General features: G+C 66.9%; 57 protein-coding genes and 1 pseudogene. 19 read left to right on the top strand and 39 right to left on the bottom strand.

What is annotated here, in order from left to right; genetic code table 11:
• Positions 1-325: 325 nt before the first annotated feature.
• The 4 genes from I4J89_RS45210 to I4J89_RS45195 all read right to left on the bottom strand — a co-directional run bounded on the left by I4J89_RS45210 (position 326) and on the right by I4J89_RS45195 (position 4,572).
• Entirely contained in the window at positions 326-610 is a 285-nt protein-coding gene (locus I4J89_RS45210) for a hypothetical protein (protein ID WP_196420412.1), read from the bottom strand.
• Between the two features lie 294 nt (positions 611-904).
• Positions 905-1,339 (bottom strand): hypothetical protein, encoded by a 435-nt coding sequence (locus tag I4J89_RS45205; protein WP_196420411.1) that lies wholly within the window; start codon positions 1,337-1,339, stop codon positions 905-907.
• Positions 1,340-1,956: 617 nt separating this feature from the next.
• Complete coding sequence (locus tag I4J89_RS45200; protein WP_255521981.1) at positions 1,957-2,565, bottom strand: ISAs1 family transposase; 609 nt, start codon at positions 2,563-2,565, stop codon at positions 1,957-1,959.
• Positions 2,566-3,636: 1,071 nt separating this feature from the next.
• Positions 3,637-4,572: a hypothetical protein gene (locus I4J89_RS45195; protein ID WP_196420410.1), complete on the bottom strand. Its 936-nt coding sequence runs from the start codon at positions 4,570-4,572 to the stop codon at positions 3,637-3,639.
• A gap of 345 nt (positions 4,573-4,917) precedes the next feature.
• Between I4J89_RS45195 and I4J89_RS52140 the strand changes: the two genes are divergently transcribed.
• Positions 4,918-5,709, top strand: a complete 792-nt coding sequence (locus I4J89_RS52140) for a nucleoside deaminase (RefSeq protein ID WP_373688211.1) — start codon at positions 4,918-4,920, stop codon at positions 5,707-5,709.
• 162 nt (positions 5,710-5,871) lie between these two features.
• On the opposite strand, the gene I4J89_RS45185 is transcribed toward I4J89_RS52140, so the two are convergent.
• Complete coding sequence (locus tag I4J89_RS45185; protein WP_196420409.1) at positions 5,872-6,384, bottom strand: SUKH-4 family immunity protein; 513 nt, start codon at positions 6,382-6,384, stop codon at positions 5,872-5,874.
• A gap of 232 nt (positions 6,385-6,616) precedes the next feature.
• Between I4J89_RS45185 and kilB the strand changes: the two genes are divergently transcribed.
• From kilB to I4J89_RS45165, 4 genes are all read left to right on the top strand, one after another.
• A complete protein-coding gene (gene kilB / locus I4J89_RS45180) occupies positions 6,617-7,171 on the top strand; it encodes a plasmid transfer protein KilB (protein WP_196420408.1) in 555 nt (184 codons plus the stop codon).
• A gap of 406 nt (positions 7,172-7,577) precedes the next feature.
• Positions 7,578-8,399 carry a phosphotransferase family protein gene (locus tag I4J89_RS45175; protein ID WP_196420407.1) on the top strand — a complete coding sequence of 274 codons (822 nt, stop codon included), beginning with the start codon at positions 7,578-7,580 and terminating at the stop codon, positions 8,397-8,399.
• A gap of 112 nt (positions 8,400-8,511) precedes the next feature.
• Positions 8,512-9,240 (top strand): DinB family protein, encoded by a 729-nt coding sequence (locus tag I4J89_RS45170; protein ID WP_196420406.1) that lies wholly within the window; start codon positions 8,512-8,514, stop codon positions 9,238-9,240.
• 223 nt (positions 9,241-9,463) lie between these two features.
• Positions 9,464-9,733, top strand: a complete 270-nt coding sequence (locus I4J89_RS45165) for a hypothetical protein (protein ID WP_196420405.1) — start codon at positions 9,464-9,466, stop codon at positions 9,731-9,733.
• Between the two features lie 87 nt (positions 9,734-9,820).
• Here I4J89_RS45165 and I4J89_RS45160 read toward each other — a convergent pair whose 3' ends face one another.
• On the bottom strand, positions 9,821-10,138 hold the full coding sequence (locus I4J89_RS45160; RefSeq protein WP_196420404.1) for a hypothetical protein: 318 nt from the start codon (positions 10,136-10,138) through the stop codon (positions 9,821-9,823).
• A gap of 319 nt (positions 10,139-10,457) precedes the next feature.
• Here I4J89_RS45160 and I4J89_RS45155 point away from each other — a divergent pair, with 319 nt between their 5' ends.
• Both I4J89_RS45155 and I4J89_RS45150 read left to right on the top strand, forming a co-directional pair.
• Entirely contained in the window at positions 10,458-11,201 is a 744-nt protein-coding gene (locus I4J89_RS45155) for an SDR family NAD(P)-dependent oxidoreductase (protein ID WP_196420403.1), read from the top strand.
• Between the two features lie 254 nt (positions 11,202-11,455).
• On the top strand, positions 11,456-12,049 hold the full coding sequence (locus I4J89_RS45150) for a dihydrofolate reductase family protein (RefSeq protein WP_196420402.1): 594 nt from the start codon (positions 11,456-11,458) through the stop codon (positions 12,047-12,049).
• Between the two features lie 63 nt (positions 12,050-12,112).
• Here I4J89_RS45150 and I4J89_RS45145 read toward each other — a convergent pair whose 3' ends face one another.
• The 6 genes from I4J89_RS45145 to I4J89_RS45120 form a co-directional block, all read right to left on the bottom strand.
• Positions 12,113-12,397 (bottom strand): hypothetical protein, encoded by a 285-nt coding sequence (locus I4J89_RS45145; protein ID WP_196420401.1) that lies wholly within the window; start codon positions 12,395-12,397, stop codon positions 12,113-12,115.
• 142 nt (positions 12,398-12,539) lie between these two features.
• Positions 12,540-12,974, bottom strand: a complete 435-nt coding sequence (locus I4J89_RS45140) for a hypothetical protein (protein ID WP_196420400.1) — start codon at positions 12,972-12,974, stop codon at positions 12,540-12,542.
• Between the two features lie 404 nt (positions 12,975-13,378).
• A complete protein-coding gene (locus I4J89_RS45135) occupies positions 13,379-14,194 on the bottom strand; it encodes a DUF427 domain-containing protein (protein ID WP_196420399.1) in 816 nt (271 codons plus the stop codon).
• A gap of 163 nt (positions 14,195-14,357) precedes the next feature.
• Positions 14,358-15,179 (bottom strand): tyrosinase family protein, encoded by an 822-nt coding sequence (locus I4J89_RS45130; protein ID WP_196420398.1) that lies wholly within the window; start codon positions 15,177-15,179, stop codon positions 14,358-14,360.
• Between the two features lie 47 nt (positions 15,180-15,226).
• A complete protein-coding gene (locus I4J89_RS45125; protein ID WP_196420397.1) occupies positions 15,227-15,706 on the bottom strand; it encodes a tyrosinase family oxidase copper chaperone in 480 nt (159 codons plus the stop codon).
• A 279-nt stretch (positions 15,707-15,985) separates the two neighbouring features.
• Positions 15,986-16,132, bottom strand: a complete 147-nt coding sequence (locus tag I4J89_RS45120; RefSeq protein WP_196420396.1) for a hypothetical protein — start codon at positions 16,130-16,132, stop codon at positions 15,986-15,988.
• A 420-nt stretch (positions 16,133-16,552) separates the two neighbouring features.
• On the opposite strand from I4J89_RS45120, the gene I4J89_RS45115 reads away from it, so the two are divergent.
• The 3 genes from I4J89_RS45115 to I4J89_RS45105 are packed head-to-tail and all read left to right on the top strand — an operon-like array spanning position 16,553 to position 19,901.
• Positions 16,553-17,062, top strand: a complete 510-nt coding sequence (locus I4J89_RS45115) for a DUF2690 domain-containing protein (RefSeq protein WP_196420395.1) — start codon at positions 16,553-16,555, stop codon at positions 17,060-17,062.
• A gap of 2 nt (positions 17,063-17,064) precedes the next feature.
• Entirely contained in the window at positions 17,065-17,373 is a 309-nt protein-coding gene (locus tag I4J89_RS45110; protein ID WP_196420394.1) for a hypothetical protein, read from the top strand.
• Positions 17,370-19,901: a hypothetical protein gene (locus tag I4J89_RS45105; RefSeq protein ID WP_196420393.1), complete on the top strand. Its 2,532-nt coding sequence runs from the start codon at positions 17,370-17,372 to the stop codon at positions 19,899-19,901. Before I4J89_RS45110 ends, I4J89_RS45105 begins: the two co-directional genes overlap by 4 nt.
• A 68-nt stretch (positions 19,902-19,969) precedes the next feature.
• Here the strand turns inward: I4J89_RS45105 and I4J89_RS45100 are convergent, their stop codons facing one another.
• From I4J89_RS45100 to I4J89_RS45090, 3 genes are all read right to left on the bottom strand, one after another.
• Positions 19,970-20,515 (bottom strand): hypothetical protein, encoded by a 546-nt coding sequence (locus tag I4J89_RS45100; protein ID WP_196420392.1) that lies wholly within the window; start codon positions 20,513-20,515, stop codon positions 19,970-19,972.
• Positions 20,516-20,608: 93 nt separating this feature from the next.
• Positions 20,609-21,778 carry a hypothetical protein gene (locus tag I4J89_RS45095; RefSeq protein WP_196420391.1) on the bottom strand — a complete coding sequence of 390 codons (1,170 nt, stop codon included), beginning with the start codon at positions 21,776-21,778 and terminating at the stop codon, positions 20,609-20,611.
• Positions 21,779-21,806: 28 nt separating this feature from the next.
• Positions 21,807-24,779, bottom strand: coding sequence for a helix-turn-helix transcriptional regulator (locus I4J89_RS45090; RefSeq protein WP_196420390.1), 2,973 nt, complete (start codon positions 24,777-24,779; stop codon positions 21,807-21,809).
• Positions 24,780-25,001: 222 nt separating this feature from the next.
• Here I4J89_RS45090 and I4J89_RS45085 point away from each other — a divergent pair, with 222 nt between their 5' ends.
• Positions 25,002-26,225: a pectate lyase gene (locus I4J89_RS45085; RefSeq protein WP_196420389.1), complete on the top strand. Its 1,224-nt coding sequence runs from the start codon at positions 25,002-25,004 to the stop codon at positions 26,223-26,225.
• Between the two features lie 64 nt (positions 26,226-26,289).
• Here the strand turns inward: I4J89_RS45085 and I4J89_RS45080 are convergent, their stop codons facing one another.
• The 3 genes from I4J89_RS45080 to I4J89_RS45070 form a co-directional block, all read right to left on the bottom strand.
• Positions 26,290-26,775, bottom strand: a complete 486-nt coding sequence (locus tag I4J89_RS45080) for a hypothetical protein (RefSeq protein WP_196420388.1) — start codon at positions 26,773-26,775, stop codon at positions 26,290-26,292.
• 15 nt (positions 26,776-26,790) lie between these two features.
• Positions 26,791-27,009, bottom strand: coding sequence for a helix-turn-helix transcriptional regulator (locus tag I4J89_RS45075; protein WP_196420387.1), 219 nt, complete (start codon positions 27,007-27,009; stop codon positions 26,791-26,793).
• A gap of 104 nt (positions 27,010-27,113) precedes the next feature.
• On the bottom strand, positions 27,114-30,518 hold the full coding sequence (locus I4J89_RS45070) for a galactose oxidase-like domain-containing protein (RefSeq protein WP_196420386.1): 3,405 nt from the start codon (positions 30,516-30,518) through the stop codon (positions 27,114-27,116).
• 344 nt (positions 30,519-30,862) lie between these two features.
• Between I4J89_RS45070 and I4J89_RS45065 the strand changes: the two genes are divergently transcribed.
• Entirely contained in the window at positions 30,863-31,627 is a 765-nt protein-coding gene (locus I4J89_RS45065) for a hypothetical protein (protein WP_196420385.1), read from the top strand.
• A gap of 43 nt (positions 31,628-31,670) precedes the next feature.
• On the opposite strand, the gene I4J89_RS45060 is transcribed toward I4J89_RS45065, so the two are convergent.
• From I4J89_RS45060 to I4J89_RS45035, 6 genes are all read right to left on the bottom strand, one after another.
• Positions 31,671-32,417 (bottom strand): helix-hairpin-helix domain-containing protein, encoded by a 747-nt coding sequence (locus I4J89_RS45060; RefSeq protein ID WP_230860688.1) that lies wholly within the window; start codon positions 32,415-32,417, stop codon positions 31,671-31,673.
• A gap of 316 nt (positions 32,418-32,733) precedes the next feature.
• Positions 32,734-33,294: a GNAT family N-acetyltransferase gene (locus I4J89_RS45055; RefSeq protein WP_196420383.1), complete on the bottom strand. Its 561-nt coding sequence runs from the start codon at positions 33,292-33,294 to the stop codon at positions 32,734-32,736.
• A 126-nt stretch (positions 33,295-33,420) separates the two neighbouring features.
• Positions 33,421-33,789: a hypothetical protein gene (locus tag I4J89_RS45050; protein ID WP_196420382.1), complete on the bottom strand. Its 369-nt coding sequence runs from the start codon at positions 33,787-33,789 to the stop codon at positions 33,421-33,423.
• Positions 33,790-34,512: 723 nt separating this feature from the next.
• Positions 34,513-34,890: a hypothetical protein gene (locus I4J89_RS45045; protein WP_196420381.1), complete on the bottom strand. Its 378-nt coding sequence runs from the start codon at positions 34,888-34,890 to the stop codon at positions 34,513-34,515.
• A gap of 65 nt (positions 34,891-34,955) precedes the next feature.
• A complete protein-coding gene (locus I4J89_RS45040; protein ID WP_230860694.1) occupies positions 34,956-35,414 on the bottom strand; it encodes a DUF6325 family protein in 459 nt (152 codons plus the stop codon).
• A complete protein-coding gene (locus I4J89_RS45035) occupies positions 35,414-35,659 on the bottom strand; it encodes a hypothetical protein (RefSeq protein ID WP_196420379.1) in 246 nt (81 codons plus the stop codon). The genes I4J89_RS45040 and I4J89_RS45035 overlap by 1 nt, the downstream gene beginning before the upstream one ends.
• A 383-nt stretch (positions 35,660-36,042) precedes the next feature.
• Between I4J89_RS45035 and I4J89_RS45030 the strand changes: the two genes are divergently transcribed.
• Positions 36,043-36,684 carry a carbonic anhydrase gene (locus I4J89_RS45030; RefSeq protein ID WP_309238768.1) on the top strand — a complete coding sequence of 214 codons (642 nt, stop codon included), beginning with the start codon at positions 36,043-36,045 and terminating at the stop codon, positions 36,682-36,684.
• 351 nt (positions 36,685-37,035) lie between these two features.
• Here the strand turns inward: I4J89_RS45030 and I4J89_RS45025 are convergent, their stop codons facing one another.
• The 4 genes from I4J89_RS45025 to I4J89_RS45010 form a co-directional block, all read right to left on the bottom strand.
• The gene (locus I4J89_RS45025) at positions 37,036-37,788 is read right to left on the bottom strand and encodes a hypothetical protein (protein WP_196420377.1); all 753 of its coding nucleotides are present in this window, start codon (positions 37,786-37,788) and stop codon (positions 37,036-37,038) included.
• Between the two features lie 194 nt (positions 37,789-37,982).
• A complete protein-coding gene (locus tag I4J89_RS45020; RefSeq protein WP_230860687.1) occupies positions 37,983-38,303 on the bottom strand; it encodes a hypothetical protein in 321 nt (106 codons plus the stop codon).
• Between the two features lie 87 nt (positions 38,304-38,390).
• Positions 38,391-38,963 carry a DUF1697 domain-containing protein gene (locus I4J89_RS45015; RefSeq protein ID WP_196420376.1) on the bottom strand — a complete coding sequence of 191 codons (573 nt, stop codon included), beginning with the start codon at positions 38,961-38,963 and terminating at the stop codon, positions 38,391-38,393.
• 677 nt (positions 38,964-39,640) lie between these two features.
• The gene (locus I4J89_RS45010; protein ID WP_196420375.1) at positions 39,641-41,791 is read right to left on the bottom strand and encodes an SGNH/GDSL hydrolase family protein; all 2,151 of its coding nucleotides are present in this window, start codon (positions 41,789-41,791) and stop codon (positions 39,641-39,643) included.
• A 1,196-nt stretch (positions 41,792-42,987) separates the two neighbouring features.
• On the opposite strand from I4J89_RS45010, the gene I4J89_RS45005 reads away from it, so the two are divergent.
• Positions 42,988-43,365: a RidA family protein gene (locus tag I4J89_RS45005; RefSeq protein WP_196420374.1), complete on the top strand. Its 378-nt coding sequence runs from the start codon at positions 42,988-42,990 to the stop codon at positions 43,363-43,365.
• Positions 43,366-43,430: 65 nt separating this feature from the next.
• Here the strand turns inward: I4J89_RS45005 and I4J89_RS45000 are convergent, their stop codons facing one another.
• The 4 genes from I4J89_RS45000 to I4J89_RS51865 form a co-directional block, all read right to left on the bottom strand.
• On the bottom strand, positions 43,431-43,715 hold the full coding sequence (locus tag I4J89_RS45000) for a hypothetical protein (protein WP_196420373.1): 285 nt from the start codon (positions 43,713-43,715) through the stop codon (positions 43,431-43,433).
• Positions 43,716-43,787: 72 nt separating this feature from the next.
• The gene (locus tag I4J89_RS44995) at positions 43,788-44,201 is read right to left on the bottom strand and encodes a hypothetical protein (protein WP_196420372.1); all 414 of its coding nucleotides are present in this window, start codon (positions 44,199-44,201) and stop codon (positions 43,788-43,790) included.
• Between the two features lie 89 nt (positions 44,202-44,290).
• Complete coding sequence (locus I4J89_RS44990; RefSeq protein WP_196420371.1) at positions 44,291-45,376, bottom strand: hypothetical protein; 1,086 nt, start codon at positions 45,374-45,376, stop codon at positions 44,291-44,293.
• Positions 45,377-45,842: 466 nt separating this feature from the next.
• Positions 45,843-46,712, bottom strand: coding sequence for an AraC family transcriptional regulator (locus I4J89_RS51865; protein WP_196420370.1), 870 nt, complete (start codon positions 46,710-46,712; stop codon positions 45,843-45,845).
• Between the two features lie 126 nt (positions 46,713-46,838).
• Here I4J89_RS51865 and I4J89_RS44980 point away from each other — a divergent pair, with 126 nt between their 5' ends.
• On the top strand, positions 46,839-47,384 hold the full coding sequence (locus I4J89_RS44980; protein ID WP_196420369.1) for a carboxymuconolactone decarboxylase family protein: 546 nt from the start codon (positions 46,839-46,841) through the stop codon (positions 47,382-47,384).
• Between the two features lie 243 nt (positions 47,385-47,627).
• On the opposite strand, the gene I4J89_RS44975 is transcribed toward I4J89_RS44980, so the two are convergent.
• Complete coding sequence (locus I4J89_RS44975) at positions 47,628-47,978, bottom strand: hypothetical protein (protein ID WP_196420368.1); 351 nt, start codon at positions 47,976-47,978, stop codon at positions 47,628-47,630.
• A gap of 134 nt (positions 47,979-48,112) precedes the next feature.
• On the opposite strand from I4J89_RS44975, the gene I4J89_RS44970 reads away from it, so the two are divergent.
• On the top strand, positions 48,113-48,427 hold the full coding sequence (locus I4J89_RS44970) for a hypothetical protein (RefSeq protein WP_196420367.1): 315 nt from the start codon (positions 48,113-48,115) through the stop codon (positions 48,425-48,427).
• Positions 48,428-48,527: 100 nt separating this feature from the next.
• Here I4J89_RS44970 and I4J89_RS44965 read toward each other — a convergent pair whose 3' ends face one another.
• The 3 genes from I4J89_RS44965 to I4J89_RS44955 form a co-directional block, all read right to left on the bottom strand.
• Complete coding sequence (locus I4J89_RS44965) at positions 48,528-48,980, bottom strand: hypothetical protein (RefSeq protein WP_309238767.1); 453 nt, start codon at positions 48,978-48,980, stop codon at positions 48,528-48,530.
• A 230-nt stretch (positions 48,981-49,210) separates the two neighbouring features.
• Positions 49,211-49,750: a hypothetical protein gene (locus I4J89_RS44960; protein ID WP_230860686.1), complete on the bottom strand. Its 540-nt coding sequence runs from the start codon at positions 49,748-49,750 to the stop codon at positions 49,211-49,213.
• 566 nt (positions 49,751-50,316) lie between these two features.
• The gene (locus I4J89_RS44955; protein WP_196420366.1) at positions 50,317-50,781 is read right to left on the bottom strand and encodes an anthrone oxygenase family protein; all 465 of its coding nucleotides are present in this window, start codon (positions 50,779-50,781) and stop codon (positions 50,317-50,319) included.
• An 80-nt stretch (positions 50,782-50,861) separates the two neighbouring features.
• On the opposite strand from I4J89_RS44955, the gene I4J89_RS44950 reads away from it, so the two are divergent.
• Positions 50,862-51,863, top strand: a complete 1,002-nt coding sequence (locus tag I4J89_RS44950) for an AraC family transcriptional regulator (protein WP_196420365.1) — start codon at positions 50,862-50,864, stop codon at positions 51,861-51,863.
• 223 nt (positions 51,864-52,086) lie between these two features.
• Here the strand turns inward: I4J89_RS44950 and I4J89_RS44945 are convergent, their stop codons facing one another.
• On the bottom strand, positions 52,087-52,578 hold the full coding sequence (locus I4J89_RS44945; protein ID WP_196412037.1) for a DUF3592 domain-containing protein: 492 nt from the start codon (positions 52,576-52,578) through the stop codon (positions 52,087-52,089).
• Between the two features lie 431 nt (positions 52,579-53,009).
• Positions 53,010-53,771, bottom strand: a complete 762-nt coding sequence (locus I4J89_RS44940; protein ID WP_196420364.1) for an SDR family oxidoreductase — start codon at positions 53,769-53,771, stop codon at positions 53,010-53,012.
• A gap of 102 nt (positions 53,772-53,873) precedes the next feature.
• Here I4J89_RS44940 and I4J89_RS44935 point away from each other — a divergent pair, with 102 nt between their 5' ends.
• Positions 53,874-54,773, top strand: a complete 900-nt coding sequence (locus I4J89_RS44935) for a helix-turn-helix transcriptional regulator (protein WP_196420363.1) — start codon at positions 53,874-53,876, stop codon at positions 54,771-54,773.
• A 230-nt stretch (positions 54,774-55,003) separates the two neighbouring features.
• Positions 55,004-55,519 (top strand): polyketide cyclase, encoded by a 516-nt coding sequence (locus tag I4J89_RS44930; RefSeq protein WP_196420362.1) that lies wholly within the window; start codon positions 55,004-55,006, stop codon positions 55,517-55,519.
• Positions 55,520-55,641: 122 nt separating this feature from the next.
• On the opposite strand, the pseudogene I4J89_RS44925 reads toward I4J89_RS44930, so the two are convergent.
• Positions 55,642-55,841, bottom strand: a pseudogene (locus I4J89_RS44925) (IS110 family transposase); the annotation flags it as partial.

The following is a 55,841-nucleotide window of genomic DNA, read 5'->3' as shown; positions in this document are numbered from 1 at the left end:
CAATCCGCATGCAAGAAAGCTGGTCTTCCAGCGCTTTCGAGTATTGACGGCGCTGTCGTCGGCTGACGCCCTCTCATCGGCTAGTTCAGCATGCCGGCAGCCGCTTGGAGGCCGACCCCCGAGCGTGACCGCCTGGTGGATCAACTCCCGCGGGTGCTTGGCGGCATGAGGGTCAATCGTGGATCGCTCAAGCATGTATAGGCGAGCCCTGTCCCGGGCGGCCGCGTCTCGGCTCGATCGATCAACCACTGCTCCAATACCGAGGGGACCCTGCCGACCAGCGCCGTGCCGGCCACCGATACCTGCGGCCCGCACAGAGCGTCGACTACAACGCCCGCAAGCCCGTCATCCCGGTAATAGAGATGCAAGCCGAACGTTTGTAGATGCACTTCACGACTGTGGATACGTTCGTACTCGCAGCCCACTGGTGTTGGCGCCTCTCAACCTCCGTCGCGACGGCTGCCATCGCACCAGCCACTTCTTCCGGGCTCATTCCAAAGCGCAGCGGGCCCATCGCCACGAAGGGCTCCAACGCCCACTGCTGCCGTTCTTCATCCGGCAGCACATGCCACCACCCCTTGAACATCATCGTGGAGAATACGACAGGCACCTAAGGGTGGTGCAGTGCTACGGCGGCGCCTAGCATCACGCGACCGGACGCACTCAACTCGGCACGAGTGCGTGGCGGCCTCCTCGCTGGCCGCCCGGAGCGTCACGGCTACGCGAAGCGCCGCGCACAGCCGGCGGCAGATCCGGATGCCGACTCCAAATGGTCAGTAAGGTTACTGAGGTCCTGGCCAGTCCCGCCTGAGGGTCCTGGTCGACTCGGCGTTGGCCCCTTTGATCGTAAGTCCTGCCGGTACTGGCGTGATTCAGCGCTTCAAGTTGTGGTGCGGCCCAAGAGTCATTCGTAGCCTTGGCAGAGAGCTGCGGGAATACGCTTCGTGACATGCATGGTCGTGGGGTCGAAGGCAATGTCAAGCGGACCGTTGTCGGTAGCGATGCGCACGGAGCCGGCTTCGACGGACCGGATGCCGGCGTAGTCCCCAGATTCCTCCGAGAACAGGCAGCCAGCGTACGTGTTCACGTTGCGCAAGCCATCTCGGTCTTGTATGACGATGTCCCAGCCGTCCTCGCCGATCACAGATTCCCAGTGGAAGACCTGCACCTGATAGTGGCCGTCGGCTGAAGAGCCGCGGTCGACCACGTCGCCACGCCCCGAGTAACCGGTGTCGAAGACGTACAGGGCCGCCAGCGCAGTCGCTAACAAAACCGCGATGCCGGCCAGTGGCCATAGCTGGCTTCGTCGGCGTTTCACGTGTCGCAGCAACTCCCGCACCGTTGACATCCTTCAAATGGTCACGCAACGACATTGATAATGTTTACCCCGAGGTTTCGCATTGAGCGTCCGCATGTGGTCCGGTCAGCTCAAACGCCAGCGGAGTATAGGGCCGTCAGGTTCCCTGGCACCTCGTCTGACCCGTCGAGGGTGAGCAACCACTGGAGTAGCGCGCCGGGAAACTGCGGGACGAGGGCGACTACCGCTCGGGCGCGCCGCTCCTCACCGACCGCGCAGTCGCCGGCACCGAGGTGGCGCGGCTGGAGACAGTCCGTATCGCTGCCGAGGGAGCGCACTCACAGCGGCCACAGCGCGTACTGCCACCTCGAGCAAGCACTACGGTCAGTCACGGTCAGTCCCGGCGGCGGACATACGCGCACGGCGGCAGATCCGGTCATCGGAGTGCCGATCCTGCGCAGAACGCCGGTCCGGGTCGGATTGCCAACGACTGCTGCTCCGGTGCGCCCGTCTTGCGCTATGAGCGCGCTGCGGCGGCTGCGGCCGGTGGACTCGACTACCGGGTGTGTTATAGGTCAGTGGCCGCGGCGGAAGTCTGCATCGCAGTAACCGCGTGTTCGCTCTCGATCCCTCTGCCTGCTTCACCGTCGGCGTCGACTTCAGCTCGGGGAGGCCCGCCCAGGCCCGCACCCGCCCACCCCGGCGCGCAGTGCGCCGCGTTGCGCGAGGTAGATGACGTGCTCGCGTTGGCAGTGCAGGGCGTCGGCAGTGATCACGGTGTCGCGCAGGCCGCTGATCTGGTCGAGCAGCGGCGCAAATCGGGTGATCTCGTTGGTCTTGCCGTCGACGTCGATGCTGGCCAGGACCACACAGATGGCCTGGTCGCAGGCGGTCATCGTGTGCCGGGCGGCGGTGTCGGTGGTGCGGGAGCCGCGCAGGGTCTTGCCGTCGACGGCGATCGTCCGGCCGGCCGTCGTGGTGGTGGTGGCCCGACCGGCGAGCCAGACACTGATCGCCGCGGTCAGTAGCTGCGGGTCCATGGCCTGCAACAGCCGACGGATCATCGCCTCCGACGGGCGCCGGTCGGCAGTCATGCCCAGGGCCAGCGCCGTTGCCGCCGGCACGTCGGCGACCCATCCGGCGATCGCGGCGTACGAGCGGTAGCCGGCGACCACGGCACACACGGCTGCGGTGACCACGACCGTCAGCCGATGCCGGACACCTCGCCTGGCACGTGGATCAGGCAGACCGGCGAGCGCTTCGGGCAGCCCACCAGCGGTTTCGACAACGGTCAGGGCCGGTGCGCAGGACAGGGACGATCAGCGATGATGGCAGCGCGGCCATGACTCACTTCGGGCAATCAGCATGGCGTAGAGAACCTTGATGATCTTCTGAGCCGGTCATGCCCGTCTTGCTGCCATCAACAACGGCGCTTCTACTCCAAGCCTCACAAGTCAGACACCGTCACGATCTTGCCGGGGCCCTGCCCGGCCGGGGCCGGTGACGGTGCGTGGACAAGTCGGCTCAAAGGCACGAAGCCAGAGTCAGACCAAGGGTCACACGCACGGCCACCAGACCACAGCCCAACACCATCAGGCTGCGACAATGATCCTCACAGTCAGCCCAGGATGGCTCGGATGACCGCGGTGTCCCCGTCCAGTTCCAGCAGGCGTACGACGTACCCTCCCGGTTCGGGCTCGGCTCCGGGTTGGTCGCATCCGACTCGCCCGCCGCCGTCGGCGTGTACCGCCACAGTGCACCCGGGCCCTGCCATGAAGCCGCCACCGCCACCCCTGCCATTGGCGTCGGTCAGTCGCACACTGACACCGTCATCCTCCATGTAGGCCGACACCGTCCACCTGGCGAGTGGGAATTTTGACCGAACCGGAGAAGGACACTTTGCAGTTGCCGTCGGCACACCCCGTGTACTTGGTGCCGCCCTCGCTCGGCGCCTCCGTCTTCTGTGGCGCTTTGGGTTTCTGTGTCGCTTTGGGTTTCTGCGCCGCTTCGGCCTCCCGTGACTCGTCCACGGTGGGGGAGGAAACGGAAGGTTCGGCGTCACCGGGACTTGGGGAGGAAGCAGCGCGGGAGGCGGTCGCGGTAGCGGCGGTGTCAGGGCTCGACGGCGTGGCATCGGACGACGATTCCGCCTTGGAGCCGCAGCCGGCCACGGCCAAGACCAGTAGTAGCGCCCCGGTCGCTGTGCGTTTTGTGGAGGAAGGCCGGCAATGCCGCATGCGCCGAGTCTAGCGGCCCGACTTTGCCGGAGCCCTGGCCCACACCCCAGGGCGAAGGCCAGCCGCCTCACGTCGATCTCGTTCCATTGGAAAGCGACTTTCTCAGCCTACCCTGTTCCTTGCCGAATCTTCGGCGTCAGGACTTTTGCAGTCGTGAGCCTGGCATGGGCCTGATTTAATTCCAACGTACCAGGTAGTCAGGTGCGCGTATGGGTGGCGCTCTGGTTGTTCGGACTCGCCCCTCGCTGCTTTCAAGTGTCCGAATATCCCGCTGGCCGCCGCTATTAGGAGAAGCTCGACCAAGGCGCTGCCAGCTATTCCGACGAGAGCGCCTGCGATGAATAGATATGAGTTCTGCCGACTTTCGATCGAGTCATCAATAACCTGCGCGTAGGGCGGTTCCTTGAATCCGGGGTTCCGCCATGTGAGAACGTACGGATAAGACGTCCTAAATGATGATCCGCTGAGGGACAAACCCGGGCGAAGCTGGCCGGCCTCGATTACACATGGGTGGAAGTTCTTCGGACTGGCCGCACAAAACGGGAACCGCAAATCGGCTGTCGCTCCCTTTAGTTCGCCGATCGGTCGAGCCCATGCGCCGTTGACGGTCACCCGATGCGTTCCTTTAGGTATAGTTACAGCGAGAGTTTGAGCAGGATTCTCCTGCGATACGCGGTGGTCATCCTTAATAAAAAAGACGTCCTTTTCGATCCCATTCGAGTCCGTGACGTGCATACGCACATTGGCGAGTACGGCGTCGTCTTGACTGTTGATATAGAGCGTTCGATTACTGAACCAGTCGTCGTCAAATTCGACAATATAGGTGGCTTTCTGAGACCTCGCCAATTGCGAAAGGTTCTGCCAGTCCGGAACCAGGACTATGACGTTGGCTTTCAGATTTGGAACGTCTACGCTTTCGGCTCCACCTCCTATTTCAACTGAAATGGTTCCGTGAAAATAAGATGATGGCGTGCTGGGGTTCGCCGCGAAGAACAGGTACGCGGCCGCCGATGTTGCCAGAACCATTGCGACAGCCATGATCGCCGCTCCAGTGGCTGCAAGGAACCGTGTAGAGCGCCGAGCGGCGCTGCCCAATATGCTCACTTGGCGCCCCTCTCGTGTAGCACACATCTTGGCAGCTCGACACAAGGCATGCGGGGTACGAAATCGTGTTAAACAAGGACAAATGCCCGGGTTGATCGGCTATCCGCTCATCGGCAGTTCAGGGCGTCGTCTAGGCGCCAGGTCGGCCACGGAACGTAACGGCCCGTCATCGGCCAGCGCGCACGATCGACGGCAGGTCCGGAAGCGGTCCAAGCGCCGACTCCATCCGGTCGCTGCGCCCGGGGCGGTCGACTGGGTCTGCCAAACCCCAGGTTGGCGATGACGGCGGTGAGTTCGCGAGCGTTACGCAGGTACGGAATCCACATACGGCAACGCCATCGATGCTCATGGCGAACCGGCGCACGGCAATGGGACTTCACCGCCGATCACGTGTGGGAAGATCGCGGCATGCCGGATGCCAGGACCGCCGATGAACTCGTCGCGTTGGCACTCGGTGTGTCCGAGGAGGGGATGCAGGCCGGGGAACTTCCTGTCGGCGCGGTAGTCGTGCTGGGCGAGGAGATCATCGGCCGGGCGTACACCCAGGAGCGGGCCCAGGGCCGAAGGCTGGTTCACGCCGATCTTCTGGCCATGGAGCAGGCCGACCGGCACCTCGGCTGGAAGCCCCGCGAGAATCCGCTGATTCTCGCGATCACGCTTGAGCCGTGTCTCATGTGTCTCGGTGCCGCGATGGCTCTTGGCGTATCCCAGGTCTTCTACGGTCTGGAGGCGCCCGATGACGGAGCCAGCGGCGTCGCCGCTGTGTGGCAGCCGGCCCGGCGGAGCCGGTGGTTTCCGTCGGCGGGAGTGTCGGGACCAGTTCCGGCGCTACGCGGCGACCGCCGCGAACGCGTCACTACGCCAGTACGCCGCAAGCATGTCAGCCCTACCGGACAACCTGACCCAGGCGTGAGTAACCAATCGAGCCGCCTCCACCTTGCCGCCGCCCCGAAGGGCTACCCGCCGCCCGGGCAGGATGGCGTCCGCTCATCGGCAGATGTTGGCGTACGCGTTCTGCCGCAACGGCGAGTACCCCGACACCTTCAACAGCCGGTCGGCCGGCGGGGGTAGCACAGGCGCCGACCGCGGTCGACACATCTCTCACGGACTCCGCTCTTCGGCACGCACGCGTACCGGCCTCCGAACTGGTCGCACAGAGCGAGACGGCTGCGCGGCGCACCGCGTACGGCCAGCGGCAGATGAGCGCGTTTTCCGCAATCTTCAGGATCATGCTCAGCTCCACGGGCGCTTGAAGATGTAGCCCCAGAAACTGTCGGCGCCGCTCGTCAAAATCGGATCTCTATTGACCAGACGCCGCATTACCGCCTCTGCTCGCCTCACCGCGGTCCTCTCTGGGAGATCACTATTCTGGCTCGGCATTGCTCCACACACTTTGTTGAGGAAATAGTAGAACAGGGCCAGGTTCGAGTTAACCGGAAGGTCATCGTGATCCGGGAACAATTGCCAGACGCTGCCATCATTGGCGCTGAGCCCGAAGTACCCGCAGCCACAGGTGAGATCGAATGGCAGCTCGTGCCGATGCCAGTCAACCGCTTCTCTGCCCAAAATATAGTACGGAGGAAACAGCGGCTCCACAGAGCTTTGAGGCGAACGGACGAACAAGGATCCATACGCCGGCAGACCCACGTCGACGAGGAGGTTTCGGGTTTCGCAGTTCACGCGCCAGTCACCTACGGTGGCGTCGTCGAGTGGCTCGACGACGCCACCGTCCGACCAGCGGGCCATGTCAGCACCCCACTGGGAGCTCGTCTTCCCCAAGATTCGGTACACGGCGAGTCATCCTAAGTCCGGCTGACCATGCTCAACGTCGAGCCAAGTGGCTGTGGCTGCCTCATCGGCAGCTCAAGATGTCAGCCAGGCCCGGCGCCCGACCACTCAACGTGACAGCCCATGGCGACAACGTGCTCGACCGGCGGCCAGAAGAGTGCGGCTTGCAAGAACGTGTTGCACTTGACGGATGGAAGCCATCGTCGCTGGCGTACTTACCTTGATCGGCACCCTCATGGGCGCTTGGTCTTCCTACTTCTTCCAAAGCAGAGGTGCCGCCAGATCGGAGCGATTTGCTTTTACTAATCGCTTACACCAGGAGCGCATGAGCACCTATAGCACGTTCGCCGGTACACTCATGGACTTTCGTCGTTCACAATACGCACGATGGCACCGGGCCAATAGCGCGGACAGCGATGAGGCTCTTCGGCGAGAGGCCAGGGACGAGGCAGCAAGGCTGCGTGCAACTGCTTGGGACGCTTTTTTCCGCGTGGAACTACTTACCGAGGACGCGACGTTAGCAACTCTGGCAAAGGAGGCACTTGAGGCTGCACGGTCCATGGAGAAGGCCGAAACGGAGCAGGAACTCCTTCAAAAGGGTGCGCAGACAAAGCAGTTGCTGACCGACTTCGTGAAGTCGGCCGGTGCGCAGGTGCGAGCAGTCAGCGCTTCTCCTGCTCATGTCAATTCTGACAGTATGCCCGTCGGCAAGGGCCGCCGACGAGCAGGCGACCGTGACGAGTGACGCAAACTGCACGTCCGCTGGTTGACTGGGCGCGCGACTCGCTGTGAGAGGTCGTCGTGAGCTCCGCTCGGCTGAGTAGATCCGGGTTCGTTTCGCAGCACCCTTACGGGAAACTGGTGAAGTGTCGCTACGCCGTTACCTGAGCAGTTTTCGGCCACCGGTTGAAGAGCCCGTCTTGACCGAGGCCGTACCGAGGCGGAAGACCGATTGTTCTGGCCGGCCTTGCTCTCACCGTCGGTGGTTCCCGTGCCGCAGCCACCTCCTTCGACGTCGATCCCGCTGATGTCGAGGAATAGGCTGACAGAACCCATTAGATCCGGATGTAGTCGCCGCCTCTCAGGTTTGCCGACTCTGGGGAGATCGAAATACGGCTGCTGCGCCGAAAACGCTGAGTTACGTTGCTCCGATGCATGCGCATGCGGCCCAGCGGGCAACACAGGCAGCCATGTCGAGCGCCTCGATGCTCGGCCTGAGCACCTCCGACGCCGCCGTCCTGCAAAACTCGAACAAGCTCACCCTGCGTCTGCAGCCCTGCGACGTTCTGGCCCAGGTGGCACCGGCGGCGCGCCAGTGCGCCCAGCTTGAAGTGGACATCGCTCAGCGACTGTTCGAGATCGGGAGCCCGGTGGCCGCGCTGCAGGCGCCCGAGGTCTTCGTGTGGGACGACTACGTGGTCACCCTGTGGACCTATTACGAACCGGTGACTTCTCCAGCGATCCCATCCGCGGATTACGCCGAAGCGCTCGAACGTCTGCACGCCGGAATGCGCCGGGTCGACCTGCTCACCCCGCACTTCACCGACCGGGTTTCCGAGGCCCAGACGCTCGTGGCCGACCACGACCGAACTCCGAACCTGGCCGAGGCGGACCGGGTCTTTCTCGCCGGCACGTTGAACCGCCTTCGCCGAGCGGTCAGCGATAGCGGCCGGCCCGAACAACTCCTGCACGGCGAACCTCACCCGGGCAACCTGCTCTCGACCTCGATCGGCCCACTCTTCATCGACTTCGAAACGTGCTGCCGGGGGCCGATCGAGTTCGACCTGGCCCACGCGCCCGACGAGGTCGCAGAGCTCTACCCGGGCGTCGATCACGACCTGCTCCGAGATTGCCGGACCCTCATGCTGGCGATGATCACTACCTGGCGCTGGGATCGCGACGACCAATTTCCTGACGGCCACAGGTTCGGCATCGAGTGGCTGAGCGAACTCCGGAAGGCGACGGCTCGCTAAGGTAGCGAACATCGTCATCGGCACGAGCGTGCACCAGGCGAAACTTGGGGACACGGTCGGCGGCTAGATCCGGGCGTGGCGTGGCGTGTGCGGTGCGACCTAGCCTGTCTGCATGCGACGCTTCCACGATGAGGACCTCACCGGCGCGGAATTCCGCGAATGCGACCTGAGTAGAGCGCGGATGGTCGGCGTGGTCATGCAGGACGCCGAGATCGACGGCCTGGTCACCAATCTTGTGGTCAACGGGGTCGAGGTGATGTCGTACGTCGAGGCGGAGCTCGACCGTCGTCACCCGGTACGGCTGCTGATCCGCTCAGATCAGCCGGACGACCTGCGAGAGGCCTGGCGGCAACTGCGGGACGATTGGGCGACGACTACCGAGCGAGTTCGGTCCATGCCCGAGAACAGCGAACATCGCGGCGTCGACGGCGAGTGGTCGATGGTCGAAACCCTGCGCCACCTTGTCTTCGTGCACGACTCTTGGTTCCGACGCTGCGTGCTCGGGCTCACCGAGCCGTTCACGGCCATGGGACTAGGTCCATCGTTCGTCATGGACCAGGAGGACGGGCTCGACCCGTCCGCCCAACCGAGCCTCGACGAGGTACTCGCCGTACGAGTCCGGCAGGCTTCAGAGATCGAGACATGGCTGACCAAGGCCACGCCTGATCAGCTCGCGAAGACCGCGCCGGTCCCGGACGACGACAGATGGCCCCCGTACGCCAAAGGGCGGACAGTGCGGCAATGCCTCGGCACTGTGCTCAACGAGGGATGGGCTCACCACCGGTTCTGCAAGCGTGACCTGGACAAACTGTCGCATCAGGGTTCTTCACCGGGTTCATGAGCGAACTCTGAGCCTGTGCTGCCGTACTTCGTGACAGTCGCGGTCACGTGGATACCACTGAAGCGGACGCCTGTGAACGCGACGCTTTCCATCCCTCCAAGGGGTGGATCGGTCTACGCTTTCGGAGATGACATCGGCCTCGGATCAGAGTCCCGTCAAGCACGACCGGCCGTCGAGGGTCAGCACAGTCGCGGCGGCTACAGCAACCGCACTACTCGCGGTCATGTCGTACTTCGCACTGCTCCTTGCTGGGCTCGCCGCCGCGGCGACGTCGCACTGTGATGACGCGGAGCACCACGCCGCCTGCGCCCAAGACGGCTTCTGGTGGGCTACGACAGGGCTCCTCTACCTGACCATCGGCGGCCTCGCCGTTGCTGTCATCGGTGCCTGGATATGGCCGCGCCGTGCCCGCTGGGCATGGATCGGTGCCGGTTACGTTGTGGTTTTCGTCGGATTTGTCAACAGCCGCACGCTTTTGGGTGGCACTCCGTAGCTGGCGAGCGTCCGGAATCGCACGCGATCTCCATGCCAGCGGTCCAACCACGAGACGAGCCGATCCATACGGCCGTGGCGCACCTGACTAACCCTGAAGTCGTTGCGCCCAGTACACGTGCCCATCACCGCGGCTCACCCAACCGCCGTCGACCTTGACAGGCCTGACCGCCTGCAGCCAGGGATAGCGCTCAGCGATCTTGTTGTCCTCGCTCGAGCTGCCGACGCTGATGGCCTCCTGGCGCGGCGAGGTCGCGTGGAAGCCACCCGCCTTGGCATTGGTGCGCTTGTCAATGAGAAAGACTTCGAAGCGCCCGCCGTCGGGTGATTTCCGGCGGGGTCTGCCAGGAGATCCGGCCGAGCACCAACTGGGCGTCATCTCCGAACACCGGCGCAGGTACGCCATCGCCGAGTGCCGCCTTCGCCTCGTCGGTAACTGACGAACGCGAGCGACGGGCTTTCGCCTCGCTCGCTGTCCGAGGCCCTGCCATCACGGCCAGCGCAAGAGCGACCGCAGACTCGGTCATTCACCCGGTCGGCACTGGCAGTGACTGATGCGCCGGACCGCCCCGCGATGGCAGCGGCAGGAGAATGCGCGCTGGGACAGCAGGCCGTGGGCGCTTCCTCGCTCTTCATAAAAGGGATGCCGAATCGCCGAACTGAATGTAGAACGTCGGGTCCGATTGCCGCCAGACGAGCACGCGCGTGAAGACGACAGTGGGGACATGGCAAACGATCTTGACGGCAGAGTGGCATTGGTAGTTGGCGGGAGCCGGGGCATCGGCGCCGGCGTGGCCGCGCGGTTGGCCGAGGACGGCGCTGATGTGGTGCTCACCTTCCAGCACCGCGACGATCAGGCCGCGGTCGTGGTGAAGCAGATCGAGGGTTTCGGCCGCCGCGGTATGGCGCTGCAGGTGGACAGCGCAGACCCGGCGGCGGTGACCACCGCGGTCGACCGTGCGGTGGCCCAGTTCGGGCGGCTGGACATTCTGGTCAACAACGCGGCGGTGTTCTTCGTCGGGCCGGTGGAGGATCTCGGGCGGGAGGAGTTCGATCGCATGATCGCGGTCAACGTGCGGGCTCCGTTCCTCGCGTCGAAGGCCGCGGCCAGGCACATGGGTGACGGCGGACGGATCATCACCATCGGAAGCAATATGGTGGAACGCACGGTGTTCCCGGGCTTCTCGCTGTACTCAATGAGCAAGACCGCCTTGGTAGGACTGACCAAGGGTCTCAGCCGGGACCTCGGCCCGCGCGGTATCACCGTCAATCTGGTCAACCCCGGCCCGATCGACACCGATATGAACCCGGCTGACGGCCCGGCCGCAGGCACGATCATCGGCTTTACCGCGCTGGGCCGTTATGGAACACCGGCCGAAATCGCGACGGCAGTTGCCTATCTCGCAGGTGACGGTGCTCGGTACGTCACCGGCGCGGTGATCAACGTCGACGGCGGTTTCTCGGTCTGACGGTCGGGTTTGAGGCGTACGGTCGCGGCAATCCGGCCGCGACCGTCTCGTCGCACCGCGCCTGGTGATTTGCGAGCATCAGTCTCGCTCAACACGGCGACGCCCTCACATCGGCAAGAGCGCCCGCCGGACGTCGCGCTCCAGTGGTCATACGAGTCGACAATCTGAGGCAGCCGCGAGGATCGCGCATGAGCGGACGCTTGCGTCTCTGGGCGGCGCGGTGTGTAGTCGTTCAGACACAGAGGAGCGGAACGATGGCACGAGTCGTCATGCAAGCTGTGGTCTCGCTGGACGGATACATCGCTTACCCCGACGACACGGTCGGGCCCCTATTCGACTGGTACGGAAACGGCGACGTCACCATCCACGCGAACGACAAATGGTCGTTCAACGTGAGCCAAGCTTCTGCCCAGTACGTGCAGCCCTTCTGGGACGACATCAAATACACGGTGATCGGTCGCCACTTGTTCGATACCACCGACGGCTGGGCGGGTGTGCCGGCAGCCGGAGACGAACTGGTGGTCATCACCCATCGACCGCTGCCTGAGCAGTGGCTAGCCAGGTTCCCCGACGCGCCGTTCCATACCGCCGCCTCCGTCGAGGCAGGCGTCAGACTCGCGAAAGACCTGGCGGGAGACGGCCTGGTCTGCGTAACTGCGGGCGATGTCGGCGGGCAGGCGTTCTCGGCGGGACTCGTCGATGAGGTGGCCATGGACGTCGCACCGGTGTTCCTCGGTGAAGGAGTGCGGTTCTTCGGCAGCCACACCGGTACGGTCCTGCTCGAGGACCCGGACGCCGTCGTCCAGGGCGATCGCGTCCTGCACCTGCACTACACAGTCAAGCGGTAGCGAAAAGCCGGCACCGCTCCGCGCCGCATCGCCCAATCATGATTCGGGAGCGTGACGGCGCGACTACTCTGGCACGGCAAGTGGCGGCGGCGCTTCCTCGTACTCGCCGAGTGCGTATCGCAACCGGTGATTGAGATCCGAAAGCGACTGCCGCAGGTCCCGCTCGCTCCCTCCGCCCGCGAGAAGCCCAGCTCTTTCAACCCGGCTACCGATGCGACGCGACAAGCGCTCGGGAACATGGCCCGCCGTGAGTTCGCCTTCGAGCAAGGCCAGAAGACCAATCAGCGCAGCGAGGTCTTGGGCGTGACAGTGTCGCGGGGCCAGGGCGTCCGATCCGTCCGCGCTCATGCCGCCCACCCTAGCCAGAGGTCCGCGGGACGACGCTCCCGGCGCGGCAGAAAGTGTGCACTCCCGAGGGGACAAGGGCGAGCTGCGCTGCTCTCGGCCATGGCGCCGCTTGAAGGCCTGCTGGCCGACCGCGGTCGGCTGGTCAGGGGACGGGAGCGTTACCGACCGCGGCGAGCAGCATGACAGGGAACTCTCGGTCCGCCTGGCCGACCGCGAGTGCGACCCATCGTCCCGATGGCTGCCGCCAGATGAGCATCAGACCGCTGAGCGAGGAGAGCTGGAGCATTGGCTGCGGGGCTGGTTCCTCGGTCCATAGATAAGGGTCAAGGTCAACGGGCTCTGGCTTGCCCCAGCGGGAAGTCAGGGCGGACACCAGCGACTGGAAGGCGACGTCGATCTCCTGCTCAGCCGCTTCGACGACCTCCGTACTGGGATCGTCCCAGAAGTCCCGGCTGGCTTGGAGGACGGACAGGTGGTGGCCAGGACCGCTGGAGCAGAGTTCATCCTGCGTCTCGTGTGCCGGGAAAGGCCGAGCGAGCAACTCGTCAATCAGCCTAAGTTGATCTTCTTCCGCCACGGCATGAGACTAATCCGCAGCGGCTCGGCGCGGCCCATCGGCCCTGCGATGCCGACCTACGCTGAAGGGCATTCTTAGGCTGTTCGCGGCCACCGCGTTCCTCTTCTGCTCGCTGGTCGGCTGCGCCGTGTTGGCTCTCTGGAGCCGCGCGAGGCGGCTGGCCGTCGCTCTGGTGTGGGGAGCATCGGCTGGATTCGTGTTGACTTTTGTTGTCGCTTTCGCCGCTTGATCGCCGTCCGTCTGCCTGCGACAGATCGAGAGCGGATCTCGGCATGAGCGAGTGTTGCCACCAGATGAGGGCACGCAAATTCGGCATGCGCGGGCGCGCACCGTCAACAAGCACTACGACCTGGCCGGTACGAGCGAGCTCACAATGCTCTTCGGCGAGCCGAGTAGCCGATCCCTCAAGAAACGCCGAACTCCTCCTTCATGACCTTGGCGACCGGCGAATCAGGCCGCTCCCGGGGCACACCGTCGACGGTCACGTCGACAACCTCGTCGAAGAACGCGACCAGACCGGCGAGCGGCGACGCGTCGGGCAGCGGGTCCAGGTAGGTCCAAGCCAGGTTCTCCCCCACCGCGAACGACAGGTACGTGGCACGGCCCTTGTACGGGCAGGCAGTCACCATCTCGCTGGGCAGAACCTCCGCCTTGACGTCCTCGCGCGGCAAATAGAACCGCGGGTGCAGCTTCGTCTCGAACACGAGTGTCGGCGTGCGCGACTCGGCGAGCAGCACACCGTCCCGCTCGATGCGCACGTGCCGGCTGCTGCGCCGCGCGTCGATGCGGGAGAACGGATCGCGCGGGTGCGAGAACAGGGGCTCGTCCTCCTCCGTCCAGTCGAACGCGTCGAAGTCGAACACGACGTGACCGGCGAGGTCCGCGTCGTCCGGGCGGAACGCGGCGCGCTCGCGGACGACGTCGCCCACGCGGACGTCGTACGTCTGGCCGGGCGTGGAGTGCACGGCGAACGGGATGCCGGGATGCAGCACCGGTACGTCGCTCTCCCCGGCCGGCTCGACGGGTACGAGTTCGGCCCGGACATCCTCGTCCGGCACGGCGTACGTGGGCACGATGCGGCGCGGTTCCCACACCAGGAGCGCGGCACGGCTGTCGGCGACGATCCGGCCCTGGAGCCGGGCACGGACCCATTTCTCCGTCGGCTCGTGCCGCAGCACGCCGAGCAGCCTCATCATCTCGTCACCGACTTTCAGACTCATGCCGACCAGTCTTCTTTCAGACTCATGCCGACCAGTCTTACCGCTACACCCGCGCCCGGGCGCCTTTCATCGGATTCTCGACTTCCCGCAACGAAGCAAGCGCCGACGACCCCCGCCGGATCGCGCGCCGGTGGGGGTCGTTGGAGGAGCAGAAAAGCAACAACTATGCGTACGTGTAACCGGCTCGATGATCGAGCACAGCGGCCGGGGTGACGTCAGACCACGGCTGCATGGCGTCGTTCAGGTCGACCACCCCCGAGGTGCCGGCGGCCGGCAGGTAGCGGCCGGTGTCGAATCCCCAGCGCGTCTGCCACAGCGACCACAGCCGGTCGATGTTGCAGTGGTGCAACCAGAACACCGGGTCGTTCGGCGAGTCCTGCTGGCCCATGTGCCCGCCGACCCAGACGTGCGCCCGGTTGTGCAGGTTCGGCGTCTGCCAGCCCTCCATGCGGTTACGCATTCCGCTGGTCGACGAGCTGTTCCACGGCGCGGCGTCGTACGTCGAAATGCCCAGCACCGAATCGACCTGGGCGGCGGTCGGCAGCGAGCTGCTGCCCATCGCCCGGCGCAGTGACGTCGAGGACGACGGGCTGACGTTGATGCGCCAGTTCGTGGCGCCGGCGAACGGGCCGGTGGCCACCGGCCCGTTTCCCCCGGAGCCGTTGCCGCCCATGAAGTCCGCGGTGAACGGTGCCCCGGAGGTCGTGCGGTCCACGGTCCAGTCCCAGTACGGAATCGAGACCGCTGGGTCGTACACCTGCAGGGCCCGCTCGAATTCGATGAGGTACTGGCGGTGCCAGGGCAGGAACGACGGCGACTGGTGGGCGTAGCGGACGCCGCTGACAGTGGCGAAGTAGGTCATGTGGGTGGTGACGAACCAGTCGTAGTTACGCCCGGTGGTCTGCGCCTTCAGGCGCTTGACGGCGGCGACGAATGCCGCCTTCTCGGTACTGGTCAGGTCGCGTGCGTTCTTGCGGACGCCCATGGTGGTCAGCCTTTCGGTGTGGTGGACAGGGGTGGACGGCCGCGGGTTCAGCGCCCGTGGTCGTGGTGCTCGCCGGCGACGGCGGTCAGCTCCGTGTCGCCGAGTACGTCGACCGCGCGCTTGGCCAGCTTCAGCAGGCCACCCTTGTTGCGCTCGGCGTCGATCAGCACCGGCTCGTAGTGGTTGATGGCGCTGATGTAGCCGATGGTCAGACCACCTCCGGCAGCCGGCAGCTCGATCTCCATGACGGCCAGCTTCCGGCCGTCGATGAACACCTCGTGCGGCTTGCGCCGCTGCCGCGACGCCACGCCGGCGGGGCCGGCCACAGTCCCGCCGTGCACTCCCCTGATCCGTTTGCCGTGGTACTGCAGCTCGAAGTCGCGTGGATCCCGGTTCCCGGCGGGGGCGGCCAGTGCCTGGCCGGAGGAGCCGGAGATGGACAGGGCCCGCGCACCGGCGACCCCGGTGGCGACGGCGGCGGCCGCGGCTCCGTAACGCAAGGCGTCACGGCGACTCAGATGAGACATGTATTCCTCTTCCATTGGGAGTGGACCGCCGGCGCACTGTGATACCGGCGGGAAGCAAGGGGGCGCTGCCGAATGCTGGAGGTAATCGCGAATTGTGGTAGCGGGACGCGCGGCGGCGGCGGCGACATTCACGGAATACCGTCGAATACTCCGGAAGCACAAAACGGATTCGCTGGCGGCATCGCCTGCCGAACCAAAAGGGAGTTTGCCCGCTCCTCAGCGCACCGGCGAACGTTCCGTTTCGCGCGAATCCGGTCCGGCGCCGCCGAGGCCGGCAGGCTACCGCAGCTCGCCGAAGGCGGCCGGCGGCGCAGTGGTACGCAGCTTGACGGCGCTGATGTCGACTGTGCCCGGCGGTGCGGCAACAGACCGCGAGGGCGGCCCGGCGGCTACCGCCGAAATGGCGGCGTGCATGGTCGTACGCATTTGTTCGGTGTCCTTTACAAAAAGTCCGGGGATCGCCCGAGACAGGGTGGACCACCGACGGAAAGGATTTGGTCTCCCCGTTTTCGGCATGACGGAACATACCAGGATCCGGCACCGAACGATGTGGACGATGTCACAGACCACAGAAACACGTCGACGCTTCTTAACTATTGTTATTTTGTTATTCGATTTCCGCGCGGGAATGGGAGCGAATGTCCGATGCGCCGGGTCCGAAGAAATTGGCTCGAGCGTGCGGCCGCCTCCTGACCGACCTTTCAACCCTGACTTAACAGAGTGGAGGCCGCGCTCCCGTTGCTCCGACCATGAGCGCACCGCTCAGGCGACCTCGCGACGGCCGCGACCACACCGGCCGCGGTCGCGTACGCGGATCCGTACTGATCGGCATCGGGAGGAGGACGCATGCGTTATCGAAAGATCACGACGCTGGTGGCGTCGGCGGCCGCGGTAGCGGCGATCATGGTGGGTGCGGCCGGCGCGGCGGCCGGCCCAGCCCGGACGGCCGAGGAACCATCGGTGGCCGCGGCTTCCTGCCGCGGTGAGTCGTGCCGCGGTAAGAATCCCGTCGAGCAGGGCTGCACGGGCGACCAGGTGGTGCGGGTCGCCGGCTTCGGGATCACCGTGGGGCCACCCAAGCCCGGTGAGACGCCGGCCGACGTCAACCTCATGTACTCGCCGACCTGTGACGCCGCCTGGGGGCACTACTGGAGCAACAATCCCGACGAGAACCGGACGGTGCGGGTCGAGTGGCTTCCCCCGTACGGCGGCCTGCCCGGATTGAACGACAGCGTCGGCCGGACCACCGTGGGGCCGATCGAGTACGACCTTCCGATGGTGCCGTGGGGCCACTCGATCAGGATCTGCGCCCAGCCCGACTACAACATGAGCGAGACATGTTCGGGATGGCGATGACGATGACGATACGTAGCAAGGCGATCAGCGTCCTCGGGATGGCAGCACTACTGGCCGGATCGGCGACTCCCGGATCGGCGCAGGCCGCGCCGGAGCCGGCAGCGCCCGCGGGTGTCGCCTTCGAGGCGCCGGACGCCGCCTTCGGCGACGGATGGGAGAGCTCGACGGACGCCGCGGTCACCGGCGTCGGCGACGTCAGCGGATTCCATCTGTACGTGGCCCGCGAGTCCCAGGCCTTCGCATGGAAGCCCCTGGCCACCCTGCGATCATCCGGCACCGACCTGGGCGCGTGGACCGGCGAGTGTGCGTGACCGGATCCGGCCGGTACGCGGTCGCCGTCTACGCCCCGGTCATCGCGACGAACCGCCCGGCGGCGATGATGGCCGGCGCCTTCGCCTCCGTCGTGGACCTCGCGACCGGCACGGCCCGGCACATCGCGACCGGGGTGCAGCTGGCCTACTTCAACCCGGCCTGCGGCCCGTCGGACCGGGTCCTGCTCACCCGCGCCATCGGCGTCGACGGCGAGCGGACCGACCTGCTCGCCGTCAACGCGGGCACCGCCGAGGTGGAATCCACCCGCACGATCGACGCGCAGCTCACCACCCCGGCGCCCGCGCCGGACGGCGACTACGGCATCGCCGGCGGCAAACTGGTCAAGGTCGGCGGATCGGGCGCCTTGACCACCGTAGCCACCCCGGCCGGGCAGGCGTTCGCCGTCGCGGCGACCGCCGGTGGCGCCGTCGACCTGGTCTCCGTACGCGGCGACCAGGCGGTCGCGCAGCGCTGGCAGGGCGGGCGGCTCGCCCAGACCGGCACCGGGCCGTGGAACCGGTTGCAGCTGTTCCGCGGACCGGGCGGCAACCAGCTCGTCGGCGACGTGACAAAGGTGCGGACCGGACTGCCCGATCTGCGCACGCTACGCGCGGACCGGCAGGTGCGGGCGATCTCCGGGCAAGGACACCTGATCGTCGAGCGGGCGGCACCCCAGCCGGACGCGGTCGAACTCACCACCCGGGCCACGCACAGCGGGCGCGCCGCCACCGGATCGATCGCCGCCGGCGGCGGGCACCGGCTCACCGTGCCGCTGCCCGGCAGCCCCGCGCCGAAGGCCGGTCCCGCCCTTGCGCTGGCCGAGACGACCACGCCGTCCTGCGCCATCCCGCGCAACGATCCGTCGATCGAGCCGTTCCAGCCCAGCCACAACATGGTGGAGTGGGCGGTCGACCAAGCCGTCCACGACCGGCTGCGGGTGCAGCGCCCGGCGAACTTCCTGAAGACCGGGCTGGACGCCTACCAGCCACAGGTCAGCTTCCCGCTGAACGAACTGGCTTACGGCGACGCCGTACCGGCCCAGCTGATGCTGGCGATCCTGGCACAGGAGACGAACCTGGCCCAGGCGTCCTGGCACGGGGTGCCCGGCGACTCGGCCAACCCGCTGGTCTCCGACTACTACGGGAACCGCGCTCCGCCGGCGAACGGCAGCAACGACGTCATCGACTACACGAAGTCGGACTGCGGATACGGCATCGGCCAGGTCACCACCGGGATGCGGGTGGGCGACACCGTCTTCAGCCGGCCCAACCAGGTGAGGATCGCGGTGGACTACGCCGCCAACATCGCCGCCTCGCTCAACATCCTCATCCAGAAGTGGAACCAGCTCAGCCTGGACTCCGGCGGGCGCATGCAGCTCAACGACGGCGACCCGCGCTACATCGAGAACTGGTTCCTGGCCGTCTGGGCGTACAACAGCGGCTTCTACCCGTACGCCGATCGGTCGTCGCACGGCGGACGGTGGGGCGTCGGGTGGTTCAACAACCCGGCCAACCCGCAATATCCGGCTAACCGCGATCGGTTCCTGGCGAACAAGGCGGACGCCGCTATCCCGTCGCAGTGGTCGTACCCGGAAAAGATCATGGGCTGGGCGGAGACACCGCAGTGGGGCTGGAACGACAACGGGACCTACACCAAGTACGCCGAGCCCGTGTTCGGCAACACGTCATTCGGGAAGCTGGCTCTGCCCGACCGATACCAGTTCTGCTCGCCCGTCAACTCCTGCAACTGGACGGTGCCCGCCGACCCGTGCGCGCCGAGGAACGAGCAGTGCTGGTGGCACGGCAGCACGACGTTCGCCAACTGCGCGAACCACTGCGGCACCGAGCGGCTCGCCTTCGCGCTGGGCAGTGCCGAGCCGGCCATCCAACGCATCTACCAACGGGACTGCGCCGACTTCACCGGCGCCGCGGACAGCTACAAGGTCGCTCCACCGCTGATCGTCTACACCCTCAACGACACCGGCAAATACAACCTGGGGTGTTCGATCGGCCCGAGCGACGGCAAGTTCACCCTCCGGCTGGGCAGCCCGCCCGGCGAGGAGGTCTCCAAGTACGCCGCTATCGATCTGCACCAGCTCGGCGCCGGCCACAAGGGGCACATGTGGTTCACCCACGTCTACCCACCCAACTTCCCATCCGGCGAGACCAACGCCAAGCACCAGGTGGTCGCCACGTGGAGTCCCACCATTCCGTTCCCCTATCCGGCCAACCAGCGCTACGACATCGTCGCGCACATGCCGAGCCACGGCGGTGAGTGGAACACCTCCAAGTACTACATCTTCCCGGATCCCTTGAACGACTCGAACCCGGCGACCTGTCAGCTGGACCAGAGCACCGGCGGTGCCGACAAGTGGCGTTATCTCGGCGCCCACGCCCTGAAGAAGGGGGCCCGGGTGCAGCTCAAGAACGTGGACCCGGCCGGCCAGGGTGACATCGACATCGCCTTCGACGCGATCGCCTTCATCCCGATCTCCGGCGCCGGCCACAGTTGCGGGGCCGCCTACTGACCGTCCCGATCCGGCGGCCCTCGTCAGCCGAGGGCCGCCGGACGCCTGTCGAATCAAGGGGCCTGTGCCTACGGGCAGATCACTCGGCAGCCCGGGTCGTCCGGGACCTCGCTGCGCGGCGCGAACTCGTGCACCACGGTCCCGGTGCGGTGGGTCACGTTGTCATTGATCACGAAGTCCCAGTAGGTGATCTCCGCGTAGATCTCGTCGTTGCCGTCGGTGTCCTCGTTGAGGGTGCTGCCGTGCAGGACCCGGGTCAGTTCGGCGCTGAGCCCGCCCGGCCCGGCGGCCGGCCAGCCCGGCGCGAGGAAGAGGTCGGCGAGGAGCGTGCGCCTGTTGCCGTCGTCGCCGAAGAGCTGGGCGCGGAAGTTGGTGCCGTGGTCGATCTTCTCCTGGGCGGACCGCTGGGACATGAAGGCGTCCTGGCCGGCGACCGCCCTCCATTCGTTGAGCTGGCCGGTGCCGAAGAACCTGAGGCAGGCGTTGAAGGTGCGGAAGTCGTAGTTGCAGTGTGGGTCGCTCGGGGCGGCCTGCGCGGGGCCGATGCCGGCGATCTGCGTCAGGAGCATGGCCCCGGCGAACACCGGAGCCGCCAGCAGACGAGACAGTTTCATCGGTGATGCTCCATTCTCGGTGCGCTTGCTTGCACCGGGAACGCTGCTAGCGAGGCCGCACGGCCCACATGGGTACGCGGTACCCAGGTTCACTCAGCGGTCCCCCGTGTCGCGCCGCAGCATCCGGGTCTGGTGGCCCAGGCAGCCGGCCGCCCACAGCTCCCCGGCGCCCGTGGTCGCGGCGATCGCGGTAACCGCCGTACCGGCGACGTTGCCGCGCCCGATCGGCGGAGCCGGCAGTATCTCCTTGACGAGGCCGGCGCCGTTGAACGACAGGATCAGGGCGTTGTCGACCCCTCGGCTGACGTTGTAGCCGACGGCCCAGACCCCGGCGGGCACCGCCACCACGCTCCGCAGCTGTGTTCCCTCATCGGTGGCCGCTACCGGAATCGTCTGCCAGACACCACCCGACCAGCGCAGCGCGTACCCCACCTGCCGGTCCGCCGCCCGGCGGTAGCCCACCGCCCACACGCTGCCGTCGGATGCCGCCGACACGCTGAACAGCACGGTCTGCGCGCCGGGATCGACGCCGAGGTCCACCTGCCGCCAATCCTGGCCGTTCCAGTGCCAGACGATCGCCTGCGCTGTGGAGCCGAGGACACCGGAGTACCCGACCGCCCAGGCGTCCTTGGTGGAGGTGGCGCTGACGCCGGTCAGATGCACCGGCTGTGTGCCGGTGTCCGGCACGGCCACCGGCAGCCAGACCGAGCCGTTCCAGCGCAGGATCAGGCCGCGCGGCGTGGCACCCACCCCGGCGGCGGAGGAGCCGACCGCCCAGCCGTCGGCCGGGCCGGTCAGGTCGACGGCGGTCAGGTGCCCGTACGCGCCGAGCATCTCCACGGGTTCCACCGACCACGAGGCGCCGTCACCTCGCAGGATCAGCGGAACACCGCGGTCCGGGTCGGCCGGGCTGTCCGGGTCGTACGCGGACTGCGCGCTGAAACCGACGGCCCACAGCTGACTCGGCGAGGCGCCGGCCACCGCGGTCAGATTGTCGTTGCCGCCGGGCGTACCCGGGCTGGCCACCGTGCGCCAGGCCGAGCCGTCCCAGCGTTGGGTCAGGGTGCGCTGCCGGCCGGTCGCGTCGTCGCGCCAGGTGCCCACCGACCACACCGCGTCCGCGGCCGGCGCGGCCAGGCCGCGAGGCCGGTTCGCCGACAGGCTGGGGTTCGGGCTCGGTGCGACGGTCCACGGGCTGATCGGCGCGGCCGTGTTCGATGTCGTCAGGAGTACGGCGGCGATCACCGCCGTTAATGAAGTCATCCTCGAAGTCTGGGCGAGGTGGCGGCGGCTATCGCGTAGTCGATCCACCCAGGTTCTCCCCGGCACTACCCAAATTCCGGTACCCGGCGAGTGCGGCCCGGTCCGGTTCTCCGGTCTTCAGCAGCAGGCTCGCCACATGCTTCTCCACGGTGCGCGGCGACAGGAACAGCCGGGCGGCGATCTCCTTGTTGCCGAGCCGCTCGGCGACGAGCTCCAGCACCTCGTGTTCGCGGACGGTCACGCCCAGCCGGCGCAGCCCGGCCGGGATGCGGTCGCTGCCACGGCGCCGCTGCGGCACCGGCACGCCCATCTCGCGCAGCAGGGTGCGGCAGGCCGCAGCGACGCGTACCGCTCCGCTCTGGTGGAAGTAGGTCTCGGCCGCTAACAGCCAGTCCCGGGGGCGGCCCCAGCCGTCGGCGTGGGCCCGCTCGCCGATCAGGCGCAGCCCGAGGTGCCGGGCCAGCGGGTACGGTCCGGCGAGCTCCTCGAACCGCGCCACCGCGGCGGCGGCCTCGGTGCCGCGCCCGGCCCGTCCCTCCAGGACGGCTCGGCTCAGCATCACGAACTGCCGGTTCCACCGGGCCTGCCCGTGCGCCGAGCCGGCCAGTTCATCGTGCTCGTCGCGGCCCGCCTTGCCGGCCAGGGTCGCCAGCAGCAGGTACGGCCCGCGGTTGAACGACAGGTAGTGCGGTGGGCAGTCGGCTTCCTTCGCGATCGCCCGATCCATCTCGTGCCAGGCCCGTTCCGTGTCGTCCTCCAGCAGCGAGCAGAACGCCAGGCCGAGGCCCCACACCGCGGCCGCATGGTCGACGTCCTCGCCGCCCAGGGCGCGGTATCGCGCGTACAGATGATCGGTCTGCTCGCGCGACCCCTGATGAGCCGCCACGCAGACGCGGCGCGCGAGTGCGATCAGCCGGGTCTCGCTGAGCCGCAGCCGGGCGGCGACCTGCTCGGATCGGCGGGCGCACTGCTCGGCCGCGTCGAACTCGCCCCGGCACAGATGGACGACCGCCAGCTCGCACTGCATCACCAGGGCGGTCACCACGGAACCGGCCGCCACCGCCGTATCCCGCGCCCGGATCAGCCGGGTCGGATCGGCGTCGTGGATGCCGTCGATCACGCCGAGGTGGAACAGCAACCGGATCCGCCAGGTGATCAACCCGTGCTCCTCGGCCACCGCCAGCGCCTGGTCGCACAGCGCACGGGACTCCTCCAGGTCGCGGGTCCGGGCACAACTGGCCAGCACCTCCAACGCCGCGCACTGCACTTCCGGCTGCCCGGCCGCGCGGGCCGACCGCAACGCCCGGCCGGCGAGCCGGCGCGCTTGATCCATCCGGTCCGGCGTCGGATGGCAGAACCGCAGCCAGGCTTCCACCGCGTCGACCTCGGCATCGGCGCCGGCGGCCGCCTCCGGCGCCAGCAGCCGGCGCACGCTTGCGATCTGCCGCAGCCCTTCGGCCCACCGGCCGGCGGCCGTGGCCGCACGAGCCAACCGCAGATGTACGGCCGCGCGCCGCCCGATCGTGGCGTGCAGATCGAGCCAGCCGCCGAGTTCCACCGCACGCTGCACCTCACCGGCGTCGATGAGCGCGTCCAGCAGCACCTCCCGCAACGCCGTCGACGCGGGATCCGCGGCCGGCTGCCGATCCAGCAGCCGCAAACCTCGTTCGGCCTGCGCGATCGCGGTCGAGACGGCACCCTGCGTCCGGGCCCGCCGGGCGAGGTCACCGAGCAGTTCGGCGGCCCGCCGGGCGTCCCCGGCCTGGTACCACAGCTGCGCGGCCAGGTCCGCCCACTCCAGCGGCAGCTGCGGATGCCGCTGTTCGATCACCTGCGCCGCTCGCCGCGACAGCGACGCCGCCTCGACGGCGAGCAGGCTCGCCCGCAGGGCCTCCGCGGTCAGGGCGTGCCGGAACACGAACATGTCGGGTTCCTCGCCGGGCGAGATGAGCTGCGCGTCCGTGGCCTGGCGCAAGCAGGCGGACAGCTCCTCGACGGTGACGCCGGCGACGGCGCCCGCCACCGTGGCCGGGAAGGTACGGCCCAGCAGCGCCGCGACATGCAACAGGGACCGGCCACGCGGCCCGAGCCGCTCCGCGCGGGCGGCGACACTCTCGCTCAGAGCCGGCGGCACCCGGTCCTGCCACGGGACACGTACCCGCCAGCCGTCCCGGTCCGGTGTCAGAGCGCCCTCGCTGACCATTCCGGCCAGCAGCTCCTCGACATAGAACGGCACTCCGTCGGCCGCCTCGAGCAGCCGGCTCACGACCGGCTCCGGGATCTCGCCGGCCGGCACCTCGAGGCACTCGGCCGCGAGCTGTCGCACCTCGGCGTCGGCCAGCCGGCCGAGCTCCACGATGGTGGCGGCCCGGCGCCGGCTCGCCGCCCGGGCCAGCTCCAGGCCGGCGCTGGCTTCGGGCCGAACCGTGGCGATGACCAGCACAGGCTCCCGGCCGAGGTTGTCCGCCAGGTAGTCGAGCACGGCGAGAGTGTCGGCGTCCGCGTCGTGCAGGTCCTCCAACACGACCACGCAGCCGCGCTGCCCGCCGAACGCCACGAGCAGCCGCAACACCGCCTCGGCCAGCACCACCGGCGACTTGTCGAAGCCCGCCGGGCCGGCCGGCAGCCACTCCGGCACCAGCATCGACAACGCTGCACGGTACGGCAGCAGCTGCGGATCCTCCGGCGGCCCGGTACGCCGCAGCACCGACATGACCGCCTCGCGCAACGCCCGGTATTGCGCCGAACTGGTCGTCGCCCGCCCGCGCAGCACCTGTTGCCCCGCTTCGGCGGCGAGCCGCATCGCCTCGCCGGCCAGCCTCGTCTTGCCGATCCCGGCCTCACCGACCAGGAACAGCACGCCGCCGAAGCCGTCGGCAGCCGCCGCGGCGGCGTCGCGCACCACAGCCTGCTCCCAGCGGCGCCCAACCAGAGCAAGGCCGCCGAGCCGCAAGGACAGCGCCTGAGTCAGGTGGAACCACTCCCCCGGGCACTTTTGCATCCAGTGGAACGTCCGGATGCGGTGACCGGACCATAGGCGGGCGACGGCCCAGCCGGAACGAGCACGTCAGGAATGCGTCACCGGCGGGCCTGGGCAACTCACATCAGATCATAAAGTGGACACCTCCTTGTCCTGGGATAGAGCAGTGTCTATCCTCCCAGGAAAGCGCTTTCCCCCCGCTTGAAGGCGCGACGCCATCCCCACTATGAAGGTGAGACACCGATGAGACGATCAGTTGCCCTACGATGGACAGCCGGAGGAGCCACCGCGGCCGCAAGCGCCGCGATCATGCTCGCGCTGCCGTCGCCCCAGGCTCTGGCCGCCGACAATCTGAGCCTCGGCGCCGGCGCCGACGGTTCCAGCAAGGCCAGCGGCACCAGCTACGGCAACGTCCGGGACGGCAACACCGGCACCTACTGGGCGCCGGCCAGCTCGACCGGGTACGTCTCGGTCAAATGGGGCAGCGCCACGACGGTGTCCTCGGCCGTCATCAAGCAGGCCTCGGGCGGCGGTTCGATCAGTGCCTGGCGGGTGCTCAACGCCGACCAGGGCACCGTCCTGGCCAGCGGCAGCGGCAGCCCGAGCACCATCTCCTTCTCCTCGACCTCGCTGAAGAAGCTCACCTTCGAGATCACCAGCGCGTCCGGTGCGCCGCGGATCGCCGAGTTCGAGACGTACGCCAGCGGCGGCTCGAACCCGACCAGCAGCCCGACCGCCAGCCCGACTACCAGCCCCACCGCCAGCCCGGGCCCGACCGGCGGCACCGGCACTCCGACCGGTGCGTGGCCGAGCTCGGCCGGCTCGGTGACGATCTCCGGCACGGTCAGCGTCTCGGGCACCTTCGACGGCGGCATGAAGACCTACTGCTGCATCGGTGACGGCTCGCAGAGCGAGTCCCAGGACCCGATGTTCAAGATCGCCAACGGGGGCACCCTGCAGAACGTCATCATCGGCTCGCCCGCCGGCGACGGCGTGCACTGCGAGGGCACCTGCACCATCCGCAACGTGTGGTGGAACGACATCGGCGAGGACGCCGCGACCTTCAAGGGCACCACCGGTGGCACCAGCTACGTCATCGGCGGCGGCGCGAGGGCCGGCAGCGACAAGACGTTCCAGCACAACGGCAACGGCACCGTCAGCATCTCCGGCTTCTACCTCAGCGGCTCGGGCAAGCTGTACCGGGGCTGTGGCAACTGCTCCACCTCGCACCAGCGCCACGTCAAGATTGACAACGTGCTGCTGAACGACATCGACATGGTCGCCGGCATCAACAGCAACTGGGGCGACACCGCCACCATCACCCGCGTCACCATCAGCAACAGCTCCAGCGTCGTGGTCTGCGGCAAGTACAAGGGCGTCGCCAAGGGCAGCGAGCCGAGCTACCTCGGCGAAGGCTGGAACGACAGCAACTGCAAGGTCACCCAAAGCGACATCACCTACAAGTAACCCGTAGGTGCTTCGTGGAGAAGGGGCGCTCGCCTCGCGGTGAGCGCCCCTTCTCGGTCGAGGTCTATGGGGTGTCTGACGTGTAGCTCAGCGTGAAAGGCGGCGCGAGCGCATTCAGCGGTTCCACGCTGCCGCCAGGTCCGGCGGCATAAGCGTGGCCATCCTGTACGTAGAAGTTGAACGACGGGTGCAACGACAGTTCCTCACGCGCCTGGCCGATCCATCCCTGCGTCGACGACCACCGGGCCAGCCACGCCGGCACCGCCGGCATCAGTTCATACATGACATCGTCGAGAACGAACGTACGCACGAACAGGCCGAACGAGCCCGGCCGGTTCAAGTACGGCCGCTGAGCGACCAATGAACGTACGCTGCCGCCCGGCAGAACATCGTCCGGCTCCGTGACCAGGCACGGCCAGTCGATCTCCAGCTCGGGCTCGTCGGGTAACCGCGCGGCAAGGCCCAGGTGGAAACGAAGCTCGTCCAAGAACGACGCGGGGGCATCGGGCCGCAGGCGCAACGACAGCGTCCACTCGTAATGCAAGCTCACCGGATTCGACCCGCCCTACTCTCCACTTGATCCACTGGCGCCGGCCGGCCTCCGCCGCCTGGTCGCGATCCAGGCCTCCACATCATCGGCGAGCCAGACCTTGCCCTGCGCCAGGTCCGCCACCGGCGCCGGAAAGTCCGGCCGCCGGGCAAGCTGATACACCCGCTGACGGCTGATCCGGCCGATCCGCAGCCGGATCTCATGTGCACCCATAAAGCGCGCCACTGGTCCCATGCTTCCCGACTATAGTCGCTCGACTACTGTACTGGCGACGTCGACTCGGTGCCACGGGACTGACACGAGACGCGCAGGGAACCGCGGTGTGCGTACCTTTCCCTTTAGGTTTTCTTCGGTTGTTGGGTCTTGCGTGCGCGGGCCTTCGGCCCGCTGGGCTGGCCGGGGATGTCGAAGGCGGGCCGGTGCGTGTGGCTGCCGCCGTGGTCATGGTCCGGAGGCGGCGCCGGGGGTGGGGGTACGGGTGGGCGGTCGAGCCGGATCCACAGTGCGCTGGATGGTATGCCGCAGTCGTCGACGACGGAGAGCATGTACCAGCCGGGCGGTGCCAGGTTGGGGTTGTCGGTGACGTCGACGGTGATACTGCACGCGTCGCGGCACACGATGGGCAGGTCGACCAGCCGCTGGCTGGTTTCGTAGGAGTGGGTGGTGGCCATGGGCCGGATCAGCTGGGCCCATCGGAGTGTCATCGCCGACGGTGTGCTGACCTCGACCGTTGTGCCGTAATGCCACTCGCTCGGGGCCGAGTCCAGCAATGGCCGGGGGCCCTGGAACAGGTAAGGCGGGTGGTACAGCTCGAGGCGCAACTCGTCGTCGCCGCGGTCCGGGTTGGAGCCGGCGGTGATGACCCTTCCGTCGGGAAGCAGCAGAGCGACGGAGTGGTAGAGCCGTGAGACCCCGGCTTCGGCGACCGATCGGATGGTGTTGGTGGCCGGGTCGTAGATCTCCGCGAGGTGCACGGCGTCGCTCCTGGTCTCGCCGTGCAGGCCGCCGCCGGTGATCAGGACGGTGCGGTCCGGGAGGATGACGGAGTTGCACAGGCCTCGAGCCTTGGCAAGGTCGGGGCCGGGCTGGAACTTCGCGCCGGCGGGCCCGCCGGCCAGGTCGATGATGTCGGTGTGGTTGGTGGCCGCGGGCGACCCGCTACCGCCGATGACCATGACGCGCTGCGCCTGTGCCGGCGGTAGCAGGACGCTGTTGCCCTGGTCGCGATTGGCCTTGTCGCGCAGCCCGGAGACGGTCTGCTCGGCTCCGGTCAACGGATTGATGACCCGCCCCTCGATGGTGGCGTTGCCCAGCTGCACGCCGGTGTAGAACAGCCGGCCGTCCTGGAGCAGCAGCAGGTGCGGGTACAGCGGCAGCACAGTCGTCGCGGGCAGTTTGCTCCAGCCGTGACCCGGGTGGAAGACCTCGTTGGGTGCTGAGATCCCGGAGCTGGCGACCGCCCGGCCGTCGCCCATGCTGACCAGCGTCGGGTACCAGCGCTGCTCGTCCATGTCATCGACGCGGATCCACTGCCGCAGGGTCGGGTCGAACAGGTACGCGGTCCGTGAGCCGACGAAGGGATCGTATTTGTCGGTACCGCCGGCAACGAGGACCTTGCCGTCGGCGAGGACGGTCTGCCCGGCGCAGAACACGTCGAAAGGGCAGCCGGGATCGTAGAACGTGCCGTCCTCGTAGTCCCACACGACGCTCTTGACCAGGCGGGCGTTGAAGTTCGGCACGCTGTTGCCCGATCCGGCGAAGAACAGCACCTGGCCCGTGTGCATCAGGACCGCGTGCACCGCAAGCACGTGCGAATCGACCGGCAGCAGCTCCCAGTAGCCGACATCGGCGAGAGGGCACACGTCGATCGGGTCGTGGCCCGGCATCCCGGGCATCATCATCGCCGACATCGTGGGCGTTCCCGGCTCGGACGGGTCCTGGCGGTGGGTCGTCAGGTGCATGGCGTCCGGGATCGCATCCGCAGGCAAGCCCGCGGTCACCGCCGGGTGAGGGCTGGGGTGGTCATGCCCCGGGTGGTTATGGTGGCTGCCGTGGTCGTGCCGGCCCAGCCTGTCGCAGTCCTCGCAGGCGGCGTCCGGCTCGTGTCCGCAGCACCGGGTATGCCCGTGGTCATGACCACAACATCGCCCAGAGGGCTGGCCCTCGGGGTGGGCGTGGTCGTGGTGGCACTTCTTCGGATCGCAGCCGCTGTGTGAATGGGGATGATCATCGTGGTGTTCGTGATCGGCGGCCGGGTCCGGGAGGCCACAGCAGGGGTTGTGCGGTCTGGCGTGCCGGTGCGGGTCGTGATGGTCGGGTGAGCAGTGACCGCAGCGCACAAGATCCACCCAAGGGAGGTCGTCGTGGCCGTCGTACAACAGCGGGCGCAGGTCCGGCGACCAGGCGGTCTTCGCATCCACCCACATCCAGTCCCGGGAGCGGACCAGCCCGGCGAGGCCGCTCATCATGTGTTCCTCGAGGTGGCAGTGGAAGAGGAAGTCGCCTTTGATCCGTACGCGGCACGCGTCCGCGGGCGGATCGCACTGCAGCTCCTCGAGCTCGCAGGGCAGCCGGACGGCCGACGGCACGACCGTGTCCGCGGTGAACCCTTCCGCCGGGCTGAGGCCGTGCACATCGGCGGCGCCACCCGGTGGCGCGGGCAACCGCCAGCGCGCCGAGTGCGGGTGGAAGTTGTGCCACACCGAACCGAGGTCGAGATTCAGCACGTGCCAGCGCAGGCGTTCCCCGGCGTCGGCTTCGATGGTCGGGGTGTTCCCGACGAAGGCACGTCCGTTGAGGCAGTAGGTGAGTGCTCCACCGCCCGGGGCGATGACTATGTGGTCGAAGTTCTGTGCGAGGGTCCACACCACCTTGTTGCCGGGTCGCACCGAGACGTTCTGCGGCACGAAGCTGTTGTCCCGGATCTCGACGGCGCGGTCACCGGCGGGCGCACCAGGGTCGACGACGACAGTGCCGGACATCGTCGGGCCGTGAATCTTGCAGTGGTACGCGACGGTGCCCGGCGCGGTGAAGGTGTGTTCGAAGGTCTGTTTCGGTGTCGCCTTGCGCAGGGTGGGACTCTCGAACGAGTCGGCCGTCGACGGCGCCTGCAACGCGTGGACGAACATCGGCACGTCGAGCGCCCGCGGCGCGGCCGGGTCGCGGACGATGAGGGCGCCGAACAGGCCACGGTTGACGTTGGCCTGGACCATGCGGACGTGGTCGTGGAAGGCCCACGCCCCGATCGTGTCCTCGGTGACGTCGAACGTGTAGGTCCACCTCTGCCCGGGCCGGATCTCATCGCTGCGCTGGCCGAACCGGGTCCCGATACCCAACGGCCACGCACCGTCGGATTCGATGCCGTATCGCACGCCGTGGACATGCAGGCTGTGGCATTCATGCGGATCGGCATTGAGCACATGAATGTGCAACCGCTCCCCCGGTTCGGCATACAACACGGCACCCGGGATCCGGCGATACCAGGGCGGCTCGTTGACGTCCGCCGCCACGATCTTGGCGGTGTTCGGGACCAGGAAGTGGTCGTCGAGATACTCCCGGTAGACCAGCGCGTCCACCGTCGCGGCCGCGATCTCCCCCACCTGGACACGCCCCACCTCGTGACCGGTCCCGCGCATGGCATCGCGCCCATACCGGCGGCTACCGACAATGGGCGCCAGCGGGCTGTAACCCACGAGCGGCTCGATCCGCAGGAACACATCACGGCGACGCAATGGACTCGACATTTGCGTGCTCCTCACTAACGGCGACGACCGGATGCGAATGAACGCACACGCCGTGGAGTCGTGCGGTTCACAGTAGGTCGACACGTTGCTCAGGCCGCTGAACTGTCGGGAAGTTTCAGCGTCGAGTGGGCTACGACCTCCCTCGCCGGAGTGAAGGCCGTCAGCTGAGCTGGATCATGGGGCGCCTACTCTTGCAGGAGTGCCGGGCGACGGTCTTACATCGTGAGGTTCTCCCCGAGCGATGGCCGCCGCCCGGCACCCCGACGATTCGTACGGCGAGCACTCAGCACGCCTTATCGGTCCCGGCTTCGGTCACCGGATGGAAAGATGCCGCAGTGACCTCTGTGATCGCCCCATGGCAGCGTCCGTCCTTTCGCCCTACCGGTCGCGACGCGATCGTCACCTTGATCGCTTTCGCCGACGAGAACGTGCTCGGGGCCGAACCGGATCTGCCGATCCGCGGCAACGTTCCGCAGAGCGCTCCCGTTGCCGGGCTCGACCTTCGGATCCACCAATACGCGGACAGTCCGGCCTGGATCGACGGTTGGCGCACCGGAGCCCTGCGCAACATCGCCACTCGGAAACTGGACGACCTCGCCCGACTCGACGCCGCATCCTGCTGTTACTCGATCACCGCGACCGTCAAGGATCCAGCCGATCTGACACACCTGCAACTGGCCTGGGCGGTTGCATCGACGATCGCCGCGGCGGGCGCCTTCGCGACGCTTGACGCCTACGCGGCGAACTGGCTTCCCGGCCCGAGTGTGGCGTCGCTGTCACCTCACCGGCCGTTCACCATCCAGCAAGAGGTGAGCTTGACCGCGGAGACCGAGCCGGTGCCCGGCTTCGGCCATCCGGTACACACCCGCGGCATGATCAAGTTTGGGCGTCCGGACCTGGTCGCCGGCGTACCCGCCAGCCGCATCGAGGAAACCGGGCGGATCCTCAACCACCTCGCCCGTATGCTCGCCGAAGGCCACGTCCTCGTGCCGGGCCAACAGTTTCGCATCGACGGTCAGCGGATCCTCGCGGTCGCACCCTACGTACCCGATGCCACAATCCCCGAGCTGAACCTCAACAACGACGCGCTACTGCTCGTTGACGTGTGACCGGGCGCGATCGGCGTCAGGTTGTGCGGCTCGCGAACGAATGTCAGGACGTCTCTGGCGCGGCGCCGGCATGCGGCGAGGCGCCAGAATCGTCACGGAAGGACAGCCCGGCCGCGTCCATCGCCGTACGCAGGTGGCGAAGGGCGTAAGGCCCGACTCCATGTAGCGCCAGCACGTCGCTCTCACTGAGTCCGGCCACCTGTTCGAGCCGGACAACGCCGTGTGCGGTAAGCGCACGTGTCGCGGCAGCGCCGATGTGTGGCAGCGGGATGCCCGGCTCTGGTACCGCCCGGCCCGGAACCGACCGGGGATGACCCTCGTGGTCCAGGACGGCGGCGCCACGCGCGGAGAGCCGGTACCCGATGTCGAGCGATTCGGTCAGGCCGCGCTCCTTCAGCTTGCGCACGTTCTGTTTGAACGACGGGGTGTCTCGCCCCATCCGTTGGGCGAGCTCGGGTGCCCGGGTGGCCGGCAGTTCGTCGATCAGCAGCAGCGTTGCCCGGGTCCACGGCCCAGCCGGCGAGGCGCGGTCCAGCCGGTCGAGCCACGCGACGATCGCGTCGATCTCCGCAGCGTCCGGTACCGCCTCCCGCAGCGCGTGCCGCGGGTCGACGCCCGCGTACCGTAGCCCGATCCGATACACCGGCCGGTCAGCGTGCAGGCGGTCCAGCCCGTGGCGGAGCGCGGCCAGCGACGCCGCGCCCGCCCGACGGGCGTCCGCGGCAGTCAGCGACCTCATCGGCACGCGGTCGACGGACGTGACCTCGACCAGTCCGACCGCGGTACGCATCCGGGTACCGACCCTGACCCGAGGCCGTTCCCACCGACGGAACGCCACGTCGATATCGCCGGCACGGATCGCCGCCAGTTCTGCGGGACGTATCTGCACGCCACCCAGTTCAACACACGGGCGTTCCCGTGTGCATACCGCCGCGGATGAGGGTCGCCATGGGGTGTCGAGCACCGGTGAGCGTGCACATCGCCGCGCGCCCGGATCCCGGCAGATTCGTGCGTTCCTCAATCTTGAGGCGCTTCGCGGGTCGGTTCGGTCAGCGCTCGACGCCGGATTTCGGCGGCGTCCGCCGGACTCAACGCCTCGATGCTTTCTACAGATCTATCGCGTAGACCCGGACCTGGCGGCCGGTGTCCGGCTGCACCGTCTCGCGCTCCAGCGACATGCCAAGCTTGACCATCACCCGCGCGGACGCCTCATTGCCGACGACGTGAATACTGACCAGCCGCCGCAGGCCGAGTTCGGCACGAGCGTGGGCGACCACGGCCTGGGCCGCCTCAGTGGCCACGCCCCGGCCCCAGTACGCGCGGCCGAGCCGCCAGCCGATCTCCACGGCCGGCATGATCTCGGGCAGGAAGGTCGGCACCGCCAGGCCGGTGAAACCGGCGAGCTCGCCGGTCGCCTTGATCTCCACCGCGTAGAGGCCGAAGCCGTGCTCGTCCCAGTGCCGCTGATAGGCGGCCAGGCGCTCCGCGGTCGCGGCCCGGTCCAGGGTGCGGCCATCATGGATGTAACGCATCACCTCAGGCTGCGCGTTGACTGAGGCGAGCCCGTCTAGATCATCGCTTCGCCAACGGCGCAACAGCAGCCGCGAAGTCTCCAGGGACGTGACATCAAGGGGTGCTGTCGGGTCAGGCACGTCCCTTCGTAGCATTTCGGCGACCATGAAGCGATGGATTATCCCACCGGGAAAGTTACCGGTCAGCCGAGCTGGAAGGTGCCGATCCGGTCCGGCGCGGCGCGGACGTCGACAGCGATTGTCGATAGGCGCAGGCGCGGGTCAGCCGGGGCCGGACAGAGTCGCGGTGAGGCGTCCGTCCGAGAAGGCGACTTCGACCCATTCGCGCAATAGCGGATTGATGATCAAGGTCGCCTCGTAGGGGTCGAAGCGGAGGCCGTGACGTTCGTACGGCTGCTCGTCGAGTTGAATTGCGACCGTACGCTGTGGTGACGGCCGGTAGAGCATTGCGAACGGGCCCTCGCCGTCTTCCATGAGTGAGTAGCCCACGTCGTCCCACCTTTGCTCCATCGCCGCATCACGGGCGACGTACAGCTCTCCGGCCTCAGCCGGCACCGCATGACGCATTTGTTGCCACGGCACGAACGGTCCGACCGCAGCCGTCCCCCTCACTCCCAGCGCCACCAGCATGTTGGACCACGTGGTGCGCAACCGTCCCACATCGTTCGTATGGCGGGACCGACCGGTGCCTTGGCAATGACAACACTGTCGTATCCGGTGATCATCTGCTTCCTCGGGAGACTGAACGGTGCGCCAATAGTCCGAGCATGGCGTTTGGATTAACCATGATCGCAGCAGCACCGGCAGTGAGCGCATCCTCAATTCGGAATGACTGTGTGCCGAGCAGCGACGCGCGGGCAACACGGAGCGTGAGGGCGTGTCGGGACGACGAGCGCGCGTGCCGGTTACCCCCCGTGTTCCGGATGGGGATGGACGTTGATCTCGCGTGTGTTTGAGTTCTGAACGGGTAGACGGACAACCATGCGCATTGGAAACACGCAAGTCCGGTTCCTCGGTGGGCCCGCTGGCTGCCTCGGAATGATCGCAGTGTCGATCCTGCTGTCGGTCGGACTGACCGTACTGCTCAACCTTCTCCTACGGTGACGTTCGCCGAAACCGTGCCCGTTCAGCACCCGGTGGCCGGGGTGTCATGAGGCTTTGTCGGCGGCAGGAGTGACTCCGCGTCCATCCCGGTGTTGGCGTTCGTCTTTGATCCAACTTCGGGTTGGTTGATCCACAACGTCGGTGCTCCAGCAGTGCACTAACCTCGGCAGATCCGGCTCCTGGCCCGGATAGCCAGAGCAACGACTTCGCGGACCGCGGGTCGGGTGAGGCTGGAGACGGATACAGTAGCTAAGCGCTTGGCCTGCCCAGCGCGGTCGCTATCTGATCGATCGCCTCGGCCTCGGCGGGGCTCACGCTCCGGCCGTCCTCCCGGTGCGCGGCCGCAACCTTGTCGGCAAGGGTGAGCACGAAGCTCCGATACCCCTCGACCTCCCCGGCCGTCGCCTTGCTCTCCAGCAGCGCCACCGCGGTACGCAGGCGTCGAAGGCCGTTGTCCCGGAGCTCCTGGGGAGTGCGATACAGCGTGTGATCCGCCTTGGGTTGGGCCGCCACGATCTCGTCGAGCAGCTCACTTTGGCCATGCAGGGAACGCGCCTCGGCGTAGGCCTTCGACATCGCGATCGTCTCGCGGAACATCCCGCCGGCTGCCGCCGTCACCACGATCATGCCGGCGCTCGGTGGACCCTCGAGCACTGAGCGCCACTCCTCGTCGGAAAACGCTGCCTTTGTCGTCACCTCAGCTCCTCCTCGGTTCGCTGGTTCATCAGGGCCTCAAGCACCGCGCGGTCATCGGGTGCCAGCCAGGTCTCCTCCAGCGGGACACCACCCGCCTTCTGGATCGCTGCGGTCAGGGGCCCGGCCCAGAGGTGCTCGATCAGGGCGACCGCCGCTACGGACCCGGGCGGCACGGCATCGGCCAGGGACCACACTGAGTCACCGGCGGTGTCTACGCCGTCCTCGTCCTCGCCCTCCGGCCGCCCGAGGAACGCGGCCGCCAGTCCGCCGAGTCCCGCGTCGGCGCCGGCTGGCACGGCAAGCGTCTCGACTGCGCCGTCCCCGGCGCGCGAGACGAGAAGCAGGTCGACCAGGCGGACAATTCCAGCCTGACGGAGCCGGATGAACTCAGCGAGTATCTCGCCGGAGAACGCCGGCCGATCGAACCCGACAACGAGCACCTGCACCGGCCCCATCATCGGTCCACCCGCGCCCGCAAGTCCTGATATTCCTCGGCGGTGATCACCCCGGTGTCGAGCAGCTGCTGCAACGCCAGGAGCGGGTCCGCCTCCGGTGCCGCGGCCGGTGCCGCGGCCGGCCGAGGCCGCGGGCGGGACGGATGAGATGCCGCGTAGGCCTGCTCCGGCGTGAACCGGCCACCGTAGTACGGCACATTGCCGGTCATACCGGAACGCCGCAGCTGCTTCGGCACTAACAACATCGGTCCTCCTCTCGTCCTACCGCCAGTTTTGCCCACCCGCCGGGGGCAACGCCTCATCCTCAGCGGGGGGGTCGACGGACGGATTCACCAGTTCCCCGCCGGTCAGCTCGGCTGGTAGGCGGCGGTAACCAGCCGCCACCATCGAAGAACACTTCAGGCCGCGCACTGCGACGACACGACATCTCGGCACACTCAGCTGTGATCCGACCAGCCCAGGGCTGGGTGAAGACCTTGTCAGGCGGTGACGCCGAGCTGTGAATGACGGCGCGGCGTCGGCGACGTCGTGATCCCGAAGCGATTTGGTACTGGCGCGCAGCCCAGCGCGGGCGGCCCGCGGCAACGGCCGATTCCCCACGCATTGGATGGCGTGTCATCCTCCTTCTGTGGAACCGGCACGATTGTTCTCCGATCCGACAGCTGCGCCGATCCCGTTGCAACAGGCGGCGCGATACCTCGGTCGGCCGGACCCGGTCGAGGCGCTGACCCGCCTGCGCGCGGGCAACGTCCGATTCGCCTCGGGCACCTCACATCCCGGCGATGCTCTGAACGGCGGCGTCGGCCTGCAGCCCTACGCGGTCGTCGTCGGCTGTATCGATGCCCGGGTGCCGGTGGAAGCGGTGTTCGGGCAGGGCTTTGGCGCGATCTGTGTCGCCCGTTCCGCCGGCCACGTACTGGACCGCGCCGTGATGGGTTCCGTCGAGTTCGCGGTGACCGACCTGCAGGTGTCGCTGGTGGTCGTACTCGGCCATGACGACTGCCGCGCGGTAGCGGCCGCGGATGAGGCGGTCCGCACTGGACGCCGGCCTGCCGGTGCTCGCCAGTTCCTGATCGACCAAATCGCTCCCGCAATGCCGACCGCCGGATCGGCCGACCACAGCCTCGATAAGGCCACCCGCAGCCACATCCACCGGACGGTGGCCACTCTCAGGCAAGCCCACTACCTCAAAGAGGCGCTTACGGCCCGCCGAATAGACGTCGTTGGTGGGATCTACCGGCTGGAAAGCGGTCACGTCGAGATGCTGTAGTCCCTTCGAGCGCTCAAGGATCGCTAACCCGCAACCGCCGGCTGCCAAGACGGCAGGACCGCCTCCGTTACCATCGGATCGCGGCCGATTCGATGCGGCAAGGCGTACGCCATGCAGTGCGGGTCGAGCGGCGTCCCGGTCGACAGCCCGAGGGACGCCGCGCTACACCGGCGAGCTGATGCTGCCCCTCGCCCCCGCCCGAACTATCCGAGAGCCCGACCGCGCCAGAAGATCCGGTGTTCACGGAGCCGCAGTGTTGTCGGCGACCATTCGGCGTCCCTGAGCGTGACGGCTACTCGAAGCACCGCGGCCGGGTTTACTCCCACGATCATCGGCTGCCACCGCAGGCCGTTACTCGTCGTCCATCAACGCTTCCTGGTCTTCCAGCCACTCACCAGGCAACGCGCACCGTACTGCCGCAATGGAGTCCGCCGATCCCGCACGTGCCCACAACCAGATGCCGGAGTCTTCACGAAGCATTGCCCCCAGCCCTTCGAACCACCTCATCGGCCCGCCGTCCGGCTCGGCCCACAGCGGGTAGTCCGGCATCGGCAGCCGGCGGAACCGCTTCTCCAGGAGAACGACGGCTTCGTCGTCCAACTCCCGGTTGTCGGCAAACCTCTCGCCCGAGAGCATCCACTCCGACAACACCATCTCTACACGTGCCAATGAAACCCGGTCGAGGAACGGCCGCCAAATTGGCCCCGCCGGCCTGGACAAATTGAGCCGGAACACCACCGGCGGATCCGGCTCGGAGACGGCCGACAGTGGAATGCCCCATTCCGTGACGTGCTGGCACTCCCACCGAAAGACCAATACCTGGCCCGCGTCATCGATATGGATCTGATCTGGCGTCAGGAGCCGATCCTGACATCGGGTCAAGTCATCACGCCTGCCGATCAGCGCGTATGCCTCACGCAGGGACCTTGGAAGCGCGAATCCGAGCCTGGCCTCTGCCGCCAGCAACTCATCCTCGCCGGACCCGTCCCCCTCCACGATCGGGGCTGCATATCGAGCAGCGAACAGCCGCACGAAGTGCCATGCGCTGGGAGCATCGCGAAGGCCGCTGGCGAGTTCGGCATGGAGGTCAAACGCGGCGGTCATGCAGGACACCATAGAGCCAGGCCAGCGCAGGTCTCAGGCAACCAGCGCCGACATGTCGAGCACATAAGCACCCATGGTCGCGGCCAATCTCGCCGACGAGGATTAGGCCGAACGGCTGAAAGTGGCACTCGGCCGGCCCGCAAGCGGACAGTGGGAGTAACTACGGCGACTCGCGCCGCCAGGTGACCAGATCATTATGACGTTGTTGAGACGTGACCCGAACTACCCCTTGGCAGGGATTCAGCTGGTGATGCGGCCTCGGCAGTGTCGAGAACGAAACACGCGCACTCCAGGATCTCCAGAAGCGCGGCTCGGGCCCGCCGGATCGCATCATCGTCGACGTCGAGGTGCAGCCGACAATCACGCGGGAAGCCCAGAGTCGTTGCGGTCTGGAGGCCGAATTCAAAGCACAGCTCGCGGCCGATAAGGGTCCAGGCGCCCGGACCGCTCGCGATCTGTCCGGCACTGTTGATCACCTCGCCCACCCAGCCGCCGTAGCGTAACCGGATCAGCATGACGTGGACTCCGGCTGCGCCGAGGATCAGCGAGCACCTACGCGCATTCCGCGGCAGATCCGGACATCCGCCAAGGCGAGTGCGACGCTAGCCCTCCTCGTGCGTACCTCTCTCAATGAGCTCCGACAATTTGATTGTTGTGCTCCAGCTGCGAATAGTCATCGACTTGTAGAGTGGTGACTTGATTATCGAGCTCAGCCGGCTCTTTGTGCGCTGAGCGCTGAGACGCTCCGAATAGACGACGCCATTACCCGGCCACACCCTGTCGACGCCCTCCCGTGGATTGAAGATCGGCATCACATCGGCGGCCTCGATTCCCATCAAGAAAATCGCATCGCTGTGAAATTTTTCTGGATGATCACCAAAGCCCTTCGGTCGGTCGCTCACGACAGCGTGGAGTTGATCACGCGTTAGGACCAGAACCTTGACGATCTCGTCGTCGAGCTTGAAAGCGTTGGACAGTGCCGCTTCGATCTGGGCCGCTATCTCGTCGGCGTTCCGATCCGACGTCAAGATGACGTTTCCACTGGCGATAAAAGTAGAAACGCCGAAAAACCCGAGCTCTTCGAGGCACTTCTTCAGTTCCGCCATCGAAACCTTGTTCTTGCCTCCGACATTGATGCCGCGCAAGAGAACCAGGAATGTCTTCACGTCGTCCATTGTACCCACGGTCGATGGGTACGCGAAGTTACCTCGGCTTAACGTAGAATGAGTCGTGAATCGGTCAAAAATTGCAAAACGAATGTGGGACCGGCATGACCGCGCGCACTCTTATCTACTGGCGGCACGACCGCTGCCCGGCCAGGCATGGTCTAGGTGACCGGCGGAGTCGCTCTCTTTTCGGCTGCCCACCCAAGGTTGGTGTGGCTCAGATTTGGCATGCGCCTTGCCGGTCACCGCGGCGCGGAGTGGCTCCAGAGGGGTATGCCCAGCTCAAAGTAGCGCTGCCCTCCCGCCGACATCAGGTCGGAGCAGGAAGGGAGGGAGGGGCACGGCGAGCGGGACTGGGCGATCGAGGGCTGCAACGGCATCGGCCGGCATGTCGCGCAGCGGCTGACGGCGAGACCGTCCTGGACGCGCCGGCGAACTGTCCGCCCGGGCTCGGGTGTTCGCCACCGGTCAGGGCCGCAAGACCGATCCGGTCGATGCTCACAGCATCGCTGATCCGGCCGGCCCGCAGCATCGCGTACCGTTTCCCTGGTCAAGCTGCGGCCCCGACGCCAGGCCCGAGCGGACGAGCCCGCTACGCCCGCCGCCTCAACCCTGAAACTCCAATCATGATCTCGAATGGCGGCTGCCGTACTAGCCGATGTCGACCAACTGGATGCGCGTCGGGATCATGAGCAGCTCATCGGCCGAGTCACGCCCGGCGATGACGCATCCGCCTCGCCGGCGGGGCTGACGCAGGTGACCGCCTCCCCGCGCAGATCGATCACGACCGTCTGGTTACGAGTGCCGATCACCCGCTTGATGCCCATCGACCCCAGCGGGCCGTCGGCCGGATAGCGGTAGAACTCCCACGATGGATACTTGTCACCCTGCATAGTGATAGAGAAGGTGTCACCGGACGGAGTCGCGAAGATCTGGTCGCTGATCCGGCCCAGGTGCGCCAAGTCGTAACAGAGCTGCGCCTTGTCCGGGAAGCCGAACGGCGCGATGCCGGACAGGATCGCCTGGCATTCGACGGTGCCGACATTGCGGAGGAACTCGGTCCAGGCGTTCACCGCTGAGACTCCGACGACGAGCCCACCGTTGGGGTTTTTCGAAACCGTGAACAAGTTGCGGTAGTCCGACGATCCGTCCGGCGTCGAGTACGCGTCGCCCACGATCCCGATCGGCAACGCCGGCTTGCACTGCCAGCCGTTCGCGCCGAACAGGCAGGACTTGTGGACGTAAATAGCCACCTCGCCGGTCTTGGTGTCCCACACCACCGTGGCTTTGGCTGAGTTGAAGACGTCCGAGTTGTACTGCCTCTTGTCGCCGATCGCCGCGTCGAAGAAGTTGTTGTCGGCGATGAACCCACGCATCACCAGCACGCCGCGATCGGGGCCCGGCGTCACGTTCCCGCGCCAGACCCGATCATCGGGGTACGGATCGGTGCGGAAGTAGAACTGCTTCGCCTGCGCGACATAAATGTTGTCTTGCAGCGGCCACACCCGGGTGGCGAACGCCGGCTTCGGACTCTCACCGCCGTTCTTGGAAGCGACCAGGTAATAGTTCATGCACAGGCCGGTGAGGTACGTCTGCGTGAACGACGTCTTCCCGCCCAACGACCACTGCACGAGTTGCATGTTGTCGTTCACGCCGGGCACCGGATCGTTGCAGTTGCCGCCCGCGTACAGGTGATAGTCATCGGCGTGAGCAACCGGCGTCCAGCTGATCGTCGCCGAGTACTTCCCGGGTGTCACCGTGAACCGGACCGCGGGCAGGGCCGGCGCCGTGATCGTCGTGGTGGGGGAGAATCCACTCGCGTAGTCGCCGCGGGCGGTCTGTACCTTGAAGTCGATCTGATGCCCGGCAGCGAGCGCCGATGCCTTCCACCCGTCCGAGCCGACCGGCCACGGCAGTTTGTGGAAGTCGGTCTCGCCCGCCGACCGGTCGCGCACCCAGATCCAGAATCCGCCGGCGCCGAACACGTGCGGCCAGCTCAGATTCGCACTCCAGTCGCTGTTCACCGTCGCCGAGATCGTGCCGGTCGGTCCAGGAGTCAAATTTGCTGGCAGCGACCCCGGAATCGTCATCGTCGCGCCGACGCCGTAAACGGCCGCAAGCCGGTCGGCAAAGGCCTTCGCGATGACATATTCACCGCGGACGTTCGGGTGCAGTCCGTCGTACGTATCGGTGTTGTAGTTGTACGCCGCGTTGAACCCCACCCGGACCACCGCCGGCGACGCCGGCGCCTGGCTGTTCACCGCGGCAATGCCCGCGTTCAACCTCGAGTTGTACGCATCGAGTTTGCCGGGCAACTCCGGATACTCCGCGATCGGCGCCCGGTGCGGCACATCGGCGAGCAGGATCCGCACGTTCGGATTGACCGCTCGCGCATTCGTCACCAGCTGCTGCATCGACGAGATGACCCCGGCCGCGACCTCTGCCGGCGGTGTGTCGCCGAGGTTCCAGGCGATGTCGTTGAAGCCGAGCTCGACGAGCAGATATTCAGGCGCGTAGTTCTTCATCTGCTGGGCGATCGCGACCTTGCCCTCGGCCATCATCCAGCCCCACTCGGCCAGGTTGGCCGGCTGCGGAAAGCTGATGCCCGGCCGATACGCACCGTCATGGAACGGGTCGCCGGAAGTTCCCGTGTACGGCCCCGCGTGCGTGGTGCCCGTCCACGGGCCGACGAACTGCGGGGTCAGCCCACTAGAGGTGAGGTGTTGCCAAAGCCGGTAACGCCAGGTGAAGTCACCTTCCAACCCTTGGCTGATCGAGTCGCCGACCACCATGATGCGTGGCGATCCGGCCGCCGCGGCGACCGGTGGCGAGTTCACGACGCTCCCCAACGCGGCCAAGAGAGCGATCACAAGTATCGCGGCTAACGACTTCCTCGACATGCGGCACCGTCCCCGTTCCGGTCCGACCAGCCGACTCAGAATCTACCGACGTCGATGAATACAGAATCCTCCGAACCGGCAAACCAATTGATCAACATCAAATCAATCTCGCCAGAGCTACGCCGCGAGGAGGTTGCCGGACCGCCAACGGGGCGAGAGAGTCCACCAGGGTCAGCCTCATCGGTCGCCGCCCGGACCAGGAACAGGCACGCGATCATGGCGCTGCCCATACGAAGCGTGATGGCAGCTCAGCCGCCGGCGCACGTGCTCAACGGCAGATCCGGACGCCGTCCGCCGATTGCCGGTCAGATCTACCGTTGCCGGTCGTGTTCGTCGCCCGCCACGTTGGCCAGTTCTGCGGCTAGGTGTCTGGCCCTCTGTCGGTTTGATGGGCGGCGTGAGCCCGAAGATCCGAACACGTTGCGGGTGAGTCGTTCGGCGACGTCGATTACATCGGCTGCTGTGAGTGGCACCCAGGAGTCGAACGTTCGTCTATCGCGCTGGCGACCAGCGCCTCCGCGTGGTGCACTGGCACGCCGGAGGCGGTGAGGAACCGTTGAAGGACCCTGCGGCATCCGCCCTGCCAACTGTCGCCGTCGGCGATCGGAGCGACGGCGACCCTCATCAGGTCCGCGATAGCGCACTCCCAGGTGGCGGCAAGATCGCCGGGTTCGGTGGCTTCCATCGGGTGGAGCAAGGGCAGGAACTGCTCGCATCGTTCGACGATCTCTCCAGCCATAGCCACCAGGTCAGCAGCAAGTTGGTCGCGAGAACCGGAGCTTCGGCCGCCGGAGCTGGCGATCCAGTCCGAGGTTCCCACTAGCCGGGCGCCCCGTACCAGCGGTAGGCCCAAGGCCCGTAGCGATCAGACAGCACGGTGCTGACAGCCTCGGTCCAGATCCACTGCCCCGATCAACGCCGGCACCTCGCAGGCCGCAATCATGCCAACACGTCAACTCGGCGGCGATCTGGAATCCAGTGGACATGCGCTTCTCCGCTATGAACGTCGCTACCACCGCGGCGGCCGAAGAAAACGAGGTGTCACCCACCGCTTGCACTCGGCCGTCGGCCGCCTCATGAATTCGGTCCGTCTGGCCGAACGCGGCTGTCCTGAGCGGAGCTAGTTTGAGAGCATGCGAGAATTCGTCAGCACGGCGGACGCGCCCAGCTCAGCGTTGTATAGCCAGGCGGTGAAAGCCGGCGGGTTGGTCTACGTTGCGGGCCAGCCCGGCGTCGACGTCACCAATGGTGGTCTGGCCGGACCGACGATCCAGCAACAGACACGACAGGCCCTCGCCAACTGCCGCGCCGTCCTGCGGGCTGCGGGCGCGACATGGGAGGACATCGTCGAGGTGGGCGTACTCCTGACCAATCCGGCTGACTTCGCAGGCATGAACGAGGAGTACGCGACCTGGTTCCCCAGCACGCCGCCAACGCGCTACGTCGCCAAGCTCGGCGTCGAACTGCCTGGCGTTCTCGTATCGATCCGTATGACCGCATTCACCGGCTGAAGGGACCCCGTCCCACACCTCCGCAGCCGCCGACCGACCATACCTGGCACCTCGCCAGCTCGTATTCAGCCCGTAGCGGCCTTGTCCGCCAGGAGTGTCCGCAGCGAGGTCACCAGGCCCGCCAGAATCTCGGCGAGATCCTCCGGGGCGACCTCGGAGAACCGGTCGTCCTCGTTGTCGAGTCCGGCGATCAGGTCGGTCACCAAGCTCGGGTCTACGGCCCGCAGAGCGCGGACGAGCCGGACCGCGGCGTGCGGGCCAACTTCGTACTCGCGGAGCGCCGTCACCATGGCGTCCAGCACTGCCGCCGCGGCCGCCGCGTCAACCGCAGCCCGGTGCACCGTGCCCATGGACGGAACGGTACGGACTCATCTCGGGCCGTGAGGGGCCGTTTCGGAACGAAAGCCGGCTGCTAGTCGCTGTCAGCCCAGTTCAGAGCGGACGCGTGCGATGCCTCCGTCCAACCATGGCTGCCGGGCGGGCAGGGGCACCGCGGCGCCGGCGGCGTCGTTCCACCAAGACCAGGAGTCGTTCATCTTCAGGCAGGGCGCTGCGGAGCTCAGGCCCTTCACCGCGGTCAGGTCGGTGTCCGGCATCAGGATGTGCTGGTCCTGACCGTTGACCGGCAGCGTCCATGCGTACCTGCCGGTCCCCGGCTCGTCAGCCGCCGCGTTGCGCACCGGCACGCCGACCTCGGGGGTGTAGCCGCGTACCTCACCCTGCAGGGCGGCCCGGATACGCACCTCCTCGACGAACGCGGCCATGTTCGTCTCCGCCACCGCCAGGGTGGCGCCTTCAACGGGCAGAGCGCCATCGCTCTGGCCCGTGCGCGCCATCGCGATCTGGTGATTGTGCTCGGCTCGCTAGGGCTGCTCTCCGGCTGGCTGCCGTTCATCTCCGGCCAGGCGGTCTGAGGCCTTCCCGCTCACTTCCCGCGGATCTTGAACTTCTTGGAGACGCCGCCGACCGCGTTGACGTCGCCGGCCGCGTACACGCGGTAGGTGTAGGTGATCTTGCGCTTGGGAGTGGCCACGACGGTGTAGCGGCCGTCGGCCCGCACCTTGGCGGTGGTCACCAGGCGCCAGCCTTTCTTCTTGAGGTACCGCTGCAGTTGCACGACCTTGCCCTGGTAAACCGGGCTGACCTTGCCCTTGATCTTGACGCTCTTGCCGACCTTCGCCGACGTGACGGCCGGCTTCGCGGTGACCGCGTACCGCTCGGTCCGGGCGAAACCGGCGTCCGCCGCGATCCTCGTCGGCGGCCAGACCGAACCCGGCTGGTTGACCCCGGGCACCCAGGCGCACTGCACCCACCGCGCGTTCGCCGCGCTGATCTTCCGTTTGTACGTCCCGTCCGCCCGGGTCCGCACGGCCACCAGGCCGCCCGGCTCCACGCAGCCGTTGTCGAAGCTGAGGTGCAGCGGCAGGTTGGGCCAGGGCTTGCCGGTGGTGGTGTTCCAGGCCCGGATCTTCTGGGTGACCGGCTTGCCGGCGGGGCGCGGCTCCGGCGAGAACGTCATGTCGATGGCCGGCCGGTTGGAGCTTCGCACCTTCAGGGTGGGCGTGAGGCCGAGCGCCCCCGGATTGATGTCGAGCGTGTTCTCGTACGTCTTGTCCTTGGCATAGATCTGGACCGGCGTGATCGTCCCCCGCCAGGCGGAGGTGACCGGGATGTTGCCGGACCAGATCCCGTCCTTGTCCGTCCCCTCCGTCAGACGGAGCAGGATGTAGTTGTTCGGTTCGGCGTTCAGCCGCAGATAGGGTGACTCCCGCTCGAAGGGTGGGTTGTACCCGTACGAGATCGGTTGCACTCCGGTGTCGTCAGTCAGCCGGACCCGTGCTTCGACGAACTTGGTCTGCAGACCGGAGACGGTGACCGCGGACTCCGAGAACGCGATGTCGAGAACCTGAGGCGGCGTGGTGTCAGCTGCCGACGCGGCGAGTGCCGGGCCGGCGGGTATGAGCGACAGCGCCAGGGCGGCGGCGGTCGGTACTACATAGCGTCTTCGCATGCGGTTCACAGTAGGGACCGCTGTCTTGCCTGGCCGGGCGGTTTCCCGCGCACCGTGAATTGACGCGAACTACACCGCGTTCAACTCTCGGCGGTCTGGGGCACGGGCAGCGGTCGGGTCGGGATGGTGTGGCTGGTCGCCGCAGCGGCCGCGGAGCGATGGGCCGCCTCCACCCGGTCACCGCGGTGCCGGCGGCGAGCATCGTCCGCGCCGACTCCGTCAAGAACCGGATCCGCGTGGCTCGCTCTGCAGCGTCGTTCATCCCAGGAGGGCAGCGAGGTCGTCGAGTGCCACAACCAGGAACAGGATCGATCGTCCTTCACGCAGCGTGCCCGTCCGCGGCCGGACGAACGCGCATGCTCAGCCAGATCCGGATGTCGTCGGGTCAGTCGGTCCAGACATGGACGTTGGCTGCGTTGGTGTGATCGCGGTATCAGGTGAGGGTCTGGCCTCGCCGGGCTTGCTCTTACACCGAGATCGGTGATTGTGGTGGCGCGGCGAGCCAGTTCCTCGGTGCTGTGCCGAGGTGCTGGGAGAACACCCGCGAGAATGAGGACGCGTTGGCGTACCCGAGCTCCGTCGCGACCGTGGACACGGCAGCGCCGGCGCGCAGGCGTTCCTGAGCGATGGTGAGCCGCCAATGGGTCAGGTATTGCCCGGGGGTTGAGCCGATGACCTCTTTGAAGTGGGCCGCGAAGGCGCTGCGTGACATTCGTGCTTCGCGTGCCATGCTGTCCAGCTTCCAGTCCGCTTCTGGTGATTCGTGTAGCGCGATGAGTGAGGGAGCCAGGCGTGGATCGGCTAGGCCGGTCAGGATGCCCGAAGGTATGCCGAGTTCGTCGACGTGGTCGAGGATCCAGCGCAGCAATCGGATGAGGACGACCTCGAACAGTCGGTCGGCGACGAGCCGTTGACCGCAGCGAACGTTGTCGACCTCGTCGAACAGGACCTGCAGTAGCGGCTCCAGTTCCCCTATGGCGTCGAGGGGGACGATAAGCGCGGGGGGCAGTGTCCGCATGAGGGGATGCGTCGCACCTCCCTCGACGTCGAGCGATGCGCACGTGAGGTCGGAGCCTTCGGCCGGCGCGTTGTGGAAGGCGTGTTCGAGGGGCTGCGGATAGAACAGCAGGGTGGGCCGGTCGATCTCGATCCGCCTGACCGCGCCGCCGGGTTCTCGGTGGGTGACCGCCATTTCTCCGTGCCGCAGGATGTGCAGGAAGCCTCGGCCGGGCCGGGCCGCGAACGTCGTCACACCGCAGAGTGGGCCGGCGTGGAACAGCCTGGTGTTGACCCGGAACCGTTGCAGCAGCGGGGTGAGCCGATCGAAAGGTTCCACGCCGCCATTCTATGGACGATCCGCTAAGTATCAAAGACTTCTTGATACGTATCGTCCGCCTACGCGGGGCAGGGTTGATGGCACGAGCCCCGCCATCGGGGCGTTCACCTCAGATAGGAACCAACCATGGCAAACGTGCCCCTGATCGACCGTGACTCCGCCACCGGCGAGGTGAAGGTCCAGCTGGACCAGATCCACGCGGCCTTCGGTGCTGTGCCCGCGATGTTCAAGGCAGTCGCGAACTCTCCTGCCGCGCTCAAGAGCATGTGGGGGTCGTTCAGTGCGTTCTCCGGCGGCACCCTCGGCGCGGCCCTGGGCGAGCAGATCGCCGTGGCGGTCGCGAACCGCAACTCGTGTGAGTACTGCCTGGCCGCGCACACCGCACTCGGCAAGAAGGCGGGCCTGAGTCGCGAGGACCTCACCGCCGCGCAGGTCGGCGAGTCCGACGACGCCCGTACCGCCGCTCTGCTCGATTTCGCCCTGAAGCTGGTCGATGAGCGTGGCCAGGTCTCGGCCGAGGACGTCGCTGTCGTCCGCGCGCAGGGCTGGAGCGACGAGCAGATCGTCGAGACGATCGCCCAGGTCGCCCTCAACCTGTTCACCAACTACGTCAACATCGCCCTCGGGGTGCCGGTCGACTTCCCGACCGTGGCGCTACGGCGGGCAAGCTGACCCCAGCATCTGGGTGGCCGGTGCGCATCGCCCTCTCAACGCGCACCGGCCACGTCGCCATGCGGGCGACGGCCGGAACCGGCGGCACCTGATCGTGGACATGATGGTGGCCCCGGCAGACGTCACCGACCGCGACATTCCGTCTGAGCTTCGCGAGTGCAACCCGGAACTGACCTCGATGTGGGCCGACAAACGCCTACGCCGGCCTGACCGACCGGGCGCGCAACAAACTCGATCTGACCTTCAAAGTCGAGAAGAAGCGACCGCGTGCCGGACCCATTCACGGTGCGGGACCTGCTGCTCGAACTCACGCAGGTGCGCATCGTGCTCGTGCTCGCGGCAGTGTTTGTCGAACGTAGCGGTGAACTCGGCGACGGCGTGGGCGGGTATGTCGTACAGGCGGGCTCCGGTCTGCCGGTCAAAGGATTCCGCCGCGGCCTCGGCGTCCGCACCCACGATCGCGAAGTCGGTTGCCGGGCGCTCTTCGTCGTCCGGCGCCCGGTGGCCGGACCACAGTTCGAGGTAACCACCGTCCATGACCACCAACTGACCGGACGGGCACGTAACCTCACCGAGCAACACCTCGACCGTCATGATCATGAAGTGTAGGGTCCGACAACGTCGTTCAGGTACGCACGGCGATCGTCTCGCTGGGAAGTGCGGTCGCGGTACTGGACAACGCTCGGTCGGCGGCATGAGCAAGGCCGATCTCGGCTGAGGGAGCGTGGTTGCGCTACCAAGGGATACTGCCGCATATGGTCAGCGACCGGATTCAGGCTTGGATGCGCGGGCACTTCAGACCGGAAGACCTTGAGCCAGCTCTCGACCTGCTCGCCGATCTTGTGTCCCAAGAGCGCGAAGACGCCGCAGGTACCGAGCGTGTCCAAGCGGCAGTGGTCCTCTTGTCTGGTGGAGACAGCCAGCGATTCCTCGAAGCGGCTGCACTGGCCTGGCAGGACTGGCGCGACGTCCTGGTCGCGGCTGGTCTCGCTCATGACGACTGGCGCGACCGACTAAACGTCGAGCTGCCATACCGGCCATAGGCCTGCGGCATTGAACGCACCGCGCGACTCGCGGCATGTGCGGATGCAGGCTAGCTTGCACCGCGGGAGGTCGCCGGCCATAGCGGGGTCATCGCGGCGATTAGTCTCCGGAGTACCCCCAAAAGTAAATCTCCTCCGGCTCCCCGGCGCTGCTGTGCAGGATCGCGCACCTACCAAACCATCGCTGCTCCGCCAGCGGCTCCAACGCCTTGACGTGTGCCCGGGTCAGCTTGGTGACGCCCAGCCGCTCAAGCGCCTCCTCCTCGCCGACTGCCCGGACCGTCCCGTAATCAGCATCCTTGACCTTGGTCACCACCCATCGCATGTCGAGGATCGAGTGCGTACCACACTCTTGAACGGTTTCGTCAGCCCACAACTCGTCCTCGGTCTGCGGTCGGTTCGGGAAATCGGCGGCCGAAGTGCCGAGTTCGTACGGCACCGCCCACCAGTAGTCCCCGGTCGCGAAGACGTGCCGCCGCAGGTCATCCAGTGCAGCCTGCAGGTCAGATTGGTACGGAACGTAGTAGTCCCAATGCGATGCACCCACATCCACCCCCTGTTGATCTAGGTGGCAGGTTAGACACACCGATCGATTCCCGCCATCCTTTGCCGGGGCCATATGTGGGTGATCTCGTCCCGTACCGGAACCGGCACATGTGCACTGACATCGGCAAAGTCGGATGTCAATCGCCCGCGACCCCGGCTACAGCGCGTGACGTGCTCGTTGGCGGCCAGCGCGCACGGACAGTGGAAGTACGCGCACGTACCGGTGGTGAGGCGACCTCAGGTGTCGTATTCGCCGAGGTCCCACGGCTCAGCGAAGGCCATGTAGTCGCCGGGCTCGGCGGTGACCCACCAGATCTCGTCACTGGTGGTCGGCTCGTCGGCGACGAGGCCGAAGGTCTGGCTGAACCGTTCGACCTCGAAGGGCTCCACCACGATCCGATCAAAGGTCACCTTGCCGAGGTCCTTGAGCCGGCGTTGGTAGAGCCCCTTGTCGAAGGGATCGATTTCCGCCTTGACGAACAGCCCGTCGCGGTCGAACAGGTACAGCGCGACGAAACTACGGCCGCCCGGTTCGAACGGCGTGGTCAGGAAGAACTGTCCGCCGTCCGCGGTGTGCCCGACGTGCTCGGCCTCGAAGGTGTTGTGGTCGATGGCGATGCGCTCCGGCCGTCCTTCGGTCGGATAGGGGAAGGAGAAATCATCGGACTGGCCCGCCTCGACGGCCGGTAGGGGCAGTCCGCAGCCGGCCGTCACACCGGTCACCGCGAGTCCCACCGTCATGATCAGAGCCAGCCCGGCTCGCCATCTGTAGACCATGATCCGCCAGGCTAGACGACCGATACGAGCCGGTGTATCGCTGGTCGGCCATCTCGGGTCGTCGCTCGGGCGCCGTCCGCGTCCGAGCGGCCGGTGCCGAGACTGCGACCATTCAATGCCTCTCCGTGATCAACCCGTTTCCTACTTGTGACGATCATCCGAAGGAGGCGCGCACCGAGCGGCAGCAGTGCGCGCCTGACCATGCCTAGTCCCCTGTTGGGCTCACGGTGATGGGGTTGATTCGGCGGCAGTCCGTGAAAGGCGCGGACAAATCGGTACCGCGCGTCCAGGGAAGAGACCTGTTCGGAGGCTGCCGGATCCAGAAATCAACGACCTCGAAGGGTTCCTCGGGATTGGCTCGGCGAGCGTCGGTGAGGACGTAGCCCTGTCTGCCGTTGGTGAACTGCCGGAGTTGGCCGGACGGCCAGACGTTGCTTCGCGCGGCTTGGCAACGCCGCCGGCGGCCGTTCGCCTCCAATTGGCGGCGGACCACGGTGAGGGCTTCCAACAGGTCAGCGCCGTCGATATTAAGCCCCTGCGGGTCGGTGTGGCCGGGTGCCGGGACGTCAATGGCGGCGCAGCGCGCCGACCAGCAGGACGGCGCATCCGACCAGGCAGAGGATGGTCCGGGCGTGGTTGGCCGGGTCCCAGCCGGCCAGGAACTGTGACCAGGTGACTGTGCCGGCGTCCAGGCGGTTGTTCAGCGGCACGTTGATCGCGGCCGTGACGCCGAATGCTCCGACGATCGTCAGGATCGCGCCGACCAGCAACCACGCGGCGCCGGGCCGCGACCACGTGGCGAGCGCGCGAACGATCATCACGACGCACAGCGCCGAGACGCCGAACAAGGCGATCATGAGAGGTGGGCGCTGTGCGGTGACGTTGATCGAGCGCATCGCGGCCGCGCCGCTCGCCTCTGGCAACCGTCGCAGACCGCTCATGACGAATGCGGAGAACGCGAAGAACACGCCGGCGAGCAGCCCGCTCCCGATGGTGGTGGCTGCGGCGAGGACATCCCATGGACGAGTCATGACTCAATGACACCGCAGCTCGATGAGATGATCCATGCGATAGACACCCGATTCCATACGCGAGCGTCTAGGCTGCATCGATGGACCCTGTCGGCGGCCTCCTCGATCCGCGGGCGCGGGGGGCGTTCATTCTGCGCTCGCTGCTGTCCGCGCCGTGGTCGATACGGATCGAGGACCGGGCTCCGCTGACCCTGGTCGCAGTCGTCCGGGGGTCGGCGTACATCGACGCGGGTACGGCGACGACCGAGATCGTGCCAGGGGACGTGGCGGTCGTGCGGGGCCCGGCCCCGTACACAGTGGCCGATTCTGTCGCAACTGGGCCACAGGTCGCGATCGGGCCGGACCAAGTTTGCCGGCCGATAGCCGGCGTGGTCGGCGCCCGCCCGATGGGACCGCTCGGACTGCGGTCCTGGGGGAATGATCCGGACGGCGACACGATGCTGCTAACCGGTACATACCACTCGCCGGCCGAGATCAGTCGGTCGCTGCTGTCGGCGTTGCCCGACCTGGTGGTGCTGCGGCCCGGTGAGTGGGACTCCGGGCTGGTCGAGCACGTCATACGCGAGGTCGATCGAGACGCCCCTGGCCAGGACGTTGTCCTGGACCGGCTGCTCGACCTAGTCCTGATCACCGCCGTGCGCACATGGCTCGCGCGGCCGGATGCGCATCCGCCACGCTGGTACACCGCCCAGGACGATCCGATCGTCGGCGCCGCCCTGACCTGCATTCACGCTCGACCGGACCAAGCCTGGACGGTTGCATCTCTGGCCGCTGAAGCACGCTGCTCGCGCGCGCTACTGGCGCGGCGATTCACCGAGATGGTGGGCGTCCCGCCGATGACATACCTGACCGAATGGCGCCTGTCCTGTGCCGCCGACCTGCTCCTCCGCAGTGACGCAACGTTGGAGGCGATCGCCCGCGACGTCGGGTACGCCAGCCCGTTCGCGCTCAGCGCCGCGTTCAAGCGGGTCCGTGGAGTGTCCCCGCGCACGCTGCGCAGCGACACTGCCGCCCAAACCAGCCGTCTTGAAGGTGTACATCAGCAGTCATGGCGGACACGAACGCACAAGCCAGCAATGTAGGCGAAACCGGCATGCGACCGACAGCTCTGATCGCGATCCACTATGCGTTGTACATGCGGACAGCGGCAGCTCCGTGCGGGCAAGCCGTCAGCGCACCGGATCATGGGGTGCCTACCCTGTAGCGATGCCGGGTGACGGTCTGATGTTGTCCCGAGCGACGGCTGCCGCCCGGCACCCCGACGCTTCGTACGGCGGCGAGCACACATCTCAGTGGCAAGGGACATCAGGGCCAGTCTGAGGAGAAGCCGGGGGTGAACGGGTTGGTGTCGAGCAGGAACGAGCCGGACAGGAAGAGCGCTGCGGCGGCGAGGCCGAAGCAAACCAAGGCGAAGATCACCGCGCCGACAACGCCGCCGGTGCCGCTGGTGGGGGCCATCGCGGTCTGCGGACGGTCGGGGTCATAGACGATCTCGTACTCGGCGCCGGTCAAGTGGGAGTCGTAGCCGCCCAGGTCCTCGACCGGGGTGCGGATCTCCTGTCCGGCGGCGGTGACGAACCGGACGACCGGGATGAACGTGATCCGGCCCTCGGATCCAGACCGCTGCTGGTTCTCCACCACGACTGCCTTGGTCCGCCGGCCGGCCTCGGCCAGGTAGCGGGCTTGCCGCCAGCGGCGAACGGCAGCGGTAATCATGCCGACGCCCATAGCGGTCGGAATCAGTACGACGAAGGCCGTCACGAAGAGCCCAAACCAGCGCGAACCCTCGTCGATCATGACCACACTGTAGTGAAGCCGTGCGATCGACTCTGCGCGACTGGATTTACTGGGAAGCTGCCGTTCATCGGATTGCGGCAAACGTTCGCGTCAATTGACGAGGGCGCGGGCGTCAGCGGGACTTGCTGGTCGACCGGGTGGTAAGGCTCGCGACAATGTTGCGCAGCCAGGGCTGGCTGAGGCGGAGTCGCGACCCACGGCACTGGCGACGGCCTTTCGGCCTGCACGGCTGCGACCGTACGCGACCGGGCACAGCGTTCGCTATTGCAGTGGACTCAGGGCCCAGACCAGGCACGGAGCATCATTTGCGGCGTGGCCCTACGGTTGGCCTCGTTTCTTCTCTGCGAAAGCGGACCTCTTTCGTTCCCGGTCTCGGACCGCGGGCTCCGCGACCGTGCGGTGGCAGAGCCCGCCGTCAGGGAGGCCGGCGGTCAGGCCTGCGGCGTCGGCAGCACGATCACCTGGCGCAGGTTGACGTGGCGCGGGCGGGAGGTGACGTATGCGATGAGGTCCGCGACGTCGTCGGCGCTGAGTGCAGGCATCGCCCGGAACATCGCCCCCAGCTGCGCGGACAGCTCCGGGTTGTCGACGTGTCCACCGAGCTCGGTGTCGGTCAGGCCGGGCTCGATGTTGGTGACCCGGACCGCCTCGGCACCCAGTTCCGTGCGCAGCGACGCGGAGAGCTGAGTGAGCGCTGCCTTGGTGGCGGAGTAGACCGCGTACTGCGGAAAGGTCACATGCGCGCCGATCGAAGAGATGTTGACCAGGTCTGCGGGGCGACCGTCGGCCGCGGCGGCACGCAGCCCCGGCAGAAAGGCCCGGATGATCCGCAGCGCTCCGGTCAGGTTGGTGTCGATCATGCGGGTCCACTCGTCCTCGCGGCCGTCACCGATCGGGTTCGGCAGCATTACCCCGGCGGCGTTGACCACCAGATCCGCGCGGCCGTAGGCGGCCGTGACCCGGTCGGTTGCGGCCGTCACGGACGCGACGTCGGTGACATCGACGGGTACGGCCAGCGCCCTTCCGCCGCTCGCTTCGATCTTGGCGACCAGTTCCTCGATGCGGTCGCGGCGGCGGGCGAGCAGGGCGACGCGGGCCCCGCCGGCGGCGAGCAGGACGGCGGTCGCCGCACCCATGCCGCTTGCGGCTCCGGTAACGACGGCGGTGCGGTCGTGCATTTCGTAGCTGTTCATAGCGAAAGCTTGTGCCCGGCCGGGATCGGGTGGCAGGGCTGTGCTGTTACCTGGGTCTGACAGACCCAGGTTCCGGTTTGCAGGAGAAGGCAGACTGTGGGCATGACAGATCCGCCCGGGCCGGCTCAGGAACCGGATATTGCGACGTTTCTGCGCGCCAGGCGCGCCGCCATCCGGCCGGAGGAGTTCGGGCTGCCGGTGCTGGGCCGCCGTCGGGTGCCCGGCCTGCGCCGCGAAGAGGTGGCGCAGCTGGCGGGGGTGAGCCCCGACTACTACGTCCGGTTGGAGCAGGGCCGCGGGCACAACGTGTCCGACTCGGTGCTGGCCGCCGTCGCCCGGGTGCTGCGCTTGAACGATGTCGAGCGTGAGCACCTGGTCAACCTGGCCCGCTCCACCCCCGGCCGCTCCCGTCCGGCGAGGGCACCGCGTCAGCAGGTGCGTCCGGGCATGCGGGTGCTGCTAGACATGATGCAGACCGTGCCGGCGTTCATTCTCGGCCGGCGCCTGGATGTGCTGGCCTGGAATCCGATGGGTGACGCGGTGAACGGGTTCAGCACCTGGCCGGCCGGGCAGCGAAATGTCGTCTGGCGTACTTTTCTGGACCCGCGGGCGCGCATGTTCTACCGGCAGTGGGACACCGTCGCAGCCGAGACGGTGGCCTTCCTGCGACTCGACAGCGGACGCCATCCCGGCGACCCACAGCTGGCCGCGCTGGTCGGTGAGCTGTCCGTCACCAGCCCGGAGTTCGCCCGGCTGTGGGCCGCCCAGCGGGTCAAGGACAAGACGTTCGGTGCCAAGCTGCTGCATCACCCGGTCGTCGGCGACCTGGAGCTGGCGTTCGAGACTCTGGCGCTGCCCGGCGAGCCGGATCAATTGCTCGTTACGTACACGGCGCCGCCCGGCACCCCGACGTACGAGCGCCTGCAGCTGTTAGCAAGCTGGACCGCGCCGCAGGCCGATCCGGTTGCGAAGGCCGCCTCACCGACGGCAAACAACTCATGAGCAGGTATCGGATGAGCAGGATATGAGGAAAGCCTGACATTCGCGATCAACGCTCCCGGCCGCCTTATCCTCGCTATTCGTCTCAGCTGAGATCGCATGCACTGACATCGGCGAAGTCGGATGCCAAGCGCCCGCCACCCCGGCTACGGCGCGTGACGTGCTCGTTGGCGGCCAGCGCGCACGGACGGCGGCATGTCCGGATGCTTGAGGACAGCGGGCAAGATGGACCCATGATCGGTGACCGGTGGGGCGTGACGGACAGCGACGTAGCACGCTTCTTTCCCTGCGACGACTTCGTCGCTTCACCAGGTTTGGCAGCATGGCGGGGAGTGCGGGTCGAGGCGCCCACCGCAGCGGTGTGGCCGTGGGTCGCGCAAGTGAGGCTGGCGCCTTACTCCTACGACTGGATCGACAACCTCGGCCGCCGCTCGCCTCGGCACCTGGTCGGCCTTCCCGAGCCTCGAGTAGGAGAAGCATTCACCACAGCCGGCGGACGGAGGAGGGGCAGGATCGTCTCGGTCGACCCAGGCAGACAACTGACGGCCACCATCATGGGCGCCTTTATGTCCTACGTCCTGGTGCCCGACGAGCGTGACACGACCCGATTGCTGCTCAAGGCCGTCATACAGACGAACCGGTGGGCCGCGGTCGGGCTGTCGATCGGCGACTTGATCATGGCGCGACGACAGTTGCTGAACTTCAAACACCTCGCTGAGCGCCATCACCGGGTCACCGCAGCGGATTGAAGTGCAGCACACCCGCTCCTCGGCAGTTGCGGACGCTGGAGTGGTGAGCTTCGGCTACAACGCGTGATGCTACGCCGGGTCGACACGCAAAGTCGGCGGCAGACATCCCATGTTTTTGGGTGTCAAGTGGTGGCTTGTAGATGGGCCCAGGCGGTGTCTTCGTTGTAGATGGTTTTGGCCTTGAGGCAGCCGTGCAGGATGCCGACGAGGCGGTTGCCGAGCTGGCGTAGTGCGGCTTGGTGGCCGGTGCCGCGCTTGCGGAGCAGGTTGTAGTAGGTGCGGGCTCCCGGGGAGCCTTTCATCGCGCAGAACGCCCATTGCT

The organism is Actinoplanes aureus, assembly GCF_015704865.1.
Taxonomy (GTDB): Bacteria; Actinomycetota; Actinomycetes; order Mycobacteriales; family Micromonosporaceae; genus Actinoplanes; species Actinoplanes aureus.
This window is presented reverse-complemented; position numbering and strand designations above follow the sequence as displayed.

Bases quoted from the DNA above. Each gene is read 5' to 3' on its own strand.
- I4J89_RS45195 (WP_196420410.1), bottom strand. From the start codon at position 4,572: ATGGCTGTCGCAATGGTTCTGGCAACATCGGCGGCCGCGTACCTGTTC.
- I4J89_RS52140 (WP_373688211.1), top strand. From the start codon at position 4,918: ATGACGGCGGTGAGTTCGCGAGCGTTACGCAGGTACGGAATCCACATA.
- I4J89_RS45185 (WP_196420409.1), bottom strand. From the start codon at position 6,384: ATGGCCCGCTGGTCGGACGGTGGCGTCGTCGAGCCACTCGACGACGCC.
- kilB (WP_196420408.1), top strand. From the start codon at position 6,617: ATGGAAGCCATCGTCGCTGGCGTACTTACCTTGATCGGCACCCTCATG.
- I4J89_RS45175 (WP_196420407.1), top strand. From the start codon at position 7,578: ATGCATGCGCATGCGGCCCAGCGGGCAACACAGGCAGCCATGTCGAGC.
- I4J89_RS45170 (WP_196420406.1), top strand. From the start codon at position 8,512: ATGCGACGCTTCCACGATGAGGACCTCACCGGCGCGGAATTCCGCGAA.
- I4J89_RS45165 (WP_196420405.1), top strand. From the start codon at position 9,464: ATGTCGTACTTCGCACTGCTCCTTGCTGGGCTCGCCGCCGCGGCGACG.
- I4J89_RS45160 (WP_196420404.1), bottom strand. From the start codon at position 10,138: ATGGCGTACCTGCGCCGGTGTTCGGAGATGACGCCCAGTTGGTGCTCG.
- I4J89_RS45155 (WP_196420403.1), top strand. From the start codon at position 10,458: ATGGCAAACGATCTTGACGGCAGAGTGGCATTGGTAGTTGGCGGGAGC.
- I4J89_RS45150 (WP_196420402.1), top strand. From the start codon at position 11,456: ATGGCACGAGTCGTCATGCAAGCTGTGGTCTCGCTGGACGGATACATC.
- I4J89_RS45145 (WP_196420401.1), bottom strand. From the start codon at position 12,397: ATGAGCGCGGACGGATCGGACGCCCTGGCCCCGCGACACTGTCACGCC.
- I4J89_RS45135 (WP_196420399.1), bottom strand. From the start codon at position 14,194: ATGAGTCTGAAAGTCGGTGACGAGATGATGAGGCTGCTCGGCGTGCTG.
- I4J89_RS45130 (WP_196420398.1), bottom strand. From the start codon at position 15,179: ATGGGCGTCCGCAAGAACGCACGCGACCTGACCAGTACCGAGAAGGCG.
- I4J89_RS45125 (WP_196420397.1), bottom strand. From the start codon at position 15,706: ATGTCTCATCTGAGTCGCCGTGACGCCTTGCGTTACGGAGCCGCGGCC.
- I4J89_RS45120 (WP_196420396.1), bottom strand. From the start codon at position 16,132: ATGCGTACGACCATGCACGCCGCCATTTCGGCGGTAGCCGCCGGGCCG.
- I4J89_RS45115 (WP_196420395.1), top strand. From the start codon at position 16,553: ATGCGTTATCGAAAGATCACGACGCTGGTGGCGTCGGCGGCCGCGGTA.
- I4J89_RS45110 (WP_196420394.1), top strand. From the start codon at position 17,065: ATGACGATACGTAGCAAGGCGATCAGCGTCCTCGGGATGGCAGCACTA.
- I4J89_RS45100 (WP_196420392.1), bottom strand. From the start codon at position 20,515: ATGAAACTGTCTCGTCTGCTGGCGGCTCCGGTGTTCGCCGGGGCCATG.
- I4J89_RS45095 (WP_196420391.1), bottom strand. From the start codon at position 21,778: ATGACTTCATTAACGGCGGTGATCGCCGCCGTACTCCTGACGACATCG.
- I4J89_RS45090 (WP_196420390.1), bottom strand. From the start codon at position 24,779: ATGCAAAAGTGCCCGGGGGAGTGGTTCCACCTGACTCAGGCGCTGTCC.
- I4J89_RS45085 (WP_196420389.1), top strand. From the start codon at position 25,002: ATGAGACGATCAGTTGCCCTACGATGGACAGCCGGAGGAGCCACCGCG.
- I4J89_RS45075 (WP_196420387.1), bottom strand. From the start codon at position 27,009: ATGGGACCAGTGGCGCGCTTTATGGGTGCACATGAGATCCGGCTGCGG.
- I4J89_RS45070 (WP_196420386.1), bottom strand. From the start codon at position 30,518: ATGTCGAGTCCATTGCGTCGCCGTGATGTGTTCCTGCGGATCGAGCCG.
- I4J89_RS45060 (WP_230860688.1), bottom strand. From the start codon at position 32,417: ATGCGTACCGCGGTCGGACTGGTCGAGGTCACGTCCGTCGACCGCGTG.
- I4J89_RS45055 (WP_196420383.1), bottom strand. From the start codon at position 33,294: ATGCTACGAAGGGACGTGCCTGACCCGACAGCACCCCTTGATGTCACG.
- I4J89_RS45050 (WP_196420382.1), bottom strand. From the start codon at position 33,789: ATGCTGGTGGCGCTGGGAGTGAGGGGGACGGCTGCGGTCGGACCGTTC.
- I4J89_RS45045 (WP_196420381.1), bottom strand. From the start codon at position 34,890: ATGATCGTGGTGACGGCGGCAGCCGGCGGGATGTTCCGCGAGACGATC.
- I4J89_RS45040 (WP_230860694.1), bottom strand. From the start codon at position 35,414: ATGGGGCCGGTGCAGGTGCTCGTTGTCGGGTTCGATCGGCCGGCGTTC.
- I4J89_RS45035 (WP_196420379.1), bottom strand. From the start codon at position 35,659: ATGTTGTTAGTGCCGAAGCAGCTGCGGCGTTCCGGTATGACCGGCAAT.
- I4J89_RS45025 (WP_196420377.1), bottom strand. From the start codon at position 37,788: ATGACCGCCGCGTTTGACCTCCATGCCGAACTCGCCAGCGGCCTTCGC.
- I4J89_RS45020 (WP_230860687.1), bottom strand. From the start codon at position 38,303: ATGCTGATCCGGTTACGCTACGGCGGCTGGGTGGGCGAGGTGATCAAC.
- I4J89_RS45015 (WP_196420376.1), bottom strand. From the start codon at position 38,963: ATGGACGACGTGAAGACATTCCTGGTTCTCTTGCGCGGCATCAATGTC.
- I4J89_RS45005 (WP_196420374.1), top strand. From the start codon at position 42,988: ATGCGAGAATTCGTCAGCACGGCGGACGCGCCCAGCTCAGCGTTGTAT.
- I4J89_RS45000 (WP_196420373.1), bottom strand. From the start codon at position 43,715: ATGGGCACGGTGCACCGGGCTGCGGTTGACGCGGCGGCCGCGGCGGCA.
- I4J89_RS44995 (WP_196420372.1), bottom strand. From the start codon at position 44,201: ATGGCGCGCACGGGCCAGAGCGATGGCGCTCTGCCCGTTGAAGGCGCC.
- I4J89_RS44990 (WP_196420371.1), bottom strand. From the start codon at position 45,376: ATGCGAAGACGCTATGTAGTACCGACCGCCGCCGCCCTGGCGCTGTCG.
- I4J89_RS44980 (WP_196420369.1), top strand. From the start codon at position 46,839: ATGGCAAACGTGCCCCTGATCGACCGTGACTCCGCCACCGGCGAGGTG.
- I4J89_RS44975 (WP_196420368.1), bottom strand. From the start codon at position 47,978: ATGACGGTCGAGGTGTTGCTCGGTGAGGTTACGTGCCCGTCCGGTCAG.
- I4J89_RS44960 (WP_230860686.1), bottom strand. From the start codon at position 49,750: ATGGTCTACAGATGGCGAGCCGGGCTGGCTCTGATCATGACGGTGGGA.
- I4J89_RS44955 (WP_196420366.1), bottom strand. From the start codon at position 50,781: ATGACTCGTCCATGGGATGTCCTCGCCGCAGCCACCACCATCGGGAGC.
- I4J89_RS44950 (WP_196420365.1), top strand. From the start codon at position 50,862: ATGGACCCTGTCGGCGGCCTCCTCGATCCGCGGGCGCGGGGGGCGTTC.
- I4J89_RS44945 (WP_196412037.1), bottom strand. From the start codon at position 52,578: ATGATCGACGAGGGTTCGCGCTGGTTTGGGCTCTTCGTGACGGCCTTC.
- I4J89_RS44940 (WP_196420364.1), bottom strand. From the start codon at position 53,771: ATGAACAGCTACGAAATGCACGACCGCACCGCCGTCGTTACCGGAGCC.
- I4J89_RS44935 (WP_196420363.1), top strand. From the start codon at position 53,874: ATGACAGATCCGCCCGGGCCGGCTCAGGAACCGGATATTGCGACGTTT.
- I4J89_RS44930 (WP_196420362.1), top strand. From the start codon at position 55,004: ATGATCGGTGACCGGTGGGGCGTGACGGACAGCGACGTAGCACGCTTC.